47 protein-coding genes, 1 tRNA gene and 4 rRNA genes (1 of these 52 running past the window's edge) are annotated in these 57,671 nt (G+C 32.4%); 7 read left to right on the top strand and 45 right to left on the bottom strand.

The window, feature by feature from the left end:
- The 10 genes from HYG85_RS11430 to HYG85_RS11385 all read right to left on the bottom strand — a co-directional run.
- A 16S ribosomal RNA gene (locus tag HYG85_RS11430) occupies nt 1-66 on the bottom strand (it extends 1,462 nt beyond the left edge of the window).
- A gap of 245 nt (nt 67-311) precedes the next feature.
- Nucleotides 312-385 (bottom strand) — tRNA-Met (locus HYG85_RS11425).
- Nucleotides 386-569: 184 nt separating this feature from the next.
- Nucleotides 570-3,468: ribosomal RNA gene (locus HYG85_RS11420) — 23S ribosomal RNA — on the bottom strand.
- A gap of 34 nt (nt 3,469-3,502) precedes the next feature.
- A complete protein-coding gene (locus tag HYG85_RS11415; protein WP_193774508.1) occupies nt 3,503-3,652 on the bottom strand; it encodes a hypothetical protein in 150 nt (49 codons plus the stop codon).
- 288 nt (nt 3,653-3,940) lie between these two features.
- Nucleotides 3,941-4,058, bottom strand: a 5S ribosomal RNA gene (rrf, locus tag HYG85_RS11410).
- 226 nt (nt 4,059-4,284) lie between these two features.
- Nucleotides 4,285-5,812: ribosomal RNA gene (locus tag HYG85_RS11405) — 16S ribosomal RNA — on the bottom strand.
- Together the 16S, 23S and 5S rRNA genes with 1 tRNA gene alongside form the textbook arrangement of a ribosomal RNA operon.
- A gap of 528 nt (nt 5,813-6,340) precedes the next feature.
- A complete protein-coding gene (locus HYG85_RS11400) occupies nt 6,341-7,045 on the bottom strand; it encodes a CvpA family protein (RefSeq protein WP_113673081.1) in 705 nt (234 codons plus the stop codon).
- A 12-nt stretch (nt 7,046-7,057) separates the two neighbouring features.
- Nucleotides 7,058-8,197: a DUF5711 family protein gene (locus HYG85_RS11395; RefSeq protein ID WP_113673080.1), complete on the bottom strand. Its 1,140-nt coding sequence runs from the start codon at nt 8,195-8,197 to the stop codon at nt 7,058-7,060.
- A gap of 5 nt (nt 8,198-8,202) precedes the next feature.
- Nucleotides 8,203-9,327 carry a YkvI family membrane protein gene (locus tag HYG85_RS11390; RefSeq protein WP_113673079.1) on the bottom strand — a complete coding sequence of 375 codons (1,125 nt, stop codon included), beginning with the start codon at nt 9,325-9,327 and terminating at the stop codon, nt 8,203-8,205.
- Between the two features lie 89 nt (nt 9,328-9,416).
- Nucleotides 9,417-10,856 carry a glycogen synthase gene (locus tag HYG85_RS11385; protein ID WP_212693538.1) on the bottom strand — a complete coding sequence of 480 codons (1,440 nt, stop codon included), beginning with the start codon at nt 10,854-10,856 and terminating at the stop codon, nt 9,417-9,419.
- Nucleotides 10,857-11,229: 373 nt separating this feature from the next.
- On the opposite strand from HYG85_RS11385, the gene pepF reads away from it, so the two are divergent.
- A complete protein-coding gene (gene pepF / locus HYG85_RS11380) occupies nt 11,230-13,035 on the top strand; it encodes an oligoendopeptidase F (protein ID WP_212693537.1) in 1,806 nt (601 codons plus the stop codon).
- A gap of 271 nt (nt 13,036-13,306) precedes the next feature.
- On the opposite strand, the gene HYG85_RS11375 is transcribed toward pepF, so the two are convergent.
- Nucleotides 13,307-14,635 carry an IS4 family transposase gene (locus tag HYG85_RS11375; RefSeq protein ID WP_212691219.1) on the bottom strand — a complete coding sequence of 443 codons (1,329 nt, stop codon included), beginning with the start codon at nt 14,633-14,635 and terminating at the stop codon, nt 13,307-13,309.
- Between the two features lie 237 nt (nt 14,636-14,872).
- Nucleotides 14,873-15,733 carry an AraC family transcriptional regulator gene (locus tag HYG85_RS11370; protein WP_212693536.1) on the bottom strand — a complete coding sequence of 287 codons (861 nt, stop codon included), beginning with the start codon at nt 15,731-15,733 and terminating at the stop codon, nt 14,873-14,875.
- Nucleotides 15,734-15,943: 210 nt separating this feature from the next.
- On the opposite strand from HYG85_RS11370, the gene HYG85_RS11365 reads away from it, so the two are divergent.
- Entirely contained in the window at nt 15,944-18,274 is a 2,331-nt protein-coding gene (locus HYG85_RS11365; protein ID WP_212693535.1) for a sugar-binding domain-containing protein, read from the top strand.
- 155 nt (nt 18,275-18,429) lie between these two features.
- On the opposite strand, the gene HYG85_RS11360 is transcribed toward HYG85_RS11365, so the two are convergent.
- The gene (locus HYG85_RS11360) at nt 18,430-19,596 is read right to left on the bottom strand and encodes a LysM peptidoglycan-binding domain-containing protein (RefSeq protein WP_212693534.1); all 1,167 of its coding nucleotides are present in this window, start codon (nt 19,594-19,596) and stop codon (nt 18,430-18,432) included.
- Nucleotides 19,597-19,929: 333 nt separating this feature from the next.
- Here HYG85_RS11360 and yyaC point away from each other — a divergent pair, with 333 nt between their 5' ends.
- Nucleotides 19,930-20,505, top strand: a complete 576-nt coding sequence (gene yyaC, locus HYG85_RS11355) for a spore protease YyaC (protein ID WP_242986424.1) — start codon at nt 19,930-19,932, stop codon at nt 20,503-20,505.
- Nucleotides 20,506-20,515: 10 nt separating this feature from the next.
- Here the strand turns inward: yyaC and HYG85_RS11350 are convergent, their stop codons facing one another.
- The 10 genes from HYG85_RS11350 to sfsA all read right to left on the bottom strand — a co-directional run bounded on the left by HYG85_RS11350 (nt 20,516) and on the right by sfsA (nt 29,442).
- Entirely contained in the window at nt 20,516-21,913 is a 1,398-nt protein-coding gene (locus tag HYG85_RS11350) for a PH domain-containing protein (RefSeq protein WP_212693533.1), read from the bottom strand.
- Nucleotides 21,906-22,388, bottom strand: coding sequence for a PH domain-containing protein (locus HYG85_RS11345; protein ID WP_113673072.1), 483 nt, complete (start codon nt 22,386-22,388; stop codon nt 21,906-21,908). The genes HYG85_RS11350 and HYG85_RS11345 overlap by 8 nt, the downstream gene beginning before the upstream one ends.
- Nucleotides 22,389-22,424: 36 nt before the next feature.
- A complete protein-coding gene (locus HYG85_RS11340; protein WP_244971313.1) occupies nt 22,425-23,486 on the bottom strand; it encodes an endonuclease/exonuclease/phosphatase family protein in 1,062 nt (353 codons plus the stop codon).
- 274 nt (nt 23,487-23,760) lie between these two features.
- Nucleotides 23,761-24,555 (bottom strand): hypothetical protein, encoded by a 795-nt coding sequence (locus tag HYG85_RS11335; protein ID WP_212693532.1) that lies wholly within the window; start codon nt 24,553-24,555, stop codon nt 23,761-23,763.
- 11 nt (nt 24,556-24,566) lie between these two features.
- Nucleotides 24,567-24,908 (bottom strand): hypothetical protein, encoded by a 342-nt coding sequence (locus HYG85_RS11330; protein ID WP_212693531.1) that lies wholly within the window; start codon nt 24,906-24,908, stop codon nt 24,567-24,569.
- Nucleotides 24,889-25,461: an RNA polymerase sigma factor gene (locus tag HYG85_RS11325; protein ID WP_212693530.1), complete on the bottom strand. Its 573-nt coding sequence runs from the start codon at nt 25,459-25,461 to the stop codon at nt 24,889-24,891. Before HYG85_RS11325 ends, HYG85_RS11330 begins: the two co-directional genes overlap by 20 nt.
- A gap of 33 nt (nt 25,462-25,494) precedes the next feature.
- Nucleotides 25,495-26,889 carry a DUF4097 family beta strand repeat-containing protein gene (locus HYG85_RS11320; RefSeq protein WP_212693529.1) on the bottom strand — a complete coding sequence of 465 codons (1,395 nt, stop codon included), beginning with the start codon at nt 26,887-26,889 and terminating at the stop codon, nt 25,495-25,497.
- A 188-nt stretch (nt 26,890-27,077) separates the two neighbouring features.
- Nucleotides 27,078-28,166: a PTS transporter subunit IIC gene (locus tag HYG85_RS11315; RefSeq protein WP_212693528.1), complete on the bottom strand. Its 1,089-nt coding sequence runs from the start codon at nt 28,164-28,166 to the stop codon at nt 27,078-27,080.
- Nucleotides 28,167-28,215: 49 nt separating this feature from the next.
- On the bottom strand, nt 28,216-28,722 hold the full coding sequence (locus tag HYG85_RS11310; RefSeq protein WP_113673066.1) for a transcription repressor NadR: 507 nt from the start codon (nt 28,720-28,722) through the stop codon (nt 28,216-28,218).
- Nucleotides 28,723-28,755: 33 nt separating this feature from the next.
- A complete protein-coding gene (gene sfsA / locus HYG85_RS11305) occupies nt 28,756-29,442 on the bottom strand; it encodes a DNA/RNA nuclease SfsA (protein ID WP_212693527.1) in 687 nt (228 codons plus the stop codon).
- 246 nt (nt 29,443-29,688) lie between these two features.
- On the opposite strand from sfsA, the gene HYG85_RS11300 reads away from it, so the two are divergent.
- Nucleotides 29,689-29,994 carry a hypothetical protein gene (locus HYG85_RS11300; RefSeq protein WP_113673064.1) on the top strand — a complete coding sequence of 102 codons (306 nt, stop codon included), beginning with the start codon at nt 29,689-29,691 and terminating at the stop codon, nt 29,992-29,994.
- A 325-nt stretch (nt 29,995-30,319) separates the two neighbouring features.
- Here the strand turns inward: HYG85_RS11300 and HYG85_RS11295 are convergent, their stop codons facing one another.
- The 6 genes from HYG85_RS11295 to HYG85_RS11270 form a co-directional block, all read right to left on the bottom strand.
- Nucleotides 30,320-31,543: an IS256 family transposase gene (locus HYG85_RS11295; protein WP_212691844.1), complete on the bottom strand. Its 1,224-nt coding sequence runs from the start codon at nt 31,541-31,543 to the stop codon at nt 30,320-30,322.
- A 107-nt stretch (nt 31,544-31,650) separates the two neighbouring features.
- The gene (locus HYG85_RS11290; RefSeq protein WP_334300180.1) at nt 31,651-33,042 is read right to left on the bottom strand and encodes an MATE family efflux transporter; all 1,392 of its coding nucleotides are present in this window, start codon (nt 33,040-33,042) and stop codon (nt 31,651-31,653) included.
- Nucleotides 33,043-33,142: 100 nt separating this feature from the next.
- Nucleotides 33,143-34,123 carry a helix-turn-helix domain-containing protein gene (locus HYG85_RS11285; RefSeq protein WP_212693526.1) on the bottom strand — a complete coding sequence of 327 codons (981 nt, stop codon included), beginning with the start codon at nt 34,121-34,123 and terminating at the stop codon, nt 33,143-33,145.
- Nucleotides 34,124-34,274: 151 nt separating this feature from the next.
- A complete protein-coding gene (locus HYG85_RS11280) occupies nt 34,275-35,714 on the bottom strand; it encodes a glucose-6-phosphate isomerase (RefSeq protein WP_212693525.1) in 1,440 nt (479 codons plus the stop codon).
- A gap of 182 nt (nt 35,715-35,896) precedes the next feature.
- Nucleotides 35,897-36,658, bottom strand: a complete 762-nt coding sequence (locus HYG85_RS11275; protein ID WP_212693524.1) for a DeoR/GlpR family DNA-binding transcription regulator — start codon at nt 36,656-36,658, stop codon at nt 35,897-35,899.
- 14 nt (nt 36,659-36,672) lie between these two features.
- On the bottom strand, nt 36,673-37,938 hold the full coding sequence (locus HYG85_RS11270) for an MFS transporter (RefSeq protein WP_212693523.1): 1,266 nt from the start codon (nt 37,936-37,938) through the stop codon (nt 36,673-36,675).
- A gap of 266 nt (nt 37,939-38,204) precedes the next feature.
- Between HYG85_RS11270 and HYG85_RS11265 the strand changes: the two genes are divergently transcribed.
- Nucleotides 38,205-39,491: a PHP domain-containing protein gene (locus tag HYG85_RS11265; RefSeq protein ID WP_212693522.1), complete on the top strand. Its 1,287-nt coding sequence runs from the start codon at nt 38,205-38,207 to the stop codon at nt 39,489-39,491.
- A gap of 76 nt (nt 39,492-39,567) precedes the next feature.
- On the opposite strand, the gene HYG85_RS11260 is transcribed toward HYG85_RS11265, so the two are convergent.
- From HYG85_RS11260 to HYG85_RS11245, 4 genes are all read right to left on the bottom strand, one after another.
- Complete coding sequence (locus tag HYG85_RS11260; protein ID WP_212693521.1) at nt 39,568-39,816, bottom strand: hypothetical protein; 249 nt, start codon at nt 39,814-39,816, stop codon at nt 39,568-39,570.
- A gap of 19 nt (nt 39,817-39,835) precedes the next feature.
- Nucleotides 39,836-40,942, bottom strand: coding sequence for a TIGR04066 family peptide maturation system protein (locus HYG85_RS11255; protein WP_212693520.1), 1,107 nt, complete (start codon nt 40,940-40,942; stop codon nt 39,836-39,838).
- Between the two features lie 20 nt (nt 40,943-40,962).
- A complete protein-coding gene (ccpM, locus tag HYG85_RS11250) occupies nt 40,963-42,405 on the bottom strand; it encodes a Cys-rich peptide radical SAM maturase CcpM (RefSeq protein WP_212693519.1) in 1,443 nt (480 codons plus the stop codon).
- 275 nt (nt 42,406-42,680) lie between these two features.
- The gene (locus tag HYG85_RS11245) at nt 42,681-42,863 is read right to left on the bottom strand and encodes a CLI_3235 family bacteriocin precursor (RefSeq protein ID WP_212693518.1); all 183 of its coding nucleotides are present in this window, start codon (nt 42,861-42,863) and stop codon (nt 42,681-42,683) included.
- 339 nt (nt 42,864-43,202) lie between these two features.
- On the opposite strand from HYG85_RS11245, the gene HYG85_RS11240 reads away from it, so the two are divergent.
- Nucleotides 43,203-44,777, top strand: coding sequence for a S8 family serine peptidase (locus tag HYG85_RS11240; RefSeq protein ID WP_212693517.1), 1,575 nt, complete (start codon nt 43,203-43,205; stop codon nt 44,775-44,777).
- A gap of 20 nt (nt 44,778-44,797) precedes the next feature.
- Entirely contained in the window at nt 44,798-46,516 is a 1,719-nt protein-coding gene (locus HYG85_RS11235; protein WP_212693516.1) for an ABC transporter ATP-binding protein, read from the top strand.
- A gap of 84 nt (nt 46,517-46,600) precedes the next feature.
- On the opposite strand, the gene pdaA is transcribed toward HYG85_RS11235, so the two are convergent.
- The 12 genes from pdaA to HYG85_RS11175 form a co-directional block, all read right to left on the bottom strand.
- Nucleotides 46,601-47,707 (bottom strand): delta-lactam-biosynthetic de-N-acetylase, encoded by a 1,107-nt coding sequence (gene pdaA / locus HYG85_RS11230; RefSeq protein ID WP_212693515.1) that lies wholly within the window; start codon nt 47,705-47,707, stop codon nt 46,601-46,603.
- 180 nt (nt 47,708-47,887) lie between these two features.
- On the bottom strand, nt 47,888-48,676 hold the full coding sequence (locus tag HYG85_RS24775) for an acetyl-CoA carboxylase carboxyltransferase subunit alpha (RefSeq protein ID WP_113673057.1): 789 nt from the start codon (nt 48,674-48,676) through the stop codon (nt 47,888-47,890).
- An 84-nt stretch (nt 48,677-48,760) separates the two neighbouring features.
- Nucleotides 48,761-49,633 carry an acetyl-CoA carboxylase, carboxyltransferase subunit beta gene (accD, locus tag HYG85_RS24770; RefSeq protein WP_113673056.1) on the bottom strand — a complete coding sequence of 291 codons (873 nt, stop codon included), beginning with the start codon at nt 49,631-49,633 and terminating at the stop codon, nt 48,761-48,763.
- A gap of 258 nt (nt 49,634-49,891) precedes the next feature.
- Complete coding sequence (locus tag HYG85_RS11215) at nt 49,892-51,235, bottom strand: acetyl-CoA carboxylase biotin carboxylase subunit (RefSeq protein WP_212693514.1); 1,344 nt, start codon at nt 51,233-51,235, stop codon at nt 49,892-49,894.
- Between the two features lie 33 nt (nt 51,236-51,268).
- Nucleotides 51,269-51,691: a 3-hydroxyacyl-ACP dehydratase FabZ gene (fabZ, locus tag HYG85_RS11210; protein ID WP_113673054.1), complete on the bottom strand. Its 423-nt coding sequence runs from the start codon at nt 51,689-51,691 to the stop codon at nt 51,269-51,271.
- A 69-nt stretch (nt 51,692-51,760) separates the two neighbouring features.
- Nucleotides 51,761-52,231, bottom strand: a complete 471-nt coding sequence (gene accB / locus HYG85_RS11205) for an acetyl-CoA carboxylase biotin carboxyl carrier protein (protein WP_212693513.1) — start codon at nt 52,229-52,231, stop codon at nt 51,761-51,763.
- Between the two features lie 45 nt (nt 52,232-52,276).
- Nucleotides 52,277-53,515: a beta-ketoacyl-ACP synthase II gene (gene fabF / locus HYG85_RS11200; RefSeq protein WP_113673052.1), complete on the bottom strand. Its 1,239-nt coding sequence runs from the start codon at nt 53,513-53,515 to the stop codon at nt 52,277-52,279.
- Between the two features lie 27 nt (nt 53,516-53,542).
- Nucleotides 53,543-54,277 (bottom strand): 3-oxoacyl-[acyl-carrier-protein] reductase, encoded by a 735-nt coding sequence (gene fabG / locus HYG85_RS11195; protein ID WP_212693512.1) that lies wholly within the window; start codon nt 54,275-54,277, stop codon nt 53,543-53,545.
- A gap of 31 nt (nt 54,278-54,308) precedes the next feature.
- Nucleotides 54,309-55,235, bottom strand: a complete 927-nt coding sequence (gene fabD / locus HYG85_RS11190; protein ID WP_212693511.1) for an ACP S-malonyltransferase — start codon at nt 55,233-55,235, stop codon at nt 54,309-54,311.
- A 36-nt stretch (nt 55,236-55,271) separates the two neighbouring features.
- Nucleotides 55,272-56,204, bottom strand: coding sequence for an enoyl-[acyl-carrier-protein] reductase FabK (gene fabK / locus HYG85_RS11185; RefSeq protein ID WP_330619272.1), 933 nt, complete (start codon nt 56,202-56,204; stop codon nt 55,272-55,274).
- A 65-nt stretch (nt 56,205-56,269) separates the two neighbouring features.
- On the bottom strand, nt 56,270-56,497 hold the full coding sequence (gene acpP, locus HYG85_RS11180; RefSeq protein WP_113673049.1) for an acyl carrier protein: 228 nt from the start codon (nt 56,495-56,497) through the stop codon (nt 56,270-56,272).
- Between the two features lie 32 nt (nt 56,498-56,529).
- Nucleotides 56,530-57,495 carry a beta-ketoacyl-ACP synthase III gene (locus HYG85_RS11175; protein ID WP_113673048.1) on the bottom strand — a complete coding sequence of 322 codons (966 nt, stop codon included), beginning with the start codon at nt 57,493-57,495 and terminating at the stop codon, nt 56,530-56,532.
- Between the last annotated feature and the right edge of the window lie 176 nt (nt 57,496-57,671).

Genomic DNA, 57,671 nt, shown 5'->3' with positions numbered 1-57,671 from the left:
CTCGACTTGCATGTGTTAAGCACGCCGCCAGCGTTCATCCTGAGCCAGGATCAAACTCTCATGTTAAAGTTTCATCTTGACCAGATTGCTCTGGCTTTATATTTTATAGACTATCGTCTTATCCATTAATTTACTAAGGAATTTTCTTGGGTAAAACTTATTACTAAGTTTTTGGTTGTTTCACTGTTCAGTTTTCAAGGTTCTGTGTTGTTGAGACAACGAAGTATATTTTATCATATACATTGCAATGTGTCAACAATTTTTTTTAGTTTTTTTCTTTTTTTGCAAACTAATTAATAAATTAGCTTGAATAGCGGAGAACGGAGTCGAACCGTTGACACTACGGGTATGAACCGTATGCTCTAGCCATCTGAGCTACTCCGCCAGATGTTATTATAATTATTGGTAAAAAATAGTTAGGATATTCCTAACTTTTAATTATTATATAAACATTCAAAACAACACATTGTTTAACAACAAATCATCATATCAACCTCTGCAAAGCTACATAACTTATATATCTTAACTCTTAGCTTAACTATCATACATTCAAATCTCTTTGATGTACTTAGGTCAAGCCCTCGACCTATTAGTATCGGTCAGCTGAACATGTTACCATGCTTACACCTCCGACCTATCAACCTTGTAGTCTTCAAGGGGTCTTACTACCTTTCGGTATGGGATATCTTATCTTGAGGGGGGCTTCACGCTTAGATGCCTTCAGCGTTTATCCCTTCCAAACTTGGCTACTCTGCTATGCACTTGGTAATACAACAGATACACCAGCGGTTCGTCCATCCCGGTCCTCTCGTACTAAGGACAGCTCCTCTCAAATATCCTGCGCCCACGACGGATAGGGACCGAACTGTCTCACGACGTTCTGAACCCAGCTCGCGTACCGCTTTAATGGGCGAACAGCCCAACCCTTGGGACCTACTTCAGCCCCAGGATGCGATGAGCCGACATCGAGGTGCCAAACCACTCCGTCGATGTGAACTCTTGGGAGTGATAAGCCTGTTATCCCCGGGGTAGCTTTTATCCGTTGAGCGATGGCAATCCCACTTTCATACCACCGGATCACTAAGTCCTACTTTCGTACCTGCTCCACCCGTCGGTGTCACAGTCAAGCCATCTTCTGCCTTTGCACTCTTCGAATGGTTTCCAACCATTCTGAGATGACCTTTGAGCGCCTCCGATACCTTTTCGGAGGCGACCGCCCCAGTCAAACTCCCCACCTGACATTGTCCCTACACCAGTTTATGGTGCCAGGTTAGAAATCCAGTACTACAAGGGAGGTATCCCAACATCGACTCCACAAAGACTGGCGTCCTTGCTTCAAAGTCTCCCTCCTATCCTGTACATGTAATACCGAATCCCAGTATCAAGCTGGAGTAAAGCTCCACGGGGTCTTTCCGTCCTGTCGCGGGTAACCAGCATCTTCACTGGTACTACAATTTCACCGGGCGCGTTGTCGAGACAGTGCCCAAATCGTTACGCCTTTCGTGCGGGTCGGAACTTACCCGACAAGGAATTTCGCTACCTTAGGACCGTTATAGTTACGGCCGCCGTTTACTGGGGCTTAAATTCAGAGCTTCGCTTGCGCTAACCCCTCCTCTTAACCTTCCAGCACCGGGCAGGCGTCAGCCCCTATACTTCACCTTTCGGTTTTGCAGAGACCTGTGTTTTTGCTAAACAGTCGCTTGGGCCTATTCTCTGCGGCCTCTATAAAGAGGCACTCCTTATCCCTAAGTTACGGAGTCATTTTGCCGAGTTCCTTAACAACGCTTCTCCCGTCGGCCTTAGGATTCTCTCCTCATCTACCTGTGTCGGTTTACGGTACGGGCACATACAAAACAATAGCGGCTTTTCTTGACAGTATGGATTCAGAGACTTCCCTACTTTTATTTCGGTCCTGTTCGTACTTCAGAAACGGACGGCGGATTTTCCTTCCATCCTATCCTTTGTACTTAAACGGGTTTTTCCATTCCCCGATTCTCTTATCCTCCTGTGTCCCCACAGTTCTGTTTGCATGCGGTACAGGAATTTCAACCTGTTGTCCATCGACTACGGCTTTCGCCCTCGCCTTAGGTCCCGACTTACCCAGAGAAGATCAGCTTTACTCTGGAAACCTTAGATATTCGGCCGAGAAGATTCTCACTTCTCTCTCGCTACTCATTCCGGCATTCTCTCTTCTTAATAGTCCACTGCTCCTTACGGTACAGCTTCTTCCCTTTTAAGAATGCTCCTCTACCACTGATATTACTATCAATCCACAGCTTCGGTGTCATGTTTTAGCCCCGGACATTTTCGGCGCAAGATCTCTCGACTAGTGAGCTATTACGCACTCTTTGAATGTATGGCTGCTTCTAAGCCAACATCCTAGTTGTCTTCGAAATCTCACATCCTTTCCCACTTAACATGTACTTTGGGACCTTAGCTGGTGGTCTGGGCTCTTTCCCTTTTGACTACCCAACTTATCTCGCGCAGTCTGACTCCTGATGAGCATCTATATGGCATTCGGAGTTTGATATGTTTTGGTAAGCTTCGCAGCCCCCTAGACAATTCAGTGCTCTACCTCCATTAGACTCCATCAAGGCTAGCCCTAAAGCTATTTCGAGGAGAACCAGCTATCTCCGGGTTCGATTGGAATTTCTCCGCTACCCACAGCTCATCCCCACGTTTTTCAACACGTGTGGGTTCGGACCTCCATTACCTTTTACGGTAACTTCATCCTGGCCATGGGTAGGTCACCCGGTTTCGGGTCTACATACACTGACTTAACGCCCTGTTAAGACTTGGCTTCCCTTCGGCTCCAGACCTTTAGTCCTTAACCTTGCCAGTATACGTAACTCGCCGGACCGTTCTACAAAAAGTACGCCGTCGATCATATATAGATCTTCGACTGCTTGTAAACATAGGGTTTCAGGTTCTCTTTCACTCCCCTCCCGGGGTTCTTTTCACCGTTCCTTCACAGTACTATTCGCTATCGGTCACTAGGTAGTATTTAGCCTTGGGGGGTGGTCCCCCCAGCTTCACACAGGGTTTCTCGTGTCCCGTGCTACTCTGGATCCTGCCAGCTCTTTTGAATTTTCACCTACCGGACTTTCACCGTCTTTGGTTGGCTTTCCCAAAACCATTCGGTTAATTCTCAAGATACCTTATGCAGTCCACAACCCCTAATAACTAGGTTATTAGGTTTGGGCTCTTCCCCTTTCGCTCGCCGCTACTCAGAGAATCGATGTTTCTTTCTACTCCTTCGGGTACTTAGATGTTTCAGTTCCCCGAGTTCCCCCTGCATAGCTATGTATTCACTATGCAGTAACTAGGTATTTCCTAGCCAGGTTTCCCCATTCGGATATCTCCGGCTCGATGGCTATTTGCGCCTCCCCGAAGCTTTTCGCAGCTTATCACGTCCTTCATCGGCTCCTAGTGCCAAGGCATCCACCCTATGCTCTTATTAGCTTGACCTATGTTTAGTCATCTAAGAGCTAAGATTTACAAGTTATTTTATAGAATCTTTTGATTCTCGTAGCTTGTTGTTGCTTTGGTTTTTCTTGTTTTCACAGTTTTCCATATGCGACATATGGTTACTATTTATTTCAAGGATATTGATTATTTGATGTCTAGTTATTTCTTCTTCTCTTCTTATCAATGACTTATCATCAATAACAGATCAGATTAATAACTTACAATGTGTAGTTTTCAATGTTCATTTAAGAGTCGGCTTTACGTATGTAAAACGATCTCTTTCATTATAAATCTTTTTTTGTTTCTTTGTTTGGCTTGTGTTAAGCGCTAGGATATATTATCATAGTCACCAGCGTTGTGTCAAGCACTTTTTTATTTTTTTTTACTTACATTTCCTATAACTGATAACTAAATTCTTTAATCATCTTAAAGAATTTTGATAGTGTCATATGAAGTTAAAGTAAAACTGGTAATCTGGCAGCCACCTACTCTCCCAGGTCGTCTCCAACCAAGTACCATCGGCCGTTAATGGCTTAACCATCGTGTTCGGTATGAGAACGGGTGTTTCCCAAAAACGCATCGCCACCAGAAATTTTCTGTATTCTTTTGTTGTTCCTTGAATACTCAACAGTGAAACAATCAATTAATATTTTAACTTTAGTAAATCTTGATTTGATTTTCTCTGTGATTCTTAGAGAATATCAAATTTTAGATGAACTTAGTTAAAAAATTAATCTCCACTTAATTAATTAGTTTTATTCCATAAGTCCTTAGTGCTTTTATAAGATTAGCCTCGGCTTCTCTTATTTTCCTTAGAAAGGAGGTGATCCAGCCGCACCTTCCGATACGGCTACCTTGTTACGACTTCACCCTAGTCATCGGCTTCACCTTCGACAGCTCTCTCTTTGCAGTTGAGTCACTGGCTTCGGGCGCTTCCAACTCCCATGGTGTGACGGGCGGTGTGTACAAGGCCCGGGAACGTATTCACCGCGACATTCTGATTCGCGATTACTAGCGATTCCAACTTCATGTAGTCGAGTTGCAGACTACAATCCGAACTGGGACGGCTTTTTTGGGATTTGCTCCATGTCACCATTTTGCTTCCCTTTGTCACCGCCATTGTAGCACGTGTGTAGCCCAAATCATAAGGGGCATGATGATTTGACGTCATCCCCACCTTCCTCCGAGTTGTCCCCGGCAGTCTCTCTAGAGTCCCCAACTTAACTTGCTGGCTACTAAAGATAAGGGTTGCGCTCGTTGCGGGACTTAACCCAACATCTCACGACACGAGCTGACGACAACCATGCACCACCTGTCTCTTCTGTCCCGAAGGAAAGTTCCGATTAAGGAACGGTCAGAAGGATGTCAAGATTTGGTAAGGTTCTTCGCGTTGCTTCGAATTAAACCACATGCTCCACCGCTTGTGCGGGCCCCCGTCAATTCCTTTGAGTTTCAATCTTGCGATCGTACTCCCCAGGTGGAATGCTTAATGCGTTTGCTGCGGCACCGAGGTTCGACCCCCGACACCTAGCATTCATCGTTTACGGCGTGGACTACCAGGGTATCTAATCCTGTTCGCTCCCCACGCTTTCGTGCCTCAGCGTCAGTTACAGTCCAGAAAGCCGCCTTCGCCACTGGTGTTCCTCCTAATATCTACGCATTTCACCGCTACACTAGGAATTCCGCTTTCCTCTCCTGCACTCTAGCAAAGCAGTTTCAAATGCAGTCCCGAGGTTGAGCCTCGGGCTTTCACATCTGACTTACTTCGCCGCCTACGCACCCTTTACACCCAGTAAATCCGGATAACGCTTGCCCCCTACGTATTACCGCGGCTGCTGGCACGTAGTTAGCCGGGGCTTCTTAGTCAGGTACTGTCACTATCTTCCCTGCTGATAGAAGTTTACGATCCGAAAACCTTCTTCCTTCACGCGGCGTCGCTGCATCAGGGTTTCCCCCATTGTGCAATATTCCCCACTGCTGCCTCCCGTAGGAGTTTGGGCCGTGTCTCAGTCCCAATGTGGCCGATCACCCTCTCAGGTCGGCTACTGATCGTCGCCTAGGTAAGCCGTTACCTTACCTACTAGCTAATCAGACGCGGGTCCATCCTATGCTACCGGAGTTTTTACCACCGAGTCATGCGACTCTGTGGTCTTATGCGGTATTAGCACACTTTTCAATGTGTTATCCCCCTGCATAGGGCAGGTTACCCACGCGTTACTCACCCGTCCGCCGCTTTCCACTATCTAAATCACCCGAAGGTTCAATAGATAGCTTCTCGCTCGACTTGCATGTGTTAAGCACGCCGCCAGCGTTCATCCTGAGCCAGGATCAAACTCTCATGTTAAAGTTTCATCTTGACCAGATTGCTCTGGCTTATATTTTATAGACTATCGTCTTTATCCATTAATTTACTAAGGAATTTTCTTGGGTAAAACTTATTACTAAGTTTTTGGTTGTTTCACTGTTCAGTTTTCAAGGTTCTGTGTTGTTCCTGTGTTTGCTGCCTTATTTGTCAGCGAAGAGAATTATATCACCCCACATAATCAAAGTCAAGCGTTTTTCAAATATTTTTTAATCAGTAATTAATATTTATAAATTATATATGGTGTAAACCCTGTTATATACTGGCTTTACACCATCTGATAAATGTATAAAACTAAAATATATTTTTTCCTATATTAATTCAAATTATGCTGTTTCTATAGAAAAAAAATTTATTTTTATTTAAAATTTATTTATGAAGTACTTAAAGTAAAAACTAAATAAAGCCTAAATCCTACTTTAGGATCTAGACTTTTTACCCTACCATAAAAAACATTCTATAATTGAATTACTTTTAATTTATTTACAGCTATTAATTGAAATTGGATATCTATACAATACTCTTTTTAATATTAGTAACAAAATTCATCAATAAATTATTATCATATAAATATCTAGCAACTTCAGACACTTTTAATGTATCAAAAACATTGTTCAGATTTGGATTAGTACTCATTAGAGAAATAACCAAGAATAAAATCCATACTATTATAACTCCTTTGATAGCACCTAGAACTAATCCTCCTATTTTATTTATTTGATTAAGAACTGGTAATTTACTAACTAAATCAAGTAGATTAATTATTATCTTAACAAGAATAGTAACTACAATAAATACTCCTAGAAATGAAATAATATTTATTATTAAAGTAGCAATCAAACCACCTATGTAATCACCTATACTATTTACATTAAGTAGATTATATACCTCACTATTATTATTAGTCACCAATATATGTTTAAATTGTTCAGGCAAATTTAACTGATTAATAAAATTGATTTGTTCTCCTGTTGAATTAACGTTTTCAGTAGCACTATTTAAATTCAATAAGCCAATTATGGAATTCTTTATAGAGCCATATACCCCTGTATTCTTAATCAAGAACTCACTTACATGTGGATATATATACATAGTAAGCACAACTGATATAATCAATGAAACAAAACTGAAAAGAGTCTTAATTAGTCCTCTCTGATAGGCTATAATTGCACAGATTGCAATAATTCCTACTACCACTATATCTAACCAAGTCATCTTATATCCTCCTTATTTTGTTAATTTTACTACCTCATACTCATTTTGTAAAACAATCAAGAAAGTATTATTACCAAGGGGCATAATATCTTTGACATCACCTTTTACAGTAGACTCCCAATTTATTTTACCATTATAATATTCTCTAATAAATAATTCGCTTTCAACATAATACTTGTTTTCATTTCCTATTAATCTAGTTATTTCATTATCAAATTCTGTTACGTTTAATGATTTTCCTTCTTTATTGTATGTAACTAGACTGTTATCCTTATAATTATCTTCGTTTTTAATAGGTCTTCCATAGAGAACAAGTAGTTTATCCTCTGTATAGTTGACCTTGTTTATTTCATTAGGTACTTCTATTTTTTGTATTTCTTCAGGTATTACATTTACCTTATAAAAGAGAATCCCGTTATCTCCTACAGCAGCAACATGCTCATTATCCAAAAATCTGATTTCAGGAACCACAGTTTCATCAATGCTAAAGCCTCCTGTTACTCTTTCAGCATAATCACTGCCATTATCACTAAAATTGAAGAATGTTAAATTGGATACTAGAGAATTCCCTTTAACGTAAAGATAACTGGTAACCATTTTAGAACCATCTTCAGAAATATCAAAAGCTAAAGGATACCCATCATTTTCAGTAAATGTCTCTCTATGTATTAACTTAGTTCCATCTGCATCAAAAAGCTCTATAACATGTCCTTTGTTTTTCTGTCCAATGATTGCAACTATTCCATTCTCATTAATATCAAACATTAGAATCGGAGAACCAACATTATAATCTCTAACAAAACCGTTTTCATCAAACAGATACAGATCCCTAGCAGATATATCTGCTACTGCTAAATAATTATTCTCTTTGATAACTTTTGGATTCATCATATTGAAAGTCTTATCCCATATGGTTGTCCCATTAGTATCCATCATAGTAACACCATCTTTTGAAGATCTTACTATGTTTTTTCCTAACTTACTTATATGTACTTTATCAGTAGGATTATATTCAAGGTTATTTAATACCTCTAATTTGACTTTCCCACTAACGAACCCAAAACCTTTAGGCCTAATAACTAGAACATATGCAGTTATAGATACTATAACCAACAGCATTATTAAAAAAATTTTTATCCTTTGTTCCTTCAAAAATTTCACCTGCTTTTAATATTTTTAGTAAGAGTTTTTCCAAAAGGAAACATGCTATTTTTAATTTTAACCTTAAGTTGTTCATATTTCATCTTTACAAAGTAAACCAATATAAGTATAACTTCAAATACACCTATGTATCCAAAAATAGGATATATTTTTCCTACCATATTAGAAAAACCTATCTGAGAAAATATAACAGCTAATAAGATGAATACAGCTAATTTTATCTTCCCATGTTTGGTATTTGTCAATTTCAACTTGGATAATATACCATATCCATTAGCAACAGCAGTCGTAAACATGGCAGAAATCAAAACTACAATATAAATATATTGTAACACCTTGGCATATCTCATTACAATAGCCAGCATAGGAATTTCTATTCCTTGTATATCAGAATAATGCACTAGTATAACAAGACCTAATATAATACCAATCATTCCTAATGCTATTCCCGCCATCAATGAACCTAATCTTGCTGTGAATTTACTCTTAACTAATTTATGTAGAGTTGTGAGCACTACAACAGCGGTTATTATATTATAGGATACATAAATGATTGCTGAACTTAACCAATTATCTCTAACAACTAAAAATACTTCTACAACCTTATTCATCACTGTGGTGCTTCTGAAGAACCACATGTATAATCCCACAATCAAAACACCAATAAGCAAAATAGGGGCTAATATTGAGTTAACAGCTATAACTCCTTTTACATCAAACAGAAAAGTGATATAGCAACAAACTGCCATAGCAAGAACCCCTACTTGATATGGTATATGAAATCTCTGCTGGAATAATGCTCCTGAGCCTGCAAACATTGCGCAAAAACATACAAACATAAAAAATATAACTGAAAGCTCCAGTATCTTCCCAAATGTTTTTCCAGCAATGGGATAGATGAACTCTTTATAACTTGTAGCTTTGTTGAAAAACAGGATTTCCAGTACAGCCCAGCCTACTACAGCAAACATTACCCCTGTAAGTAATAATCCTATCATACCTTTATAACCATAATAAGCAAAAAATTTCATTAATTCTTGCCCAGAAGCAAATCCTGCTCCTAAAACAGTTCCTATATATACTGATGCTATCTTTATAGAATTTTTAAAATCTAATTTCAATCAATCAACTCCTGAACATAATGTACATTATATATTTATGTTCACAAAGTGTAGTTAATACCATATTACTATAATTATAATAGGTTAATCTAATCTTTTATTTTAATTAATTGATTATATTTTTCTATATACTTTTTAGCTGAGTTATCCCAGGAAAATCTTTGATTCATACAATTAGCAACAATACATTTCCATTTATCTTCATCACTATATGTTTCTAAACCTTCATTAATAGCTTCAATGAATTCATCTACATCATATCTGTCAAATACGAAACCTGTACCCTTGTTTGATCCAAAAGGTATAACAGTATCAGCTAGACCACCTGTTTTCCTAACTATAGGAACAGTACCAAATCTCATACTGTATATCTGTGACAATCCACAAGGTTCAAATAGAGATGGCATCAAGAAAAAATCGCACCCTGAATATATACGTCTTGCCATTTTTTGATTGAAATCTATTATTACCCCTAGTTTATCAGGATATTTATTTGATAAATCCATTAATGCTTGTTCGTATTTTTTTTCTCCTGTACCTAATATAACAAATTGTAAATCTTCATCGATTAATTCCTCTATTGCTTGTAAGCACAGATTTATGCCTTTCTGTTCACTAAGTCTTGATACCATACCTATCAAAGGTACTTTTTTCACTGGTAGGCCAATTTTATTTTGTAAAAAATGTTTATTTTCATGCTTTACCATTGAAACATTATCTATATTATAATTTCTATAAACATATTCATCTGTCTCACAATTGAACTTATCATAATCTATACCATTAATGATACCATATATTTTGCTTTTATATTGTCTTAGGATTCCATCTAAACCATAGCCATATTGGGGAGTTTGTATTTCCTTAGCATAATTGTCACTAACTGTAGTGACTATATCAGAGTAGATGATACCACCTTTCATAAAAGAAATATTACCATAGTACTCTAATTTATTGCTATCATAATATTTATGAGACAATCCGATTCTTTCCAGAGAACCACTTCCAAACACTCCTTGATACTGTAGATTGTGTATAGTATAAACAGTCTTAATACTACTATAGAAGCTTATATGGCTATACTCATTTTTTAGAAGAAACGGTATTAAGCCACCATGCCAGTCATTAACATGAATTACATCTGGTTTGATATTAAGCACCATCAACATTTCTAGAACTGCTTTCGAAAAAAAGCCGAATCTTATATCGTCATCATCATACCCATACAAATTATCTCTTTCAAAATATTCCTGACTTCCTATAAAATAAGTAGTAAGCTTTTTTTCTTCATATTTATAAATCTTAGCTTGATTTGCTTTACCTGAGGTTTCTACAATAAAACTGCCAACTTCATTTAATTCATACTTTTCTTCTAACCCTTTATATTTTGGCATCACTCTTATCATTTCGAGTCCATTATCAGCTAAAACTTCTGGTAGACATTCTCCAACATCTCCTAAACCACCCGTTGTACCAAAAGGTGCAATCTCAGCTGAAACATAGAGAACGCTCAATTTATTTTTCATCATAATGATCCTTCCTTTTAACAGACAATATGAAATATTCAAAATATACATCTATGATTATACCACAACTAATTTGAGAAAATCATTAAAGTTTTATTAAGCTGGTTAATATAATCTTTATATATCTGTTATATAATCGTATTTTTTTTCAACTTTTATAGTATATAAAAAACCACCATATAATATGCTAAAATTTTCAATTGCTGTAATGATGTAGATTATCCTTTTATTAGTATTATTGCTAATTAAATATAATTAAATCAAGTTTTAACTATTTTTTATAATTTTAAATATCTATTAACAAAAAATAATAATAAAAAATATAGAAACTTTAATGTATATATATTATACTACCATTGAAAGGAGTTGTTATAATATGAGTAAAATGGCAAAATTGCCTAAGAGAAATGAGATTAGTGATGAATTCAAATGGAGATTAGAAGATATGATTTCATCCAAAGAAGAATGGGAAAACATGTACAAGGAAATTATGTCTATGACAGAGGAAATCACATCTTATTCAGGTAAATTAAAAGAATCAGCAGATACCTTACTTGATTGTCTTAAAAAGAGAGACCAATTGGAAGAAAAACTTTCAAGATTATATGTATATTCCAATATGAAATTACATGAGGATGCAAATAACTCTGAAGCACAAAATACAGCAGAAAAAGCTAATTCGTTAATGGTAAAAGTTAATAGTAGTATTTCTTTTATTGAACCAGAGATTTCTTCTATGTCAGATGACCTTTTGAAAAATTACATGGAATCAGCTGATGGATTAAAGCTCTACAAAACTTATTTTGATGATTTATTACGTAAAAAAGAACATATCTTAAGTATGGAAGAAGAGTTATTATTGGCTAGAGCTCAAGAATTGGCTGGAACACCAGAAAATATCTTTGCAATGTTCAATAATGCAGATCTCAAGTTCCCTACAATCAAAGGTGAAGATGGCAACGATGTGGAACTTACAAAAGGTCGTTATGTCACTTTTATGGAAAGCAAAGACAGACGTGTTAGAAAAGATGCTTTTGAGGCTTTGTATGGTACTTATAGTAAATATAAAAATACATTAGCAGCTACTTATAATGCAAATATTAAAAAAGATATATTCTATATGCAAGCCAAGAAGTTTAATTCAACTTGTGAAGCTAGTCTATTTGAAAATAATATTCCAGTTGCTGTATATGACCAATTAATTGAAACAGTTCATAAATATCTACCATTAATGCATCGTTATGTATCTATTCGTAAGAGAATGCTCAATCTGGATGAACTTCATATGTATGATGTTTATACACCAATAGTTAAAGACATTGATGTAAAAGTTACTTTTGAAGAAGCAAAAGAAAAGGTTCTAGAAGCACTTGCTCCACTTGGAGAAGAGTATTGTAATCTTCTAAGAAAAGGTTTCAATGAAAAATGGATAGACGTATATGAGAATGAAGGTAAGCGCAGTGGAGCTTATTCATGGGGTACTTATGGTGTTCACCCATATGTTTTGCTTAATCATCAAGATAATGTAAATCATATGTTTACTCTTGCTCATGAAATGGGACATTCTCTTCATACTTATTATTCATCAAAAACTCAACCTTTTATATATGCAGAATATCCAACCTTCTTAGCAGAAGTTGCTTCAACAGTTAATGAAGCTTTGTTGATGGAATATCTACTAAAAACTACGGAAGATAAAAATCAAAGATTGTATTTAATTAATTATTTCATGGAACAGTTCAAAGGAACACTATATCGTCAAGCAATGTTTGCAGAATTCGAAAAAACAACTCATGAATTAGTTGAACAAGGAGAAGCTTTAACAGCAGATACTCTTAGTTCCATGTATCATGATATTAATGTAAAATATTTTGGCGAAGATATGATAATAGATAGTGAAGTTGATATGGAATGGGCTAGGATTCCTCATTTCTACTATAATTATTATGTATTCCAATATTCAACTGGTTATTCAGCTGCTATTGCACTTTCTCAAAAAATATTAAAAGAAGGCGAAGAAGCAGTAACGAAATACAAGAGCTTCCTTAAGAGCGGTAGTTCCGAATATCCTATTGATACTCTTAAAAAAGCAGGTGTTGATATGACTACTGCTGAACCTATTGAAAAGGCTCTAAAAGTGTTTGAAGGATTATTGGACCAGATGGAAAGTATAATCAAATAATCACACTGGAAATAGGGGCTGTCTCACAATACATTTTATTAGTATTCAGCTTCCGTAAGATGGATTCTGTTTAAAGGGTCTGCGCTACGCCGTCCATGGCTCAATGTCATTAAGTTAAGCCTTTGACAGATATAAAAATTCATCTATTGATGCTTTCATGGTTGCCAATAGATGAGTTTTACTTTTACCTCTTGTTAAGATTTTATTTTTGGCATTATTAATAAACAGAGATATCTCTGCTTTAGAAAATACATTTGAGTATTTTGTTTCCTTATGCTATTCTATATAAGAAGCTAACTACAGTAGCCTGCTTTTTGACTTTTCGAGGGTCTTTTCTACCAGGTCTAACTGGCAAAATATTTTTTGCAATTAGTGCTTCAATATCGGGGGGCTCATGCCCCTTATATTTAATGAAATGTCTACAAATTGCTATCGCAATAGTATAATTCACTTGATACATATGTTTAGTAGTACCTTTGGTCTTCTTTATAACAGTGTTTAATGTAATTAGTTCACAAAAATTATACATTATAAGTCTAGCATATATTTCTTGTACTATAAATTCCACTTTTTTGGAGTGAAGATTAATAAGACCGATAGTGTATTTCAACTCTCTAAAAGCAGTCTCTATTCCCCATCTCATATGATATATCTCTTTTAATTTTTCAATTGGAAAGTCATTCCTATTTAGATTAGTAATTAATATCTCATAGGTATCTTCTGAAATAGGAAATCTTACAATTCTAAACTCTATAGGATATGTATCTTTTGAATTTACTGGTAGAAAATCGAATCGATTTCCTTTTCTAATACACTTATATTTGTCTGGATTGGTCCTGATTTCTTTAGTATGTCTTCTTGTGACTAATATACGATAATCAACATCAAAGCAATCTTCATGTGGAAGCTTCAGGCTGGATGTTATTCCATTGCCAGTTATATCTTTTACTCTAAATAGACAGTTCAAGTTCTTCTGTTTTATATACTCAAAAACATGATAACCCTCATATCCTCTGTCAGCGATGATAATAGTATTGTCAGATATGTCTTCCATACGATCAATCATCTGTAGCAATGCCTTTCTTTCATTTTGTCTTCGTCCAGGATAAATCTCAACGTCAACAAAAATTTTATTACAAATATCATAAAGAGCATTAATCTGTAAGTGATTAAAACCTTTCGCATTAGCCCGATTTGGAAAATGAGTTTCAGTGTCATCAGGATTATAGAAAATACTTAAGTTAGAACCATCAACGGCAAGAAGTCTATATCCATTAAAAGTTCTAGAAAAGTTCATAGCCTTTTTAGTAAAATCATGGAAAAGATAATTGAAAGCATCAGGTAAAATCTTATGGCGTTGTTGTACAAATGCAGAAGCAGTAGGTGTATTAATACCAAAGGAAAAATAATTCATAATTTCAAGCTTCAAATTTTGACCACCCATAGTTAGAAGAATTTCTACCATTGTCCTAAAATCAAGTTTTCTAATACGAGTAAAATCTTTCTCAGGATTTTGAAGAAATAAAGATGAAATAGTATCAAGTTCAGAGATACTGTCATATAGATGATTTTTAATTGTATTAGCATAAGTATTATTCATAGCTAAACCTCCTTTAAATAATTCATTTAAGAGGCTTCGCCACAAATTTTCGGGTAAATGTCAAGCATTTTTTAAAAGATTAATATAAAATCGTATAAAAAAAGAGCTCTGCATTATTAATATACAGAAACTCTATTTTCTTAACTTAATGACATTGGTCCATGGCTTCGCTTAACGCTAAACAGAATCCATCTTACTGGGCTAATTAGGTGAAATGTATTGTGAGACAGCCCCTTGTTATTTTGTTCTGTATTGCCTAGGTGATTTACCAGTGTATTTTTTCATCATTCTACTAAAATAATATGTATTAGCGAATCCTACACTCTCAGCTATGTGTTCAATAGTCAAGTTACTGTTCTCAATTATTCTGACAGCTTTTTTTAACCGATAATTATTAAGATGCTGTATAATGGTCTCACCTGTCATTTCTTTGAAAATCCTATTTGCGTAGTTGTTGCTTATTCCAGCATAATTAGCTATCTCACCTAAAGTTAATTTATGTTGATAATATTGATATATATATTGTCTGATATCATATACTATACGTTCTTTTGATAGTACATCAGGGTAAGATTCCTCTGTATATACTTGATTTATGATACTATATATAATTTCTAACAATATACTTTTACATCTAAGTTGCCAAAAGAGGGAATGTTGTTGGTAACAGTTAAGTAATTCCTGAAAATTACTACTCATCTTTTCAGAATCATTTATTACAATATGGTAAGGAAAAGTAAAGCCATTATTCAAAAACACTTTTGGTCGTATCAAATGCTGTTGCTTGAGATACATGTCATAGTAATCTATCTCTTCCTCTTCTGAAACGTAAAAAAAGTCAAAATGTACCCATATAATGTTACTGTTCTTATCAGTAATAAATAATTTGCTTGGAGTATTAGGGGGAATGAGCAATACAGAACCTGATGATAACATACTTTTCTCTGAAGCAATTTCTATTTTTCCTTTTCCTTTTATGAAGTATAACATTTCATAGTCATATAATTTACGAGTATAAGGCCACCCTGTTGAACCTTGAAGTCCTGCTCTTCTTATGAATGGATTAATTTCATTACTATCAATATTGATTTTTCTCATCAAATCAACCTCTCGAATTCTGTAATAATTCATCTGTAACCTAATCTTTTTTATTATATCATATAGAGTGATATTGTATAACTAAAAGTGATTTTATGTATTCAAATATTAATGATTCTTTACTTATAATAAAAGTAGCTTCAATCCTTATTCGTTAATACATATAGAGAAAAAAAGATTGAAGACAACAATTGTAAAGGTGGCGTTAATATGCGAGAAATTATTTCATTAAACAGTAAGTGGCGTTTCATTAAAGGAGACGACAGTTCTTCTCATTTAAATGATTATGATGATAGTAGCTGGGATATGGTCAACTTACCCCATAGTATTGATATAACACCCATAAATAGTAGTGGTGGACGTAATTATCAAGGTATATGCCGTTATAGAAAACATTTTAATCTAGAAAAAAAGATGAAAGGCAAAAAAGTATTCCTAGAGTTTGAAGGTGCTATGCAGGTTCTGGAAGTATGGGTGAACAATGAAAAACTGGCAACTCACTACTGCGGTTATACCCCTGCTGTCTATGATATTTCTTCCCTTGTAAATTACAACGCTGAGAACATAATTTCAGTGATATTGGATAATTCTGACAGAAGTGATGTTCCTCCTGGAAAGAAACAGCAAGACTTGGATTTTTCATATGATGGCGGCATATATAGACAAGTGAGATTACATAGGGTTAACCCCTTATATATTACAAATGCAGTATTAGAAAATAAAGTTGCTGGTGGTGGTTTATTCGTATCCTTTGATTCTGTATCAAAAGATAAAGCCCAATTACGTATTCAAACCCACATCCGAAATGAATATAATGAATCTAAGACTTTTACTCTATCCCAAAAGTTATTAGACAAAGAAGACCATTGTGTCAGTGAAACCTATAATGCCTATGAGTTAAATTCTTCAGAAGATGCTCATTATGTACAATCTCAGGTAGTGGTTAAACCAAATCTCTGGCACCCTCACTCACCTTACATGTATAAATTAAGGACAGAAATCATGATAGATGGTGAATTAAGTGACCTTATAGAGACTCCTTTGGGGATTAGGGATTTTGAATTTACTAATGATAGAGGTTTTCTTATTAACAATGAGCATCTAAAAATATCAGGAGCAAATTATCATCAGACTTTTATTCACGTAGGCAATGCAATGTCATCTAATCTCCTTAAGCGAGATGCAAGAAAGCTTAGGGAGGCAGGAATGATTCATATTCGTTCTCATTACCCTTTTTCAGAAGACTTTATTGATGAATGTGATAGATTGGGTATAACATTGACCATAAGCAATCCTGGATGGCAATTCTACGAAGAAGGGATATTCAAAGAAAGAAGTTACCAAAATCTAAAAGATATCGTTAGATGGCTACGTAACCATCCTTCAATCATTATTTGGGAACCTATTCTAAATGAAAGCGTTATGCCAGAGGATTATCAGCTACGAGTTAATGAGATTGTTCATGAAGAATTGCCTTACGGTCCTTGTTATACTGGTTCTGACCAAGGATTAGGTGATATTTCATACCGTAAATTCGACCCTTATATGTTAGGTCCAAAATCAGAGAATTTTGACCCTGAAGCCTATAAAATCATAGAAAAGCAAGTTGACAAACCAAGATGGATCAGAGAATATGGAGATTATCCAGATAATTTTGTAGACCAAAGCTGTGCTTGGAGGGTACCTAGAGGTTGGGGTGAAGATATAATGCTTAAACAGGTTAGACGTATGATATGGAATAAGAACCCTTGGATGACTAATTACACCTATTTATATAACGATGCCAAATTATGTGGATTTGCCATGTGGCCTGGTATTGAACATAATAGAGGTTATCATATTAACCCTTGCTGGGGTGGATTCTTAGATTTACAGAGAATACCTAAATACAGTTTTTATTTCTTCAAGAGCCAGAGAGAACCTGATGACTATTTGAATCTTGTAGATTCTGGTCCTATGGTATATATCGCTAACAGCTGGTCTGAGGTAAGTCCTGATGATATAACCATATTCAGTAATTGTGATAAGATAAGGCTATATCATAATGATAGATTTATTGAAGAGAGGGAGCCTGATAAGATTAAGATAAAGCATCCTCCATTTACCTTCAAGAATAACTTTTATTTTGGCAGGGAACGTTCTGAAATCAGAGCTGAAGGTATTATTGATGGTAAGGTTGTAGCTTCAGACAAGCGTTATTCTCCTGGAGTTCCTGTCAAGTTACATTTAGAAGGTGATTATATGGGACTTAATCTCCAAGCTGATGGATCAGACTTATTATTTGTAAGGTGTATAGTCCATGATGACAAGAATAGCATTACTCCTTTGACACTTGATAATCATGATATTCTTTTCTCTATAGAAGGTCCAGGGAAAATTATTGGAGACAATATTAAACGTCCTGAATTAGGGCAAACAGGTATCCTGATTCAATCAACTACCCAACCTGGAAATATTCATGTAAAAGCTGAACTTCTACATCCACAGAAGTACGAAAAAATAGCAGTTAAATCTGGTTCTATAGAGATAACCTCTTATTAATCAATACCATTCATTTCTTAACATCAATATAAAAAAGATAGAATAGGTTCAGTGAAATATCTAAACCTATTCTATCTTTTTAAATACTTGTAGCCATCCCGAAGATTATATTATCTGACAGCTATTATCATCTTATAAAATATTATTCTCCCACATTATGGTTTTGGTAGCTTGATTTCTTGTCCAACATAAATTTTATGTTTGTTTGAAATATCATTCAACTTCTGAATGTTTGGTACCATATCCAATGTATTATAGAATTTCTCACTTATAGTATTAAGACTATCCCCAATTCGCACTGTATAACTTGTTGGTATGTCCTCTGGATTAATAGTTTGCGTCTTTGGTGGTGTTATTGTTTCCGTATGTTTTTCTTCACTTTCTAATCCACTTTTGGATGTTTGTCCATCATTATTGCCATTGACATCAGGTATTTGGGCACCTAATTCATTATTAACCATGATGCTGTTTTCATTTTCCAAGTCTATGACTTCTTTTTTTATGTTATTATATTTTTCTGTCATGGTTTTCATAGCTGCCTGGAGATCATTAAGTTTTTCAATGTTATTCAATAATCCAATTCCCATAACAAGGCAGATAAGCACTAAACCACCACACAATATAGATAACATATTGATGAATTTCTTTTGATATATATCATCTTTCCTTTGTTGTTCTTTCTTTCGGAATGTTTTAATGATATCATTATCCTCATCTATATCTTGCTCATTCTTTTCTTCCTTTTTAGTTTTATTCTCTAACATATAATTATGCATTGATGGATTCTTGTCATAGTATATATAATAACCTTTTTTCTCTACTAACTCACCATTTTCATATGCAAAAAATGAATCCTCTTTTTCCAGAGGGTCAACAATATATAAAACTTGTTTATCATCAATAAAATTCTTATTATGGTGTTCTTTCAAAAAAGAGGTTAATAATATACCATAGCCTGGCTGAGTATACATCCAACCAACTACACTGTAATCCTCAAAATACTTCCTTATTTTTTCATAGACATGGTACCATGTTCTTTCTGTTATACATAGATCTCCATTAACTTTCTCAGCATAATCACCTTGAATTGCACCATCTATTATGACTATTACATCACCTTTATAAGTATAATATTTCCCTATTAAAAAGGCTATCTGTTCAGATGATGTTTCTTCTGCTGCAAATTGATGCAGGTATGAATATACATAATCTTCCATGTAGATTCTATTACCTTCTCTGGCATCACCAATTTGACGAACATTTTTGGGAAGTGATTCAAGACCCTCTAGATATAATTTATTATTCTTATAATTTTCATTCATAATTCCCACACCCCATAAATACATTAAGTATATGAAGATAATAGCACATATAAATAAAAAATTTTATCAAAGCTTGTCTGTGAAATAGTTTTTTATTCGATACTAAATTTCCTTTTATTGGAAAAAGTGATTTGGTATAGATGTTGATGCATTTATATGAAGATAATTGGTATTTATTGTAAATTATTTACAATATCTATTCCTTTGGTTTAATTAACTATTTTTTTGCTAAAAATATATATATCTAACATTAATATTCAATTCAATAGTTTATCTAGCTATATGTTTATGACTAAAATCCATTAAAAATTCTAAGAAAGTAGGCTGATAAAAGTGAGATTAAAAAGAAATTCCGAAGAAATTCATTATTATAATGTGAAAGATATATCTGCTATTAGTAATTTTTCTAATACGTTATTTAATCTTATAGAAAAGAACACAGATATCAATACCAGTATCGTTATTTTATGCATAGGAACTGATAGAGCAACAGGGGATTGTCTTGGACCCATAGTGGGATATAAGCTAAAGAAGATGTTCCTTAACAATGTAACGGTTTTGGGAACATTAAGTAATCCTGTCCATGCCAAGAATATTGAAGAGACCGTAAATAATATCAAATCCAATTTTAAAAATCCTTTTATAATCGCTATAGATGCCTGCCTTGGTAAAATGGATCATATCGGATATGTAAGTATAGGAAAAGGCTCTATTAACCCTGGTGCAGGTGTTAATAAAACCTTACCTCCTGTTGGTGATATGTATATAACTGGAATCGTAAATTTTTCTGGTTTCATGGATATGCTTATATTACAGAACACTCGTCTCAACACTGTTATGGGTATGGCTGACTTTATTGCCTTCGGCATAAGAAGAACCATCAATAACTTGAAGAGATCTGTTGGATAAGCATACTAACCTAAAGCTTGTCTATGTAGGTTTTAAACAAATGGTTACTAACATTTTGAACCGTTATGTTTTTCCCTAGTATCTTACCCCATATGTTAATAGTATAATTACATACACTTTTCCTTTTTTGAAAATATGTATGTGACATTTTTATTGACTGTATGGAGCTTGTTTTAACTATAGATTGTTTTTTCCTGAATCCACCATAGGACATATATGCTAACTGGTCAGACATGCCTATGCCAGTATTCCCTAACTGCATATGACCTAGTAATATAGCTAATCCAAGTAATAGTAGACTTATAAAACCATATTGTACTTTATAGGTTACTATACATACAACTATTAATGTTAATAATAGTTTCTTGAGAAAAAAACGTATATAGGCTTTTTTTGGTGGGTTGTTTATTTCACCACGATAATTAAACTCAGGCATTAAGTCATTGATTATCTTAACTCTTAGAACATCATTACAAAATGGAAACAATACTGCTCTTTCCCCTTTTTCGTCACCATATCCGATACTCTCGATCTCTATGGTGCTTACATGAAACAACTGCATTATGAATTTTTGTTTTATGTGAATACCCTTAACCTTCTTCTTATCGAACGTATAATTTTTTTTACTTATTAAACCATGGCTTATGTGTAATTTATCATTTTCCACATGAACACTATAGTAAGAGTATTTTATACAGTTCTTGATGAAGGATATGATCAAACTGATTATGAACACTCCTAAAATCAAACCTACTATTATATAAACGCTGAATTGAAACTTATTAATGTATTCTAGACTATCAAAATTAGTCATGTCCTCAAAATCATCCAAGTAGTTATATAATGCTAAGATGATTACTAAACCTTGAAAAACAGAATTGGATGCAAGTGAATAGAGAATCAAATCTTTGAAACCTAGTTTATACTTGCGTTCATTGGAGTTACTGTCATTCAAAATTTCAGTTTCTTCATTATCGTGTAGTAATCTTTGTTTAACCTCCAAAGCTTTTTCTCTAGTCAGAGTCAGTGTTATTTCACTTTTATCTGCCTTGACATTTTCTGTATCGATTTTAATTTTTGATAAACTGAATATACGTTCAAACAGCCCCTGAGAAATATCAATAGTCGTTATTTTCTCTATGGGCACTTCTCTCTTATTAATATTCATTATTCCCTTTTGATAAAATATGGAATTCTCACTAATGTAATATGTTGTTTTGTACCATGCTAATACATAGAATAGGACAAATAGGATTATTAATCCAACAATTATCAGTATGGAAATCATGAATCCAAGTCTTTTATTTACGTAAGTGAATATCAATATGATTATAACAATTTGGCTGATTATCCCACTAAAAATCTGTTTCAACACATGTAGGGGATGGTTTCTCTCTACATCATTCAATACTTTCACCTGCTTCTACGACACTTGCTAAGTTCTTGGATATCTCTTCTGCTTCATCGTTAGTCAATGCAGGAATCTCATGTAACCCTCCTGCTGTATTAAGTCTGATTGTTGATAAACCATACCTTCTATGAATGGGCCCTTGATTAACATCTAAAAATTGCAATCTAGATATGGGAATTATTATTTTCTTTCTTACAAAAATACCATGAACCAATTCGATTTTATCCTCAGTAATGCTATATTTCCATTCCTTATATTCAATTAAAGGAAATAAAAAAGCATATAAAAGTAAGTAACCGTTAATTATTACGGTAAGTATATGTATAATTAGTCTTTCCATAGTATTATTAATAATCGGCATTAGAAATCCGTAGATTCCAATAAAATATATTGCTGCAAATATGACTAAGAATATGGTCCTTGCTATAATCCAAGCTTTTACAGCTTTTTTATCTATCTTTTTGTAACTCATTGTATATCTTTCCTCCTAAAAACTACCAATACACTTCTATTTCAATATGAATTCCAATGTTACTGGATTATGGTCAGTGTATTCAAATTCAAGTTGATGACCTTTTACACCTACTATATCCACATTAGGTGATACAAGAAAACCATCAATGACACTTAAATAGTTCTCACCTTTTTTATAAGGTATATCTACTGTTCTATTAGTTGGAACATTCTTATCTGCTCCCCATTTAAAACCTTCTGGTTTGAAGTCTTCTGGAATCTCCTTAAGCCATTCTGGCCATTCCTGGCTTGATTCAAATATATTAGAATCCGTACCTGGTATAGCATGATTCCAATCACCTGCAACTACCACATAATTGCCTTTTTCATATTCCTGGCTTATGTACTCTTTCAAAAAACCTAACTGTTGTTTACGTATAACTCCACCTTTATCATATGCAGATAAGTGTGAATTGAGTAGAACCAGTTCCTTGCCATCTTCAACAGGTAATCTGCTTTCTATGAAACATCTGTCCAGAAGTGCTAATTGTCTCGGCCACTTCTCTTTTCCTGGATATCCATAACGATTAGTTTCATCTATCTTATATTTTCCCAATGTAACCAAACCTGATTTTACACTGCCATGAGGTTTTGCCAGTGGTACTGGAACCCAAGGAACTTTATAATTTATACAATATGTTGAACTATAATCAGTTAATTTTTCTTTCAACTGTTCATATTCATTGATATTATAGCTTCTAGTTGCTTTTATATCAACTTCCTGAAGTAGAATGAAATCTACAGTCTGACCTTCAATGAATTCAGTAATACCCTTAAGATTTTCTAAGGTCTTTTCTTTGCTTTTTGACCTTGAACCTGTACCACCATCCATAAAAAAGTCTTGTCCTGCATCCAGTCCGCAGTAACCAATATTAAATGTTAATGCTGATAGTTTAGTTTCTTTTGGTAAGATATTATCTAGGTTATTTTCAACATTAAGAGATATGACTTCCTTTGGTTTATAATCTGTTACAGTCATGAAAACGAAATATATTACAACAACTAAAGCTAATAGTACTACAATGATGCCTAACACTTTCAAAAACCTTCTCAACATAATAAAACCTCCATTTTTTATTGGATTAATCCTCAGGCTTAATAATTATGCTAGAATAATTGGATTAATATAGTTGGTATTAATTAAATTTTATCATTTAATATTGATAATGTAAACTAATGTGAAGTTTAATTATAAAGACATAGTAAAAACATTTCTATTCCATATGTCTAATTAATAGAACTTCTTATAAGATAACAAAAGTCTCTATTTAGTCTATACAGGATTTTAGACCTGTGCAACTAAACAGAGACATTTTCTATTCATTATACTATTAATTTTCTATTTCTATCTCATTTTCTATCTCAAAATCATTCTTTTCAATGCTTCTCTTTATTTCAGGCTCCATACCTTCATTTTCTACAGTAATGTCATTCTCCACAATACTACTGTCTACATTATCATACCTGTCATTATATCTTATTTCTTCTTCATACTCAGTTCGGGTATCATCTGTACCATTTACCCCAACTGATTTCTTTACTTGCTTTAGAAGTATCAAACCTATGATAATCAATATTAACGGCATGGTAATACTACCGATGGCTCTTCTTTGGGCATATGTGAGTCTATGAATATATAGCTTAACAATCAACTCATTAATCAATATGACTGATCCCAAAACAATCATCCCATAAGCTGTATAACTTTTTTTAATCTTAAAATTAAATATTGGTTTGTCAATAATTACTTCATTATTATCAATTTTCTTTTTCAAATGATAAGTATCGAAAAAACTATAGAACCATACAACTAATAATACTATAGGTAATAATGATGAATAGAATATCATACTTGATACAGCAATAATACCAAAGAATATTGCCATCATAAATAATCCTTGTTCCATGAATCCTAAATACATGCGTCCTGCACCTGGAATCAATGAGAATACGAAAGCCCAGAATCTATTGTAGCCATAGTTAATATTTGTAGCCTTCATTGATTCGTAACAGTTCTTACACAATGATTTATTACCATCAAAACAAGTACACTCTGCACATGTTATTTTTCCACATACTGCACATTTGTACTGTCCATCTCTACTTGGATGAAAAAAACATTTCATATTATTCCTCCTCAATAAAATATTTGAAACTTATTTATTACATCAGCTAAAATATCGTTAATGTTACTTATTGTCCTTTGAAACCCATCAGCAAAGAATATATTAGTATTCAATGCTACCAGATTAGTGACTAATACAAAAACACCTGTACAAATAAGACTACTGGCTAGTTTCATTTCAAATGAATAGCTCTTGCGTTTTACTATGCTTCTACCTGTTTCTGGTTGCAGAGCAGCTTCCATAATCCTATCTGTCAGATAATTATTTCCTTTTATGGATGGATGATTATTAAGCAAATCAATGGTATCAATATCTATTTGTTCGTTATATTCTTCATGTTTTTTGCAATTCAATAATCTCACCTCCAAAACCTTCCTTCATTAGTTGTTCCTTTATCTGCTTTCTTCCTCTATATAATCTGGTCTCTATAGTCTTTACTGGTATATTTAATATAAAAGAGATCTCTTTATAACTTAATTGATTGAAATGATATAATATAATAATGGTCTTATATTTATCCTTTAAGCTGTAAACAGCATTGTGCACCATCTGCTGTCTTTCTTTATATATAATAATCTGCTCTGTATTATGCTTGGAACTGAGTTCTTTAACTGATTTATCCATTATGTTGGTTATGTTGAATATCTTAGGTTTATTTCTTCTATTCCAATCAAGACAAGTATTTATAGCTATCTTATATAACCATGTGGATAATTTACTTTGGTTTTTGAACCCTGAAAGATTTCTATACACTTTTATAAATATTTCCTGACACAAATCTTCAGCATCATTATAATCATCAGTAAATTTATATGCCATAGTCAGAAATTTGCTTTGATATTCTTCAACGAGTTTTCTAAAAGCTATTTGGTCTTTTTCTATTAAATTTTTTATGTAATCATCCAAATAACCACCCTCTTTTTGAACCTTACTCATTCATTAATTAATAAAAATATCTCCGTTATCAGCTTTTATAGTGATTATATTGTCTGAATCACCTATTGTAGCTTTTACTGACTTCTCATTATCATCTTCTTTAATATCAAAATCAAATACTGAATCAATGTTACCATAATTGGACCTCAATTCAAAAGCTGCTTGTTGATCGTTTGGTATATCAATATTGACATTTCCATAGCTATTGACTATATCTATTTTATTAACATTAATATTGTAGTTATCTATATCAATATCACCATTCTCGCTTTTAATTTTGATATTACTGTTTATCTTCTCTAATGAAATATCTCCATAATTATTGGATAATTCTATATCTGAATTAATGTTCTTAGCAGTTATTGATTCATTACTGGTTTCAATAGTAACCAATCCTTGTACATCATCTATTTTTACGGAAGCACCTTCTCCATTTATCTCTAAGTTCTTACCTACTTTATTACCGTCAATATCACCATATTCTTGGTCTATGGTAACATTTCCACTGATATTGTCAAAGTTAGTTTCACTATAGCTATTTCTAATATCTAAATCACCAACTACATTTTCCACATTGACATATCCATTTTTATTTTTAATTTTTGTGGAACCTGATACGGCTTCAACTTCAATACTACCATAATCGTTTTCGATTATTAATTCATCACCTATATTATCAACTTGAATATCACTGTTATTAGTCTTGATAGTAGTTCTTTTGTCAACTTTACCCACATAGATGTTACCATTTCTATTAGATATATCTACTTCCATGTTTTTAGGTATTTCAATTATATAACTAACATGAGTATATGTACCTCTATGATTAAGAATATTATTCTTAGTCTTTATAGTCAATATTTTGTCTTGCCTCCTGTCTATAGAAACCATATCTTCTGCTAACTCCATGGCTGTTTCTTTTTCTTCAAAAGTACTTATGTTAAATACTGCTGTTATTAATATATCTTCTGTATCAGTTCCTTGTATCTCAATATTTCCCCTATTATTATCTACTTGTATGTTAGTAAGACCAGTTGCTTTTTCAGTATAGTTCTTAGTTACTTCATATTCATCTGTTATATTGAATATTCTTCTAAAACCGTTCACTGAATCATTACTGTACATATAGATGCCTGAAATAAGAAAAGAAGAACAATAAATTATTACCAGTAATACAATGGATGTAACGCTTACTTTTAATTCCATTGTCAATTGTTTTCTTTTATAATACCAATCAAAGAACAAAAATTCTACACCTATTAGTATTACACTTACTGCTGAAAGAATTCTTAATATCCTATTAATATCTATATATATAAAGTTACTAATAAGAAGAATGATACCTAACACTATGAGAGTTATAGCCAAAGTAAAAGTACCTAGTTTTTTATGTTTCATTTTAGAATCACATTCCCTTCAATCATTAATTAAAAAAGCTTACATATGTTTAGACGCTAATTATTCTATATACCCTTCAAAAAATATAAAAAAAATATATATTTATTATAAAAGCCGTTAAAATGCCCATATGAGACAATTTAACAGCTTCTTTTATAATATAACAAGCACGAGTATAATATTCTTTCTTAACTATCCAATTTCATATCTCCATATTTGATCCAGCCAATTTTCCTGAGACCTTCTGATAAAGCTAATGTCATAACAGCTGGGAGAACTATATGCAAGACAATTATCTTGGTTATTAGAACCCCTGGAGATTCACTTTCAATCATTGTATCCCAAGTCATAATCTGTCCTACCAAACCAGATGTCCCCATTCCTCCACCATAAGCATTATTTTTCATCATAAACACTTTTGTAGAGATTGGACCAAGTATTGCGCTAACTACAATAGGGGGTATCCATATCCTTGGATTCTTAACTATGTTAGGGACTTGCAGCATTGATGTCCCTAATCCTTGAGCTATAAGTCCATTAACCTTATTTTCTCTATAACTTGCTACTGCAAAACCTATCATTTGTGTAGCACATCCTACTGTTGCTGCTCCAGCGGCAAGTCCATTAAGGTTGAGAATAATTGATAGAGCAGCTGAACTTATTGGTAATGTGAGAATCATACCCATTAACACAGAAACCAATATCCCCATGACAAAAGGCTGCTGTACTGTAGCAAATTCAATAATGTCTCCTAACCAATTCATGAAAGCAGATATGGATGGACCAATTATAAGTCCAATACTACTACCAGCTATGATAGTTGTTATAGGTGTAAGTATTATATCTATTTTGGTTTTTCCTGATACCAGTCTTCCTATTTCGATACCGACTATAACTGCAACAAAAGCCCCTAGAGGCTCTCCAGGACCAATCAGCAGAACATCTCCCTCAACAAAGGCTTGTCCGCTGATGATTTTACCTGCATAGGCACCAACCAATCCTGTAACTGCTGATGAATACATAATTAGACTTGAAGTCTTTAGTTTATGAGCTATTCCAATACCGATTCCGGCTCCTGTAAGTATGCTAGCTATAGAGCCTATTCTTGAAAGTGTGATTCCAATTACATTATCACCTATCAACGATCCAATCTGTTTAATGATTAATCCCACAATGAGTGTAGAGAATAATCCCATCGCCATACCACTTAATCCATCAATAAAGTACCTATTGACTAGTTTAGTTAGAATACTTTTTTTCTTATTTTGCTTATCCATGTTATCCTCCTGTAAATTCATATGTCTTGTCACATATAATTAAAAATTTTTATATTAAAAATCCTTTTTTTTCAAGTTCCTTTTCAACTAATTCCAGTGTCTTGCTATTATTAGCTTTTATCAAATGATAATGCTCACCATTTTTTAATCTCATAAGAGGAATTGATTCATCTTTTTGAAGTTTTTTGATAAAATCATCTATATGCTTTCTTGATGATAGCATAAGGTTAGCAGTTATTTCACCATATACGGGATGAATAACCATCACATTGACTATAGTAGCACCAAAATCAACTATGGTTTCCAGTTCTTCCCTTATGTCTTCTTTTGTATGTTTTACAGCTAATAATTTCGTATATTCTTTTTTACTTTCATATATCATATAACCATTGGATGTAGATATGATTTTACAACCTTTGGCTCTAAGTAATGCTATATCCTGCACAATTACTTGACGGCTAACTGAAAAAGTTTTGGCTAATCTAGAGCCTGTTATTGGTTCAACACTTTCAGTTAAAAGTTTTTTGATATTATTTCTTCTTTCTAGTCCTTCCATAATCTTCACCTCTTGTTTAAAATTATAAATGGTCTATAATAATACTTCAGCTTTCTTTCCTATCGTAATTTCATTCCTTGTCACTAATGAATTATAACATAATATTTTAACTCCTGCATCATTAGCTTTCATTAAAGTTTTTGCAAATGTTTCATCTGTTATGTAATTAGGCGTAAATTTATGTATATCATTCATCTGTATCAACAAGAACAAGTATCCTTCATATCCATTTGCAATAGCATCAATTAATTCCTCCAAATGTTTGGTACCTCTTTTTGTAGGAGCATCTGGAAACATTGATAACCCATCCTTTTCTAATGTGACACCTTTTACTTCTATAAAACCCTTCTTATTACCTCTTTCAAAATATATATCAAATCTAGAATTCTTATATTTTTGTTCTCTTTTTACATAGTTAAGATCAATTAGTTCTGGTAACTTATTTTGAATAATTGCTTCATGTACAACTTCATTTGGTACCTGTGAATCAATATTTATGAGCATATCCTTTTTGTAAGCACTTATTAACGAATATTTTGTTTTCCTATTTGGATTATTGCTTTTTTGTAAAAATATCTTGGTTCCCTCAGTAAGTATTTCCTTGCATCGTCCTGTATTTTTCACATGAACTGTTTCTGGATTACCATCTATCAGTACTTTTGCAATGAATCTGTTGGGACGTTCAAGAAAAACTCCTTCTACTATATCTTCATAGATCATATTCATGTCCTTCCATTATTTTATTAAATAAAAGATAGTAAAAAAACTCACATTATTATTATAACATGATTGTAAAGAACTTAATTATATAGTTTTTGCCATTAAAAATATTAGAAGATACTAGATGCTTCTAGTAAATATAAAAATTAAAGGTTGAAGCTGAGTTATAATGCATATATAATAATAGCAATACTATTTAATTAATTGAAGAAATATAAATTTTTATTTATAGAGAGGATAATATTTATGTTTAGACTTTGGGGAAAAGTGTACAAAAACAATAAGATGTTAAAAGATACTGTGATTGAACTTAATGAAGAGGGTTTATCAAAGGATGATCTTACTTATGATTGTCTGGATAAGATCTGCTATGAATTTGATTTACAACATCCTATGTGGTTGAATGATAATAATAAAGATTATCCAGCATATGGCAAGACATCTTTCAAGCAAGACCATTTTATTGAACAAATTGATTTTGATTATCTTGAAATAGAGATTATTGATGAAGAAAAAGAGAAAAAGAAAAGAAGAAAAATAAGAAGAATATAAAAAGGAGCGGTAGTGTCACACTAAGTGTGTAAAAATCCATCCTAGCTATGTACGGCTGGGGTGGTTATTTTTACATTTATTAATAATATTCCCATAATTTAGCTGTATTATGACAATACTATAATAGTATCATTTTTGGGGTGCAAAATCTCTAGAATTAACACTGTTTAGTGAACGTTTTTACATGCTAAATTCTTCACATGATGGGAAGTTAATATATCCTGTTTCATTTTTGGGTCCCATCAGCACTTACTTAATGCATGTAAAATTTACGAAGTAAAGGTGGAGATTTATACTACCTTTACTTCGTAAAAGTGAACGGTAGTTAGCCAATGTAAGGTGTTATACGTTCATTATATAAAATGGTTAATTGATTGAGTATTTTATCCCAACCTCGATACCTTTGTGTCCATTTTTTTGTAGCTTTATCTGTAGCTAAAAAAAGCATTTTTTGTAAGGATGTATCTGTTGGAAAAATACATTTGCTCTTTGTTACTTTACGATATTGCCTATTAAGATTTTCAATAACATTTGTTGTATACATAATACGCCTGATGTCATCTGGGAATTTAAAAAATGGACACAATACATCCCAATTTTTTCTCCAACTCGTTAACGCATGAGGATATTTAGCTCCCCATTTATCTTCTAATTCATCAAGCTTTAATAAAGCTAAATCTTCTGATGAAGCACGATAAACCTCTTTGAAATCTCTTGTAAATTCTTTGTAATCTTTATAGGATACAAACTTGAATGAATTTCTTAATTGATGTATGATACAACGCTGTATTTCTGCTCGTGGATAAACTGTTTGGATAGCTTCTTTCATACCAGAAAGCCCATCTACAGAGAAGATAAGGACATCTTTAACTCCTCGTGAAGATAATTGATTAAGAATGTTTAACCAGAATTTAGAGCTCTCGTTTTCACCTATCCAGATACCTAATACATCCTTCATACCATCTAGGTTAACACCAATGATCACATAAGCTGCTCGATTGATAACGCGTCCTTCGGTTCTTACTTTAAAGTGAATTGCATCCATAAAAACAAAAGGGTATATAGGTTCTAAGGGTCTTCCTTGCCATTCTTTAATTGTTGGTATTAGCTTATCCGTTATTCTACTTACCATATCTGCCGAAACATTTATTCCATAGAGTTCATTCATTTGTTCATGAATATCTCTTGTGGACATACCACGAGCATAGAGACTTATGATTTGTTTCTCAATATCTGAAATATCTTTTTTCCGTTTAGGAACAATCTTAGGTTCAAAATCAGCATTTCGGTCTCTAGGCACATCAATATCTATTTCACCTAGAGAAGAACGAACTTTCTTTTGAGAATAACCATTTCGATAGTTGGATTTAGGTTGGTCATGATCGTAACGTTCGTAGCCTAGAGTTTCATCCATCTCGTTTTCAAGCATTTCTTGAATAACATCCCTAAACATATTTTTTAGAGCACCCATAATATCTTGTGGAGTTTTGATATCATTGTTTTCAATTATTGATTGTGCTTGTTCTTTAGTAATAAGATTATTTGCCATAGTAAAATCTCCTTCCTGGCATTTTTATTTAGATTTTAGCCAGGTTGGAGATATTTTACACACTTTTTAGGACATTCTCAAAGGAGCTTTTCGCTCCTTTTTTATCGTTAAGTTTCATATGCTAATCTCATGTCTTTCCTAAGAACTCTAAAGTCTTTAGCAAGTAACATACATGCCCATAATGTTATGATTACATCAATTAACACTGATCCATAATAAACCCATCCTATACCGTAGAATCTTGGTAATATAAGCATTACTGGCACATAGAATATCAATTGTCTAACAATACCTATAACTGCTGCTGGCTTACCTCTATTTATTGCTGGGTAGAAGGTCATAGCCATAAATATGATTGGTAAAATCGGTAATAGAATCATAAACGTTCTAAAATAATTCAAACTGGTTGTATCAAAGATCCTATTAGGGAACATTAAGCCTAATGGTGCTTGTGGAATAATCATGATTATCAGCCAGAACGGCAACATCATCAATGTACTTCCTACAGCAAATATTTTGAAGCTCTTGATTACACGCATATTCTGCTTTGCACCGTAGTTAATACCAATAACCGGTTGCAAGGCTCTCATTAGTCCAAATATAGGAGTCATGAGTAAAGTGAATATCCTATAGATAGCACCATAGAGTGCAAGGTCATATGTTGTTCCATATCTTGATAATGCGTTAAAAACTACTACTGCTTGAACTAAACTCATAACAGTCATTATTAATGACGGTATACCCATATTGAAAATGTCTTTTATTATATGTTTGTCCCTTCTAATCTTGAATGGATGACCTTCAAAGGATGCCTTGCCTTTTGCAAAATAGACAAGTCCTGCAATGGTATATACCAACATACCTAGATTGGTTCCCCATGCAGCTCCTGCAACTCCCATATCTAAAATAACAATCAAAATGTAATTAGCTATTATATTGACTACAAGTCCAACTCCCATCATAACAGCAGCAGATTTCATCTTTCCTTCAGCACGTACTATCATGTTACCAGCTAAACCATATACCCAGAACAAAGAACCGATTACAGTTATTTGGAAATAGGTTCTACCTATAGTTAATGTATCACCTGTACCACCCATAACTCGTACTAGAGGAGTAGATAATAACATAGCAAATATTATGTATAAAACACTTATTACTATTGACAGATAGTTTACGTTACCCAATATTTTTTTCTGATAATTTTTGTCGTCTGAGCCTAGTGCAATACTCAGTGCCGAACCAGCTCCAACACCTATCAAAGAACCAAATCCTAGAGTTACTTGTGATAAAGGATAGGCTATTGAAACTCCAGCTAAAGCATCTTCTCCTACAAACTGTCCTACAAAAATGGCATCAAATACTGTATTGAGTCCGTATAATACCATTGCTAATACAGCAGGCCAAGATATTTTCAGCATAACCTTCCAAAGATTTTCAGAAAGTATCATCTGTTTTTGCTTATCTTTATCATTTATTTTTTCCTGCAATTTAATCACTCCATATCTTTTTGTGTCAATTTTTTACCAGTTTAACACATTAAGATAACAGCTTCTATCGCGTTTCGTGCAAAAAGGTTCCATTCAGATAAAAAGTTGTTCACCCACCTATAACATAAACTTTACGAGTCTCTCTTGGAGTTATTTTATAATGGTCTTTGAATGCTTTACTAAAACTATGATGATTGTTATAACCACAATTCAATGCTATTTCAGTTATACTCTTTTCACTACTAACCAATAATTCTTTTCCTTTTTCAAGTCTTGATTTCTTAATATAAGCATATATACTAGTTGAATATACTTGCTTGAAACAACGCTTCAAGGTATCCATCGAGATATTGAACTCATTACACAAATAATCAATTGTAAGCTTTTCATCCAGATTCTCACTTATATATTTTTCTATTTTTTCTACTTTCTCAACTACTGTTCTACTATAGTACAATTCTTTTCGTTCTTTGTTGGTCTTAAAGTTTTTCAATTCATACATGAATAATTCTATAGCTCTAATTCTTAGACTATCTATATCACCGTTGCTGAAATTATCTTTGATATCATTAAGTAAACCTATAGTTGTTAAATCATTTTTAATTACTGTATAGTTATCTTCTTCATTTATCTGATTACAAAAACCTCTTAAAATACTTTTATCCATATGAAACACCTGTTGAAAAATATTAGTTATTTGATTGGTATAACCAAATAGTGATATACTCTCATATTCATCAAAATGACTAAACTTGCATATATTCTCAATGCCTTCATAATATGCAGTACTGCCTTTTCCTGATGCACAGATTTTGCCTTTCTTATCGAATGCAAGCATTTTCCCTTTTAAACAATAATTTATCTTAAGAATAGGCTCTGAAAAATGTTGATATCTATCTATTATGTTTAACATATTTTCATTCATACTAAAATTATTGAATGCCAAACTAAACCCAGGTATAATTTTTACAATTATATATGTTCCTTTTCCATATTGAGGTTGAATTGTATATGTAGAATAATCTTTATTAGCATTTGTCAGTTTAGCTATTATATTAAGATACATAGAATCGTCTTTAACATCCTTCATATATAGTCCTCCTAAGTTTATTTATTCAAGTATACCAAAGATTCCATTTAATTTCAATAATGATAATCATTATCACATCATATTTATATAAAAAGGCTTACTTATAATATCGGATTCTATTATAAGTAAGCCATATATTTTTTATCTAGTACTAGATGATGAATTTATCATTTTTAGCTGGTCTATTATCAAGTTCAGCTTTCTTTTCATCATAGCCTGGTCTTCCAAACATAGCATATGTTGCATTTTTACCTTCTTCTACACCTGGTTGGTCAAAAGCATTAATGTCAAGTAGTTCACCTGCAAATCCAGTAGCTACTTCAAACAAGTATAAGATTTGACCAAGTGTGAATTCATTTACTTCTGGTAAAGTAATAGTCATATTTGTTTGACCTGATTTCAACAAGGCGTATTCAGTTGCCATTTGCTCAGTTTTAATTAATTTATTGTGAGTTTCTCCACCTAAGAATCCAAGGCTAGGAATATCACCATAGATCTTTGGAATATCTAAAGTTGTTTTGTATTTATCAACACCAACAAATACTATAACTTTATCTTTTGGTCCTTCTGAGTATAATTGAACTTGTGAATGCTGGTCTGTAGCTCCTAATGCTCTTACTGGAGTTTGTCCTACATTAACAACATTTTTATCATTATCAAATTTCTTACCTAATGATTCTGCCCATAACTGTGCATACCAGTCACCAATGTATTTTAATGTATCAGCATAAGGCATTATAACTGATATATTCTTACCTCTTCTCATAGCTAGGTAGTTAAGAATTGCATACATTGAAGCTGGGTTCTTGAATGTATTATCAGTTTTACATAATTCGTCCATATAAGCTGCTCCAGCCAATATTTCTTCAATATCTATACCACACATAGCTGCTGGTAATAAACCAACTGGTGTAAGTTCTGAAAATCTTCCACCAACTCCTGCTGGGATAATGAAACTCTTATAGCCTTCTTTATCAGCTATCGGTCTAAGATTACCGTTTTTGGCATCTGTTGTACAAACAACATGTTTTTTAGACTCTTCTTTGCCTAATTTCTCTTCTAACATCTCTTTGATAATCATGAATTGGGACATTGTTTCAGAAGTGCTTCCTGATTTTGTTATAACATTGAATAAAGTTTTATCAAGATCTATAATATCAAATAGTGATACTAACTTTTCAGGGTCGATGTTATCCATTACATACAACTTAGGATAACCGCCTCTTTTTTCTTTTGACAGTTCATTATAATATGGATGATTGATAGCTTGTTGTACAGCGATTGGTCCTAATGCTGAACCACCGATACCAAGTACTACAAAAGTATCAAAGTCATCTTTAACGCTTTCAACATATGCATTAATATCTTTAACTATATCAGCTTGGTTATATGGTAAATCTCTCCAATCCATACCACCATTAGCTCTTTTTTCTACCATTGCTTTTTCAGCTTTCTCAATTTGTGCTTGTAAATCAGCGATTTCTTCTTCGCTGATACCGTTCTCTCCAACATAAGATGTCATCATATTATTAAAATCTAATTTTAATCTCATGCTTTCTTGCCAGTCTTTTTGTTCAAATCTCTTGGACATTTATGTACCTCCTAATATTTTTTATAGTAAAGTCCATTTCATAATTATTATTTGCAAAAATGTATGAAACTTTCCTTGTTTTTTTATTAATTTAAAAATGAAGTAACGTCTACTATCATTATTGTTATTGTACGACAGCATAAATTATATATAATATGGATAGCTTTGTAAATAGTAAAGAGCTATTTAATTACATCTATTCCTTTTGCTTTATATCTTTCATAAATTGCTTCTTTTAGATTGGAGTCAGTTATGATATGATCTACATCATTGAGATCACATACTTTCAATAAGGATACAACTCCAAATTTACTGCTATCAGCTAGTAGTATCTTCTTGCCAGAACGCTCAATAAGCCTTTTCTGTATTGGAATGGTATCAATCTCAAATTCTGTTGCTCCTTCTTTTAAAGATATTCCGCTTACACTTATAAAACATATATCTATATGAAATAGATTGATATAATTCTCTACAAGCTCACCCTTCAGAGACTTGTCCTTAGTATTAACAATACCACCTAGCAGTATTATTGTATAATCCGGTTCATTTACTAATTCTTCAACTACCAATATGGAATTGGTCAGTATAGTCAATTTCTTGTATTTGTTTTTTAGAAGTTTTGCTATTTCTAACGTTGTAGTTCCATTATCAAGAGCTATTACAGATTCTTCAGATATAAATCCCATTGCATTTTGGGCTATATTTACTTTTTCTTGGTTATGGCTTTTTTCCCTTATTTTAAAGTCTATTGATTTTGGGTTTATCTGGTCCAGCATTGCACCACCATGTACACGATGTAGAAAACCTTCTTTTTCTAAATGTTCTAGATCTCTTCTTACTGTTTCAACTGAAACACCAAAAAGTTCTATTAAATAAGAAGATTTTACGGAATTATTTTTTTCTAATAGGTCTAGTATAATTTTATATCTTTCTTCTGCTAACAAAACTCCCATCTCCTCTAATCAATTAAATATGTATTATCTGTTACTTTTTCCATTTTCACTGCTATTTTATCACACTTAAGGCTCATAAGCAAAGCAAATATTCCAACAACTAAGCAAACTATCCAAAAAATCATAACACCATTCCAACTGAATCTATCCACTAAAGCACCTGTAATAAATGCAGCAAACCCTGCTGCAAGGTAGGAACAGAAATCCAGAAATCCAGCTATAGAAGATGTTTTATTATATTTTGCAAAATGTAATGGAATTACACCAAGCAATAAAGTATTGGCTCCATACATAACCGCAGATGTCAAACCTAAAAATATAAGAGCGATTATTATATTGTAGGAACCTAATTTCACAAACCCTATTATCATGAATATACTTATCAAAAACAAAATATATATTGTCCTTTTTTCTTTGTGCTTCAATTTTTTATTCAGGAAACTCGCAAACATCATACCCAATAGATTCATCACAGGTATGAATATAATGAATTGAGTGGTTTCAGTAATGTCCAGATTCTGAGTTTCCATGAATAGAGTTGGTGCCCATAATGCAATAGAATCTTTTATTATTCCTTGCACAAAACAAGCTAATACTATGTATATTAATTTGGATTCTATTATGACTTGTAATAGACTGTATTTATTGTCTTTTACAGTTGCCCCTTCAGTAGGCTCATCAGATATATACTTACTGGCTTCTTTTGGTGTATCTCTAAAAAACGAGAACCATATTATTGAATATATAAGTATGATAATACCTGGTACCCAAAAAACAAGATTCCAATGGGATTTTGCAATAATAAGTCCTGAACCTCCCCAGGCTAGTATATAACCTCCTACCATTGAAGTTGAGATACCTATTGAAACAGAACTTCTTTTTTTAGGTTCATACCAATTGGTTATAGATTTTACTATGGGTCCCCATAGAGTTGACTGGGCATATGCATTTATAATCCATAAAACCATCATAAATATATATGTAGTACTGAATCCAAAACATATATTGCATATAGCTGTAGTGATTAATCCAAAAAAGACTATTCTTCTAGTTGATATCCTATCTCCTATTTGTCCATTGATAAGTTGTCCAAAACCGTACACCCAATAAAATAGACTACCGATTAACCCCATGGACCCTTTTGACCAACCAAAAGTATCTTGAATCTGAGGAATGGCTACTGATAGGTTAACCCTTCCAAAGTATATACTAGCATACGCAACCCAACATAATATAAATATTCTTATTTGTGATTTACTTAATTTAGTCATATTAATTAGCACTTCTCCTTCTTAACTTTTAATTAATTCCACACATATACACATATATACTTACAAAACCAATTATTTTTATTAATTATACCACATTTTTATATAATATCAACTTTTTTATAAGGGTTTTTTATATAGACAAGCTATATTTACACATTTATTACACCACAATTACACATTTATTCATAAATTATCAATAATATTCTTGTTTTCCCAATAATAATGTGCTATAATTTCTAAAAATATTACTTTGGAGGAGGATATCCATGAAAGAAGAATTACGTTTTTTTGAGGTTACGCCTAAGATTATACTTGCTGATACAACTGCTGAAATTGAAATCAAACCATTAGCAAAATATGCGACTTTTGATTCTGATACCGATATTGAAGTCGCTTATTATCCTTTAGAACATTTTTCTACCATTGGTGAATATAACTATCAAGAAAAGTATATGGTCCGAGCAAAAGATGGTGTTATTCAACTGACTCAATATTTTATAGGAGAGCAAGAACATATAATTAAAATTACTGATACTGCAACCAAGAAATCATATACTTTCAATTTCTACTCTGTCAGAGCAGACTTATTTGATAGAATACCTTATAAAGGTGACTTACATATGCATAGCCATCACTCCGATGGCAAGGAATCTCCTGGATTCGTAACTGCTTCTTGTAGAAAAATAGGATTTGATTTTATGGCATTAACCGACCACGGGAAATATTATCCATCCATAGAATGCCAAGAGACTTATAAAGATATTGATCTTGATATACTAATAGCTAGAGGCGAAGAAGTACATCCAGAGAATAACAACGTTCATATTATTAATTTTGGTGGGGATTTCAGTGTAAATGAATATATGCAAGATAATAAAGATGAATATTATAAAGAAGTAAAAGAAATTGAAAAAACAATAAATCTTGATGACGAACATGCAAAATATGAATGTGCTTCAAGCATGTGGTGCTTTGATAAGATTAGAGAAGGTGGGGGATTATCTATATTCTGTCATCCATATTGGTTGATTGATTCGGGTTACTATATCTCTAATTCTGTAATTGACTTTATGTATGATAATCAGCCTTATGATGCCAATGAAGTTGTAGGGGGATATCATCCATTTGAATTTTCATCAAATACTTTACAGATCGCTAGGTATTACGAAGAACGAGCAAAGGGTAAAAAAGTACCCATAGTAGGTGTAAGTGATGCACATGGCTGTGAGAACAAAGACCTGTTCGGCTGGTTCTATACTATAGTTTTTGCACCTTCTAATGAACAACCAGATATAATCAAAAGCATTAAAGATCTATATAGTGTAGGTGTGGAGTTCCCTGCTGGAGAGACTGTTAGACCAGTTGGACCTTTCCGTCTTGTAAAATACGCTCTATTCCTCATTAGAGAGGTTTTTCCACTACATGATGAACTTTGCTATGAAGAGGGACAATTAATGCTAAAACATATATCAGGTGATGAAAATGCCAAGGTTAGGTTAAATAGTCTAAAAGGTCAAGTGAGTAACCTATACAATAAACTATTTTCAAAATAATTATGAAATAGCTATAGAACCATGGCTTAGACTAAATCAGTTTAGTTTAAGCCATGGTTCTATATGATATAATTATTTATCTAACTGATGATACTATTTCTGTAATTTTATTAATTGTAATAAAATCTTCATTAATTATATTCTCTTCAGGTATCTTAGTCTTAAATAACTCTTCAATTTTTAAAAAGACGTATACGAGGTCACGGGGTGATAGATCAATTTTTGAAGAAAATAAATGTTCATCATAATCTTCTTCTTTTAGATTAATACCTTTTACTGTATTTATCAAATTAACTATCTGTTCTTTTATATTATTATCAGTCATATTTAATCTCCTCTCAAGTCTACATTAATTCTTCATCACTATTACTATAAAGCTCATCAAGAATAGAATGAGTTAACATAGTATTTAGTTTACTATCAAATATATTAAATACTGGATAATTCTTATCTAAATAATGTCTACACTTACGATTCATTGTCTCTTTATCAAGAGTTAAATATTGTATTTTTTCACTATTATCTGTTTCATCCCACTTAATTGCTTGGTTAGCAATAATAAAACAATTGATATTATATCCATACTTGTACTTAATATGGGTACTAAGATAATTAAAATAATCTTCTTTATAATCTTCATAAGGTATACTACAGATCGTATAATCAGATAATATAGCATTGGAAACTAAGTAATTGTGAAAGCCAAAATTATTATGGAATTTGTTATCCATAGGGAAAGCAGCTCCAGGTACTCCTAATATTACAACATCTGGTTTTTGTTCAATGCATAATGAATGTATGTAATAGTTAAACTGTTGGATTCTATTAGTTGTACTTAATTCTTGGTTATACATAAATTTTGGATATGCTATCATATCAAATATATTGCTATATCCCTTAGTCCCGATTTGTAAAACTTTATATCCTTGTTCTCTGAAAAACTTTCCAACAGATAATTGTGTATCAAATTTATTTGTTCTTTCATTAGTTCCAATAACTGTTATTATGGGTACTGGAATATCTTTCATCTTGTAACAATACATTTCTTCATATTTCTTATCATCTTTTTTAATAATAAATTCATATTCTGCATTGTAGTGTTTAGCTATATCTTTTATTTCTTCACAATGTTGTTCATATTCACCTAAAAAAATGAGTTTTTTACCCTTTTGAGCTATATATTCAATATACTCTTTTAGAAATGATTCATATGGTAATTCAAGATAAGATTCACAAAACAAGACACATTCACATTGATCTATAAGACCTTCAAAAGAAGACCTAACCATGTATCCTGTATCTATCCCTAATATCCTTCCAGCATCTTCATCAGCATATCCCCAAGAATTAGGGGATACTACTCCAGAAATCCTAAAATCACTTAACATATCTTGATGCATTAATAGATGTATATTAGATATGTCATATGGAAATAAAATTGCCTCTTTCATAATTGCACCCTCCAATTCTTTTAGATTATTCTAAATACTTCATCATCATATGTAAAATCCATTTCTTTTAGATAACAATAATCTTTCATCATCTCTTCTGTATCTCTCTTAAGATTTTTACATTGAGTTAATTTTGCATTAGCTGATAGTGTTCCGTTATCGTCAGAAAAAACACAACATAGATAACAAAAATTAACGTTCCAACAAGATAAACATTGTTTTTCTGTTAATTTTCCAATATTAGTTAGCTTAGATGCTTTTTCTACATCAAATCCATCCCAAATATTTCCTATAATAAAACTCTTTGATTGTTCATTGACTTTTTCACATGGAAATAGGTTTCCCTCTGTATCAACAAATATTTTATGACTGCCTGCTATACACGGTCCACTATGATGTCCGTATTCAGTTTCCGAAAATGAAACGGTTCGTCTCTCCTTCATAGTAGAAAATAGTACGCTATAATATGATTTTACTATCTTAGATACATGACGTTCATCTAATCGCTTAATAAGGAATAAAAATAATTTAAAAATCTCATATTTATATTTTATTGTATAATTTTCAGTTGGATTGAATTTATCTTCTATGATATTTTGTTTATTTATATAGTTAAAAGATGTATAGTAATTCTTTACAGTATCATAATCTGTGAAGAACTTATGTAAACAATCAAAATCTAAGCTAGGATCAATAACACAATTAAAATTTATCTTACTAGCAAAATCTTTATAATTTTGTTGTAGATATTTTAAGTTCTCTAAAATTCTGTCAAAGGAACCTCTTCCCTGAGAATCTTTACGATTTTTATCATGTATTTCTTTTGGACCATCTAAGCTAATTAGTAGATTAAAGTTATTATCATCTAAAAACTTAATAATTTCATCCTTTAGAAGAGTGGCATTTGTAGTCATATGATATCTAATCTTTTTACCTTTATAAGTGTCATTTGCATATTCAACAAGTCTTTTAACTAAATCAAATTCAATTAATGGCTCTCCTCCATAAAAACCTATATTCAAGCTCTCTACATCAACCGCATGCTTTACATAAAAATCTATAGCTCTTTTACCAGTTTCAAAACTCATCTTTTTGGAAGAATGTTTTCTGTTATGATAAGAACCCGCATAAGGACAATAATTACACATAAGATTACATGCTTGTGTAATCTGTAAAGTAAGTGTTGATACCGACGTTTTAAGGTATTGTGGTATAATAGATGTACTTGGATGCTCCATATATTTCCATTTGTGACTAGATAATAGACCGTTTGTCATCATCATTTCAATTATTTCTTTAGATTTATCACATGAAAATGTAATTTTTTTGTTGTTAAGATAATGTTCCAAGTCATCATAAACATATTTAGGTATTTTAAATATTGCATTTGAATTTATATCAAAAACATATGTATTTTCATATGTTTTAAATAAATGAATAAAAGGTAACGCATCATTCTGCATCTTTTTTTTCCTCCTATGTTTATATAAAATTTATCTGAACATGTAAGAGGTGTCTCTTACCAGAGACACCTCCGTACAGACGTAACTTTGTAACTGAGCATATTATTTAATTACCTATTTTATTTACTGTCACCACTTATATCCTGTATACAAATAAAGAAAAATATTTAATGTATACTCTACATTTTAATAATTAATAACAGCTTTGTATTACACATTTATGTAAGCTATAATGTAATGCTAAGTATTAAATAGGAACTAAATTAAATTCTCTCTTAGTTAACCCTTGAATAGTAAGAGCTTGAACTAGAACTTGATTGGCTACTATAGAAAGAAGAATGACTAGCACTTTCGTCGCCCCAACAATTACAATAGCATCCGCAAGAATTACACATACAATACATATGCGCCTTAATTGTGTTTCCAGTTTTCATTACTTTTTTTCCTAGTTTTTTCATTTACTAAAAACCTCCTATAATTTAGTTTTACATCATCAATATGAATTATTATTGGTGATTTTTATTATACTGTGCTCATATTATTATCAAAATTATTAAGCACCAGATATATAATATACCCTTTTGTTAAAATAGTCAATCAATAAGTTTATTTTATTTAATAATTTTACGTTTCAAAGGATAAACCGTCAAAACTTGACAAGACGATATAATATGTTAATATAATTATGCTGTATTAATTAGATTAAATTTTATTATTAGAATTATTTAATATTATATAATTATTTATAAATTAATATAAATTTTATTATTATAATACATAACTAATTGCTGGAAGGAGTGAGAGTCGAGATATATACTCGACATATAATGTCTAATAAATTACGAGTTGCTATTATAGATGATGGTATTGCCAAATGTTTACCAGGAGAATTAATTAATAAAAATATAGAAATTAACTCAAATAATATATTATTACAGAGTAATGGTGAAGACAAATTAACACATGGTACTATATGTGCAAGTATTATTGAAAAATATGCTCATAACATAAGTAGTATAAGCAGTATTAAGATATTAGACCATAACGGCAATGGTAATATTACTCAATTATACACAGCTCTAGAATGGTGTATACAATATAATATTAATGTAGTTAATTTAAGTTTGGGAAGTATATATTTTGATGATATGCAATCCATACGAAAAATAGTAAATAGATGTGCAAGTCTTAATATAATACTTGTATGTGCTGCATCCAATAGTGATTTTATAACATACCCATCTTCATTCTCTAATGCTATAGGGGTTAGTTGCGATTATAATAATATATATGATTTATCAAAGAATCAATATTATATGTTAAATAATAAATATCAAAATGGAATAGATATAGTTGCATATTCAGAGCATAAGTTATATAACCCTATCACACATAATTATTATACTTCTGATAAATGTAATAGTTTTGCTACACCTATGATTACTGCTAAGATATGCAATATGATAAGCGAAGATAATAATATTAACATCAATACTCTTTTGAATAAATTAAAAAATGATGCAGTTAATGATTGTAAGAATGAGAACAGGATTAAAAATTATCTATATATAGATTGGATAATTAAAGCTATCATTATAGATATAGATTATGATGAAAAAACTTCATGGGATTATTATTTTGATATAATTTTACATCTATCCTATTCAACTATGAATATAGAGTCAATAATGAATAAGATAGCAAATTATACTTTTGACACACTTATTATTAGAGCAAAGACTCCTATAAATATTCATCAAGAATCCTTAGATTCATTACTATCGCTAGAAAAAAATATCGTTTTAATTAATATTAACCCCGAACATAATTACGATAAAATTAATGCACATATGTTATGGCATAATCAATTAAAATATAATGCAATCCTAAATAATTCTCATCAATCACATAATGCTATTCTTAACATACCAAATCTCTGCATATTCTATGATAAGAATATTGATGTGATTATGTTTTCATGTTATTTAAGAGAATGCTTTGGTAAAAAAGGTTATAATATCAATTTAATAAATGATGAGGCATCATGTATACTCTATGATATAGATTATATTCCTCTTGATTGCATTAGAAATGACCATAAAAAAGCGATAGATTATATTAGTTATTTTACGTTCTTAGCTAATTATGACTTAAATATATGGTTTAGCAGTAATGATAATAAAGATTATTATAATAAAATACTCAGTCAACTAAAATACGACATAATTATAGAAATCAACATGATACATTATAATAACATAATACTAAGTGTATTAACAGATAACCAACAAAAATATAGTTTAACTTTTGAAAGCTTAACTAAAAAAAATATAGAATCGTTTTTCGATTTATTAATAAAATTATTATCATAATATACAAAGGAGAATCTCATATGAATAACTTTGGTATACTTAAGAAAGTTATTAAACTATTAAAACCCTATAAGTTTAAATTTTTTCTTATTATGCTATGTGTCATTATGCTAACAGTTGTATCAATTATTAATCCATTAATTATTAAGAATATAACAGATGATGGTTTACTACAACACAATTTAAGCACAGTAATTAAGATGTCACTAATCCTTCTTTTGCTGGCTGTTTCACAAGGTATATTGACATTAATTCAAGAAACAATAAGAATAAAATTGCAAAATAATATAGTCTATACATTAAATAAAAAAACATTTTTGAAACTTTCTAGAGTTAAAATTGAAGAAATTAGAGATATAAACGATACAGATCTTTTTAATAGAATATATACTGATATTAATAATATTTCTCGAGTAGCAGATAAAAACATTTTATTCATTACCACGCAGATATTTACTATTATTGGTAGTTGTGTAGGATTATTCCTCATCAGTTGGAAACTTTCTCTTATAGTATTAAGTATTGCACCCATTAAATTTTTTTGTGCTAAATATTTTTCTAAATTGCGTATGAAATATGAAAAATTATTTATTAATAAAAGTAGTGAGTTTGCAAACTGGTATGGTGATGTTATTGCCGGCATAAAAGATGTAAGGTTATACGGATTAATAAATACTAAACTAATTGAATTGAAATCTAAGCAAAAGGAATTAATTCACATAAGACAAAAGTTAAATATACTTAGTGAAATTAATATGGTAACAGAAAGTATTAGCATTCAGACTCTTATTAGTATTTTATATATTGTAGGTGCTATCTTTCTTATTGGTGGAGAATTAAGCTATGGAAGTATAATAGCTCTTATTTCTTATAGTATCAAAGTAACAAGTCCATTATCAGCTATTATGAATATAGGTTACTATTTAACAGGTATTATACCATCTGCTAGACGTTATTTTGATTTTATGGACTTAGAAAATGAAATGGAAGCTAATACTCACAAGAACATTACTCATAATTGTCTCCCTACTAAACATCCAATTTTAACTTTTAAAGATGTATCATTTGCTTATGATAACAACAACACCGTTGTAAGTAATATTGATATAGAAATTCGAGAAGGTGAAAAAATAGCTTTTATTGGAGATAACGGTTCAGGTAAATCAACAATGCTTAATTTACTATTACGTTTTTATACGCCTAATAACGGTAAAATTCTATTATATAATACAGATATTAATTACTATCCTATTGATGAATATAGACAGCACTTTGCTACAGTAATGCAGAATTCCCATCTATTTCAAAATACTATAAAAGACAATATTGTATTAGATAAAAAAATAAGTAATGATATGTTTGATAATATAATATCTATGTCCGAATTAAGTGATTTTTATAATACGCTTCCTGATTCGTATATGATTGGGCAAAATGGTTCTTGTCTGTCAGGAGGGCAAAGTCAAAAAATAGCAATAGCTAGAGCTATTGCCAAGGATTCAAAAATATTTATTTTAGATGAAGCAACCTCTTCCCTTGATATTAGGTCAGAAATTAATATTTCTAAACTTATTAATTCTCACTTAGTAAATAAGACTGTGATTTGTGTTACACATAGACCTGAATTATTAAAATATATGGATAGAATTATTCTACTTGATAAAGGGAACATTACCCAGATAGGAACTCATGATGAATTATTGCAACTAAGTCAATTATATAAAAAAATTATATCCTAAAAAATAGTTAAAAATATATTTACCATGTCTATAAATTAAGGAGCTGCATACAGCTCCTATTTTTTTATTATATAATCATTTCATTTATTCAATTTCATACAGATTACCAAATCTGTAACCTTGCTCTTTTAATGTTTTAATAATATCATCAAGCGCTTCTGTATTAGATGATGATACAGCATGTAGTAACGAAATCATACCAGGATGAGCATTATTAATTACGTGATTGTAAGCATATTCTTTACCCTTTTGGTTATTTGTATCCCAATCGGCATAAGCCATACTCCAGAAAATTGTTTTATATCCTAACTCCCTAGTTAAGTATATAGACCTTTCACTATATGCTCCTTCTGGTGGTCTGAAGAATGTATCCATCTTATATCCAGTCATTTCTTCAAAATATCTTGCTGTTTCTTCTATCTCATACTTAATTTCATCATCTGTCAATTCATACATTCTTTTATGATGTACAGTATGATTTCCAACTATATGACCTTCATCTTTCATTCTTTTTGCTAACTCCGCATTATTCTCAATGAAAGGCTTCGTAACAAAAAAAGTTGCTTTTACTTCATTAGCCTTTAGTGTATCAAGTATGGTAGGTGTATATCCATTTTCATATCCTTCATCAAAGGTCAGATAGATAACTTTTTCATCTGTATCTACAATATAGTAACCACCATATTGTTTAATATCAAACTTGTTATATCCAATTACCTTTTTATGTTCTTTATTTCTTTTGAAACTCCAACTATATCCTTTATTAGATAAAGTAGATGCATCAACATTCATATCAAAGTTATCTTCTGTACTACTTCCCTGAGGTATCTCCCCATTATCTTCTTCTTTGATATCTTCTTGGTCAGAAGGATTTTCTTCTTCACTGTCTTTTTCTTCTTCGGTCACCTTAGGTTCTTCTGTCTCTGACTTTTCTTCTGATTCTGGTTTTACTTCTTTTTCTGGGTGAATTTCGGATTCAGTATTAGTTTCATCTAATTCATTATCAGTTTTTCCCTTATTATCATTTTCTTCCTTAGCAATAGTATTGTTCTCATTATCATCTTTAGCAGTGGTGTCTGGTTTAAAAGCACCTTTTCCTACTGTAAGACCTAAGTATACTGCTCCTATAACCAAAACAAATATAGCTAATGCTTTTAATGTTTTTGTGTCTTTTTTCTTCTTCTTTGCCATTATTATTCTCCCTTCAAAGTTACTATATTCACCCTATTATAAAACAAGACAAGAAATTCTAATTAGATCATGATTATACCTAATTAGAAATTTCTTGCCTATATTATACTCTTTTTTATGACATAAATCTAGATAATTATTTCCTATATTCTTCTATATTTCACCATATTATTTTACTATTTATTCCTTGATTTGTTTCCTATATCTGTTATATCTGTTTTCAATCAATAGCTCTTCATCTAATCCATTTAATATCTCTAACTCTTTGATGAAACTATCTTTTAATTCTGCACTTATTTGGTGATAACTGTTATGTGCTCCTCCATCAGGTTCTTCTATAATCTTCTCGATTATACCTAATTCCAATAGGTCTTCAGCAGTTATTTTCATTACTTCAGCTGCTTCTTTGGCTCTTTTGCTGTCTTTCCATAGAATACTAGCAAATCCCTCTGGTGACAATATTGAATATATGGAGTTCTCCAACATCCAAACCCTGTCTGATACAGCTAAAGCTAAAGCTCCACCACTACCGCCTTCACCTATAACAACTGATATGATAGGAACTTTCAGTCTAGCCATTTCAAATAGATTCCTTGCAATCGCTTCACCCTGACCTCTTTCTTCTGCTCCTAATCCACAATATGCTCCCGGAGTATCTACAAAACATATTATTGGTCTATTGAACTTTTCGGCTTGTTTCATAAGCCTTAGAGCTTTTCTATAACCTTCTGGATGGGGCATACCGAAATTTCTATCTATATTTTCTTTTGTTGAACGTCCTTTTTGCTGACCGATAACCGTTACTGGTATTCCTTCAAGCAAACCTATTCCGCCTATTATAGCTTTATCATCACTATATAATCTATCTCCGTGAAGTTCTATAAAATCATCAAAAATAAGCCTGATATAATCTTCTGATGTAGGCCTTTCTGCCATTCTAGCTATACTAACTTTTTCCCATGGGTTCATATAATAAACACCTCTTCAAATATAATTTTAATTGATAACTGCCAAAAGTTCAAAATTTCTCATATTAATCAGCTAGAATGAACGTTAGTTCTGATGAAACTCTAGCAATTTGAATAATGTATTTTTCATGTCTCTTCTTTCTACGATCATGTCTATATATCCATGCTCTAATAAGAATTCAGCCTTTTGAAATCCTTCTGGTAATTTTTGATTTATAGTCTGTTCTATTACCCTTGCCCCAGCAAATCCTATCAAGGTTCCAGGTTCAGCTAGAATTATATCTCCAAGCATAGCAAAACTAGCTGTAACACCACCAGTAGTGGGGTCTGTAAGTACAGTTATATATAATAGTCCCGCTTCACTATGTTTAGCTAATGCCGAAGATGTCTTAGCCATCTGCATAAGAGATACTATTCCTTCCTGCATTCTTGCTCCACCAGAAGCTGTAAATATAATAATCGGTAATTTCTTATCAGTAGCATGTTCAATGGCTCTAGTTACTTTCTCGCCTACAGCTTCTCCCATACTTCCCATCATAAACCTGCTGTCCATAACTGCTATAACAACTTTTATTCCATTTATTTTACCTTCTCCTGTTACAACTGCTTCTTTTAGACCTGTTTTCTTTTGTAATGAAGATATCTTCTCTAGATACTCAGGAAAATCCAGAACATTTTTGGTTCCCATATTAGTGTTAAGTTCTTTGAAAGAACCAGAATCGATAATCTGTGATATCCTTGATTCACTATCCATCCTGAAATGTTTATGACATTTGGTACATATCTGATCTTTTGCTTCAAAGTCATCTCTGTAAATTATCTCTCCACAATTATTACATTTAATCCATTTACCAGTAGGTACTGATGGATCACTCATATCGTTGTATTGTTCTTTTCCGTTTACAGCTGTCTTTATAGGTAATTTAATGTATTTTTTCTTTTTAAATAATTCTTTCATACATATACCCCTTTAATTGGTTTATTTGGTTGTAGCTATCATTGTCTTTTATATACTAATAAATAGTAAAAGGTAATATTGAACCTAGGGAAATGGCAAACTTACTTTTATAAATAGCATATTAAGCGGCAATATTACCCTTTACTATTCTTAGTATCTAATAAATTGGCATTTGGTATTTATATCTCAACAAGGGGCTATCGGATAATATGTAGCCATCTACAAAAATGTATTATCCGACAGCCCTCATCAAGTTATCTATTTCTCCATTAACTTTTCTATAAAAGAAGTATTGTAATTTCCTTTTACAAAACTCTCGTTATTTATTAAGTCATATTGAAAATCTATGTTAGTGTCTATTCCTTCAACGATAAATTCACCAATAGCACTGTTTAATTTCTTTATGGCACTCTTTCTGTCTTTATCATAAACAATCAATTTTGCTATCATTGAATCATATGTTGGAGGTATTTTATAACCGCAATATATGGCACTGTCTACTCTAATATCTTTTCCACTAGGCATATGTAGAAAACTAATCTCTCCAGGAGACGGTCTAAATCCTTTACTAGGATTCTCTGCATTGACTCTACATTCAATTGCATGCCCTTCTATCTTGACATCCTTTTGGGTATAATTTAATTTTTCTCCGTCAGCTATTCTTATCTGTTCTTTTATCAAATCTATACCTGTAACCATTTCTGTGACTGGATGTTCTACTTGAATTCTTGTATTCATTTCAATGAAATAGAACTCTCCACTATCACTTAATAAAAATTCTACAGTACCAGCATTTTTATAATTGATTGCCTTAGCTGCTTTAACTGCTGCTTTACCCATTCTTTTTCTAAGCTCATCGTCAATAGCTGCAGAAGGTGATTCTTCTAGAACTTTCTGATGTCTTCTCTGCATGGAACAATCTCTTTCACCTAGATGTACTGTATTACCATAATTATCAGCTAAGATTTGGAATTCAATGTGTCTAGGATTCGTTACATATTTTTCCAAATACATAGTGTCATCACCAAAAGCACTTTTTGCTTCCGCACTTGCAGTTTTATAGGAGTTAACTAGTTCCTCTCTACTATTAGCAATACGCATACCTCTTCCACCACCACCAGCGGATGCTTTGATAATGACTGGGTAACCGATACTATCTGCTAATTCTATGGCTTCATCAATACCATCTACAGCACCTTCTGAACCCGGTACAACTGGTATATTATTTTCAATCATTGTTTCTCTAGCTTTTGATTTATTACCCATTCTGTCCATCATATCACCTGTTGGACCTATGAATGTAATGTTGCATTCTTCACATACCTTAGCAAATTTACTGTTTTCGGACAAGAATCCAAAGCCAGGGTGTATTGCATTAGCACCTGTAACAATCGCTGCACTAATTATCCTCTTAATATCAAGATAACTGTCTTTGGCTGGTGCAGGTCCAATACATATAGCCTCATCTGCCAATTGTGTATGAAGAGCTTCTTTATCAATATCTGAATATACCGCTACTGTCTGTATATTCATTTCTCGACAGGCTCTAATAATCCTTACAGCAATTTCTCCTCTATTAGCAATCAGAATCTTATTAAACATAATTCACCTCTACTTCTACTAACTTTTTATCAACTATTTAGCAATAAAAGTTAATTCTCCAGTAACAGCTATTTCACCATCAACAGATGCCACTACTTTTCCTACTCCTACTGGACCTTTTTGTTTTATGATATCTATTTCCAAATCCAATCTATCTCCAGGTACAACTTTTCGTCTTATCTTAGTTTTATTTATACCGCCAAAATATGCTGTTTTACCTTTATATTCTTCTAAACTAAGCATAGTAACTGCTCCCACTTGGGCAAGAGCTTCAACAATAAGCACTCCTGGCATTACTGGTTCTTCTGGAAAATGTCCAGCAAAAAAATAATCATTCATTGTGACATTTTTATAGCCTATCGCTCTTTTACCAGGTTCCATCTCTGTTATTCTGTCAACTAGTAAAAATGGGTACCTATGTGGGATAATCTTTTGAATTTCCACAGCATCTAACATAACAATCTATTCCTTTCCTCTTAATGTTTTAAAAAGTAATAAATGCCTTTGATACAAATAATAAATTATCTATGGTCTAATTTTAAACAGAGGCTGATTATATTCTACTATTTCTTCATTTTCTACCAATACATCAACAATCTCACCTGAAACTTCAGCTTCTATGTCATTCATTAACTTCATAGCTTCTATAATACATAGAGTCTTGCCTTTTGATACTTTATCTCCTATTTTAACGTAATCATCTTCATCAGGACTTGGAGCACTATAAAATGTTCCTACTATAGGTGATTTGATTGTTACTGTATTTTCATCTTCTACTTCTACTTTATGGCTGTCATTTTCTTGTACAGTCTCTTTATTGACGTTAACAGTCTGGCTTGTATTCGGTTTTTGTACATAAGGTTCTGGGTTTGATGTCATCAAAACTTCTTTTTCTTTTCTTATGGATATCTTACAACCATCTTTCTCAATATCTACACGTGTTAACCCTTTATCACTTACTAGATTTATAAGCTCTTTTATATTTTCAAATTTCAAGAATCATCACTTCCTTACACTATTATTTTAAACCATCACCTAGGTTTATTCCTCATATTTACTTATGATTAATGATGCATTGTGTCCACCAAAACCAAGCGAATTAGAAAGAACATATTTTACATCTAGATTTCTTCCCTTTACTGGAATATAATCCAAGTCACATTCTTCGTCCGGTGTTGTATATCCTACTGTCGGATGTACAAAACCATCTAATATGGTTTTTACACATGCAACGACTTCTACTGCTCCAGCTGCTCCTAGTAAATGTCCTATCATTGATTTCGTTGAACTGATAGGAACTTTATAAGCGTACTCGTCAAATACTGTTTTGATAGCAGCTGTTTCCAATTTATCATTATATTCAGTACTTGTTCCATGGGCATTGATATAAGATACATCCTCTGGTTTGATGTCTGCATCTTTTATAGCTAATTTCATGGCTCTTGCAGCACCTTCTCCACCAGGTGCTGGTGCAGTAATATGGTAAGCATCACAAGCAGCTCCATATCCTTTTACTTCAGCTAATATCTTAGCACCTCTAGCCTTGGCACGTTCTAATTCTTCTAGAATTACAATCCCTGATCCTTCTCCCATAACAAAACCATCTCTGTTTTTATCAAATGGTCTTGATGCTTTTGCAGGATCTTCACTGCTGCTTAATGCTTGAAGAGCTGTAAATCCTGAAACTCCAAGAGGTACTATACAACTTTCGGTTCCACCTGCAACCATAACATCTGCATCACCATATTGTATTGTTCTAAAAGCATCACCTATAGTATTAGTACTCGTAGCACATGCTGTAACTACATTGGTACATACTCCTTTTAATCCAAATTGAATAGCGATATTACCTGCTGCCATATTGGTAATTACTTTTGGTATGAACATAGGAGAAACTTTGTTAGGCCCTTTAGCTAATAATTTTTGTGCTTCTTTTTCAATTGAACCTAATCCGCCGACACCTGTTCCAACGATAACACCAATTCTCTCAACGTCTTCCTTCTCTAAGTCAAGACCTGAGTCATCTATTGCTTCTTTAGCTGCTGCTATGGAGAATTGAGTAAATCTATCCATTCTCTTAGCTTTTTTTCTTTCTATATATTCTTTAGCTTCAAAATTTTTTACTTCAGCTACTATTTTTGCTCTATATTCACTTGAATCAAATGAAGTAATCTCTCCAAATCCAATTTTTCCTGCTTTTAGATTATTCCAATATTCATCTACATTATTTCCAACAGGTGTAATAACACCTAATCCAGTTATGACAACTCTTCTCTTCATGCTAATGCTAACCTTCCTTTCATGTAATTAAACAACCATTCCACCGTCTACATTAATTACCTGACCCGTAACATAGCTTGCTTTATCAGAAGCTAAAAAAGCTACCACGTTTGCTACTTCAGTGGCTCTACCAATACGTTTCATAGGTATATTCAATAGAATCTGGTCTTTTATTTTGTCTGTTAATATATCAGTCATATCACTCTCTATAAAACCTGGTGCAACAGCATTAACAGTTATACTCCTTGTAGCTAATTCTTTAGCCATTGATTTAGTAAGTCCTATAATTCCTGCCTTTGATGCTGCATAATTAGCCTGCCCAACATTACCTATTTCACCTATTACAGATGAAATATTTATTATCCTACCGCATTTTTGTTTTAACATAATCCTGTTAACATGTTTGATGCAGTTGAATGTTCCCTTTAGATTGACTCTTATTACGTCATCGAATTCTACTTCCGTCATCTTAAGCATCAACATATCTTTTGTTATTCCAGCATTATTAACAAGGATATCTATTCTTCCATGTTCCTCTTTAACCTCTGATATTAATTTCTGAGCATCTTCGAAATTGCTTACATCAGCTTTATAAGCTTTTGCTCTACCACCATCTGCAACAATCTCTTCAACTACTTTTTTGGCTTCTTCTTCACTGCTTCTATAATTAACTGCTACTATTATTCCATCACTTGCTAATCTACGGGCTATTGCTTTACCTATTCCTCTTGAAGCTCCAGTCACTATAGCAACCTTATCCATCAATTATCATCCTTTCTCTGGGATTCTAATACTAACCCTCTATTGATTTAATCGCCTTACTCAATGTCTTCATATCTTGTATGTTAACTATTTTCTTGGTCCTATCTATTTTCTTTACAAATGAGGATAGTGTTTTTCCTGGTCCTATTTCAACGAATGTATCCACACCATCATCTATCATTCTATTGATTGTCTCTTCCCATCTTACTGGAGAGACAACTTGTTTTGTTAAAAGTGTTTTAACATTATTATGATCATCTACATAATCAGCTGTTACATTGGTTATGTAAGGTATATTATTTTTAACAATGCTAATGTCTTCTAATTCTTTTTCAAGTTTTTCTGCTGCTGGGTTAAGCATAGGGGTATGAAAAGGTCCACTTACATTAAGCTTAATTACTCGTTTTGCCCCTGCTTCTTCTAATTTTTCACAGGCAATATTTAGAGCCTCTACTTCTCCCGCAATAACAATCTGCCCTGGGCAATTATAATTGGCAGGTCTAACCATTCCATCTATACCGTCACATATCTCTTCTACTGTACATGGCTCCAAACCTAGAACTGCTGCCATAGAGCCTTTACCCTCTGGTACAGCTTCTTCCATATATTTTCCTCTTTTTCTAACAAGACTTACCGCTTCTTTAAAATCCATTGCCTCATTGGCAACAAGCGCACTGTATTCCCCTAAGCTTAATCCAGCAACTACATCTGCTTTTAATCCATGTTCTTTTACAGCTTCTAAAATAGCAATGGTAGTAGTTAGAATTGCAGGTTGTGTATATTCTGTATTATTAAGAACATCTTCTTTTTCATTACATATTTCTTCTATATCAAATCCTAATGCTTCACTAGCAATTTGAAAGATTTTTTTACTGCTCTCGTAATTGTTAGCTATTTCTTTTCCCATACCAAGGTATTGAGCTCCTTGACCTGGAAATAAAAAAGCTGTCTTTCCCATGGTTTTCATTCCTTTCAATATATCAAACTAACTGTTTTAATTTCTTATATTATCAATAACCTTATCAGCATCTATAACAAGTTCTTTGATGATTTCACTACATGTCTGCTCTTTCTTGATCATACCAGCTATTTGACCAGACATTACGGAACCATTTGCTACATCTCCATCTACAACAGCTAATCTTAGTTTACCTGTGCCGAATTCTTCTAAATCCTCTACACTGACTCCCTCTTTTTCTAGCTGTAAGAACTTTCTCGTAAACTTATTCTTTAATGCTCTAACAGGGTGTCCTGTAGCTTTACCTGTTACACGTGTATCAATATCCTTAGCTTTTAGTATTTTTTCCTTGTAATTCTTATGTACGATGCATTCTTTCGCAACTAAGAATCTTGTTCCTATTTGAAAAGCATCTGCTCCCAACATTTTAGTGGCAGCTATACCTCTTCCATCTCCTATTCCTCCGGCAGCTATAACTGGGATTTCGACTGCATCTACAACTTGAGGTAAAAGAGCCATAGTAGTCAATTCGCCAACGTGTCCTCCTGATTCACAACCTTCAGCAATGATTGCGTCAACGCCTGATCTTTCCATTCTCTTAGCTAATGCAACAGAAGGAACTACAGGTATTACTTTTATGTTATGTTCTTTCCACATCTCTAAGTATTTACCAGGATTTCCTGCTCCCGTTGTGACAACAGCTACTTTTTCTTCACATACCATATGAGCAATTTCATCAGCAAATGGTGATAGAAGCATTATATTAACTCCAAAGGGTTTATCCGTTAATTCTTTTGTCTTCCTAATTTGTTCCCTAACAACATCACAAGGAGCATTTCCTCCTGCTATAATCCCAAGACCTCCTGCATTAGATACTGCAGCAACCAGGTTATACTCTGCTATCCAAGCCATAGCACCTTGAAATATTGGATATTCGATATTCAACATCTTACAAATCTCAGATTCCACTATTTTCACTCCTTAAAATTTAAACCAATCGGGTGCCCCCAGATTGGTTATAAGTTAATCATTCATTACTGATTATTTTTTACGTAGTCTAATGCATCTTGTACAGTAATCACTGAAGGTAAGTCCTCATTCTTAATCTCTACTCCAGATTCTTCTTCTATAGCCATAACTAATTCAAATAAGTCTAAAGAATCTGCTCCAAGATCATCTATGAATTTAGCTTGTAATGTTACTTCGCTTTCTTCAACGTCAAGTTGATCAATTACTACCTCTTTCAATTTTTCAAAATCCATTATAATTTCCTCCTAATTAATTTTATATTATTTTAGATTGTTATCATAGCAACTCCATAAGTAAGTCCTCCGCCAAAACCAGCGATAATAATTCTATTGCCTTTTTTCAATATGTTCTTTTTAAACATTTCATCTAAAGCAATAGGTACACTAGCGGATGATGTGTTACCATATGAAGAAATATTCTTGTAAATCTTTTCTTGGTCTATTTTCAGTCTTTTTGCTATAGAGTTGATGATTCTCTCATTAGCCTGATGTAATACAAAATAGTCAATGTCCTCTATATTATATGGAGACTCTTCAATTACATTTTTTATACCCTTAGGTACATAGCTACATGCAAATTTGAAAACTTCCTGTCCATTCATCTTTATATACTTATGTGACTCTTTGTTGACATAAGGATTCTTAAGATCACTACCACCACATACTAAGTATTCACTTAATTTACCTAGAGATTTACACTCAAAATCAATAATTCCTTCTTCTTCCGATTCACTTATCACAACTGCTCCAGATCCGTCACCGAATAATACGCAGGTTCTTCTATCTTCCCAATCTGTCAATCTAGAAAGTACTTCCACTCCAATTACTAAAGCATTCTTGGCTAAACCAGCTTTAATATAAGCTGTAGCTGTATTTAGTGCAAAAATGAAACCTGAGCATGCTGCGTTAATATCAAAACACATTGCATTATCTGCTTCTATTTCTTTTTGTACTTCACATGCAGTGGATGGAGTAAAATTATCGGCTGAAATAGTAGCTACTAATATTAAATCAATCTCACTAGGGTTTATCTTAGAAGATTCAACGGCTTTTTTTGCAGCGTTAACAGCTAAATCCGTTGTTCCTTCTCCAGTTGTAATTCTTCTATTCTTAATACCTGTACGGCTACTAATCCATTCGTCACTTGTTTCAACAAAGGAGGATAGATCATCATTTGATACTATATTATCGGGTAAATAACTACCTGTTCCAATGATTCTAACATTTTTCATATCATTATCTCCTATTTATTTTGCGATGCAAATACTTTGATAATCAAAGTATATCTGAATTGACTATAATTGTCAAGAATTTATTTCAAATATTTACTGAGCCAACCTATCCTAACACCTATCATATAAATGATAGACTTATTTCTATGAATTTATACATATTGTGATATTACAGT

This window comes from Vallitalea guaymasensis, assembly GCF_018141425.1.
In the GTDB taxonomy this organism is placed as follows: Bacteria; Bacillota; Clostridia; order Lachnospirales; family Vallitaleaceae; genus Vallitalea; species Vallitalea guaymasensis.
The sequence above is the reverse complement of the archived record's forward strand: the minus strand, read 5'-3'. Positions and strand labels throughout refer to the sequence as shown.

Excerpts from the sequence above, each read along its gene's own strand:
- HYG85_RS11400 (WP_113673081.1), bottom strand. The coding sequence starts at position 7,045 with ATGACTTGGTTAGATATAGTGGTAGTAGGAATTATTGCAATCTGTGCA.
- HYG85_RS11385 (WP_212693538.1), bottom strand. The coding sequence starts at position 10,856 with ATGATGAAAAATAAATTGAGCGTTCTCTATGTTTCAGCTGAGATTGCA.
- pepF (WP_212693537.1), top strand. The coding sequence starts at position 11,230 with ATGAGTAAAATGGCAAAATTGCCTAAGAGAAATGAGATTAGTGATGAA.
- HYG85_RS11375 (WP_212691219.1), bottom strand. The coding sequence starts at position 14,635 with ATGAATAATACTTATGCTAATACAATTAAAAATCATCTATATGACAGT.
- HYG85_RS11370 (WP_212693536.1), bottom strand. The coding sequence starts at position 15,733 with ATGAGAAAAATCAATATTGATAGTAATGAAATTAATCCATTCATAAGA.
- HYG85_RS11365 (WP_212693535.1), top strand. The coding sequence starts at position 15,944 with ATGCGAGAAATTATTTCATTAAACAGTAAGTGGCGTTTCATTAAAGGA.
- HYG85_RS11360 (WP_212693534.1), bottom strand. The coding sequence starts at position 19,596 with ATGAATGAAAATTATAAGAATAATAAATTATATCTAGAGGGTCTTGAA.
- HYG85_RS11345 (WP_113673072.1), bottom strand. The coding sequence starts at position 22,388 with ATGAGTTACAAAAAGATAGATAAAAAAGCTGTAAAAGCTTGGATTATA.
- HYG85_RS11340 (WP_244971313.1), bottom strand. The coding sequence starts at position 23,486 with ATGTTGAGAAGGTTTTTGAAAGTGTTAGGCATCATTGTAGTACTATTA.
- HYG85_RS11335 (WP_212693532.1), bottom strand. The coding sequence starts at position 24,555 with ATGAAATGTTTTTTTCATCCAAGTAGAGATGGACAGTACAAATGTGCA.
- HYG85_RS11320 (WP_212693529.1), bottom strand. The coding sequence starts at position 26,889 with ATGAAACATAAAAAACTAGGTACTTTTACTTTGGCTATAACTCTCATA.
- HYG85_RS11315 (WP_212693528.1), bottom strand. The coding sequence starts at position 28,166 with ATGGATAAGCAAAATAAGAAAAAAAGTATTCTAACTAAACTAGTCAAT.
- HYG85_RS11310 (WP_113673066.1), bottom strand. The coding sequence starts at position 28,722 with ATGGAAGGACTAGAAAGAAGAAATAATATCAAAAAACTTTTAACTGAA.
- sfsA (WP_212693527.1), bottom strand. The coding sequence starts at position 29,442 with ATGATCTATGAAGATATAGTAGAAGGAGTTTTTCTTGAACGTCCCAAC.
- HYG85_RS11300 (WP_113673064.1), top strand. The coding sequence starts at position 29,689 with ATGTTTAGACTTTGGGGAAAAGTGTACAAAAACAATAAGATGTTAAAA.
- HYG85_RS11295 (WP_212691844.1), bottom strand. The coding sequence starts at position 31,543 with ATGGCAAATAATCTTATTACTAAAGAACAAGCACAATCAATAATTGAA.
- HYG85_RS11285 (WP_212693526.1), bottom strand. The coding sequence starts at position 34,123 with ATGAAGGATGTTAAAGACGATTCTATGTATCTTAATATAATAGCTAAA.
- HYG85_RS11280 (WP_212693525.1), bottom strand. The coding sequence starts at position 35,714 with ATGTCCAAGAGATTTGAACAAAAAGACTGGCAAGAAAGCATGAGATTA.
- HYG85_RS11270 (WP_212693523.1), bottom strand. The coding sequence starts at position 37,938 with ATGACTAAATTAAGTAAATCACAAATAAGAATATTTATATTATGTTGG.
- HYG85_RS11265 (WP_212693522.1), top strand. The coding sequence starts at position 38,205 with ATGAAAGAAGAATTACGTTTTTTTGAGGTTACGCCTAAGATTATACTT.
- HYG85_RS11260 (WP_212693521.1), bottom strand. The coding sequence starts at position 39,816 with ATGACTGATAATAATATAAAAGAACAGATAGTTAATTTGATAAATACA.
- HYG85_RS11255 (WP_212693520.1), bottom strand. The coding sequence starts at position 40,942 with ATGAAAGAGGCAATTTTATTTCCATATGACATATCTAATATACATCTA.
- ccpM (WP_212693519.1), bottom strand. The coding sequence starts at position 42,405 with ATGCAGAATGATGCGTTACCTTTTATTCATTTATTTAAAACATATGAA.
- HYG85_RS11245 (WP_212693518.1), bottom strand. The coding sequence starts at position 42,863 with ATGAAAAAACTAGGAAAAAAAGTAATGAAAACTGGAAACACAATTAAG.
- HYG85_RS11235 (WP_212693516.1), top strand. The coding sequence starts at position 44,798 with ATGAATAACTTTGGTATACTTAAGAAAGTTATTAAACTATTAAAACCC.
- pdaA (WP_212693515.1), bottom strand. The coding sequence starts at position 47,707 with ATGGCAAAGAAGAAGAAAAAAGACACAAAAACATTAAAAGCATTAGCT.
- HYG85_RS24775 (WP_113673057.1), bottom strand. The coding sequence starts at position 48,676 with ATGAACCCATGGGAAAAAGTTAGTATAGCTAGAATGGCAGAAAGGCCT.
- accD (WP_113673056.1), bottom strand. The coding sequence starts at position 49,633 with ATGAAAGAATTATTTAAAAAGAAAAAATACATTAAATTACCTATAAAG.
- HYG85_RS11215 (WP_212693514.1), bottom strand. The coding sequence starts at position 51,235 with ATGTTTAATAAGATTCTGATTGCTAATAGAGGAGAAATTGCTGTAAGG.
- fabZ (WP_113673054.1), bottom strand. The coding sequence starts at position 51,691 with ATGTTAGATGCTGTGGAAATTCAAAAGATTATCCCACATAGGTACCCA.
- fabF (WP_113673052.1), bottom strand. The coding sequence starts at position 53,515 with ATGAAGAGAAGAGTTGTCATAACTGGATTAGGTGTTATTACACCTGTT.
- fabG (WP_212693512.1), bottom strand. The coding sequence starts at position 54,277 with ATGGATAAGGTTGCTATAGTGACTGGAGCTTCAAGAGGAATAGGTAAA.
- fabD (WP_212693511.1), bottom strand. The coding sequence starts at position 55,235 with ATGGGAAAGACAGCTTTTTTATTTCCAGGTCAAGGAGCTCAATACCTT.
- acpP (WP_113673049.1), bottom strand. The coding sequence starts at position 56,497 with ATGGATTTTGAAAAATTGAAAGAGGTAGTAATTGATCAACTTGACGTT.
- HYG85_RS11175 (WP_113673048.1), bottom strand. The coding sequence starts at position 57,495 with ATGAAAAATGTTAGAATCATTGGAACAGGTAGTTATTTACCCGATAAT.